The following is a 57,671-nucleotide window of genomic DNA, read 5'->3' on the forward strand; positions in this document are numbered from 1 at the left end:
AGGGGTCAGTAGCATCCCAATAATAAAAGCCCCCACAATGACATAAGGACGGATTTTTTTTAGGGTAGCAACGTCAAGAAGTGTTAAACGAACCAGCGTTAGACAAATTAATGGCACTTGGAAACAAAGCCCAAAGAGCAAAAGCATCCGCGTAATAAAGTCCAAAGCATAGGCCATATCAGGCATATAACGCACCCCTTTAGGCAAGGCGTGAATAAAAAATTGAAACATAAATGGCAGCACTAAGTAATAACAAAAGGTAACTCCGGCAAGAAACAGCAGTAGACTTAGAATCAAGGCGCTACGCAAAGCCCGCTGTTCTTTTTGATATAATCCTGGACTAATAAAACGCCAAAGATGAAACAAGGCAAAAGGTGCGGTTAATAGCAGGGCTGCATCGGCTGCAAGCTTTAAGGGAGTAAATACCGGAGAGGCAATTTGCGTTACAATTAATTCGTTATCTGCTAAAAGTGTATGCAGTAGAGGGCTTACTAGTACTTGAAATAACTCATTGGCCATGAAAAAAAATGCAGCAAATAGAACAGCAAACCAGAGCAAAATTAAAATGCTACGGCGTCGAAGCTCCAATAAATGTGGCAAAATATTTGCTGACATAATTATTCGTAACCTTGGTGCGGTGCAGCGTAATTAAGCTTTTCCTAGCAGAGGTTAAATTCACTAAGCCTTGACTACGCTGCACTGCCCAAGGCTATATAGATTAGTTATGCTTCTTCTAATTCTCTGGCTTTTACTCCAGCACGCTCTGGTCGGGTTTCGCGAATACGATTGAATTGGTCTACAAATACCACGGTTGGATTTACTTGCGCACAATCTTCTTCCAAAACTTGGGAGAAGGTGGCGATAATGATTAAATCACCTGGGGTTACCAAGTGTGCCGCAGCGCCATTCACACAAATATTTGTAGAACCGGATTCACCGGTAATCGCATACGTTTCAAAGCGCGTGCCTGCGGTAACATTCCAGACATTTACTGCTTCATAAGGAAGTATGTTTGCTGCCTTAAGTAATTCTGGGGAAATAGTGATACTGCCTTCATAATCCAAATCCGCTTCGGTCACTGTCGCGCGATGAATTTTTGATTTTAACATTTTTCTATAGGCCATGACTCATCCTAACCTTATTCATTGTGCCCGAATTTTACTCCATATTAAGATTTATGCTAGAGCTAGCACAATTAAATTGTGGTATGCCGGGGATTCTGGGAAGTTTACGCCGAAGCGCCTTCTGAATAGGGCTCCATATTAAGCGTTGCGGCTCCCGTGCTGTGCGCGATGATGTGCTATTGGCCATGCAATTTTGCTCCTACCCCATAAGCAGGATATAATCCATTTTTATTTCTTTTGAGTGCCTACAGTGAAGCACATACCACGTAAACGTTTTGGCCAAAATTTTCTGCAAAGCATGCATGTTATTGAGGACATCTTGGGATCTATTAATCCTCAGCCAGAAGATAATCTATTGGAAATTGGCCCTGGTTTGGGTGCATTAACTATCCCGCTGTTGCGACGCATAAAGCAATTAACGGTTGTTGAAATCGATACGGATTTACAAAAGCACTGGTTGGATTACTCCGGAGCAGGTAGCCACTTACATTTAATTGCTGCCGATGCTTTAACCGTTGATTATACCCAATTTGGCCCAAGATTACGGGTTATCGGTAATTTACCGTATAATATTTCCACGCCATTATTATTCCATTTGTTAGGCTTTGCTTCATCAATTGAAGACATGCATTTTATGTTACAAAAAGAAGTTGTGGAACGAATGGCCGCCATTCCGGGCACCAAAAATTATGGACGCTTATCCGTGATGTTGCAGTATCATTGTGAGGTAGAGTATTTATTCGATGTGCCCCCTGAGGCGTTTGAGCCTCAGCCGAAAGTTGACTCAGCTGTTGTTCGTTTAGTGCCACATCAAATATCGCCATTTGAGCCTGTTGCAGTAGAGCAATTGGAGCGTTTGGTAGCAAGTGCCTTTGCTATGCGTCGTAAGACGCTGAATAATAATTTAAAAGGAATCATATCTGCGGATCAGCTAAATGATTTGGGCGTAGATGGAAGTAAGAGGCCAGAACAAATTTCTGTCTCTGAATATGTCCAACTAGCGAAATTTATTTCCAATTAGTGTAAAATTAATAACTGGGATGAAAGATTTGTAATTATTCACCACAATATTGGAGATTAATACTTCGCATAGCTGAATAGTTACTTAACTTAAAGTATGGAGTTATTAATCATTATGGAGATGGCTTTGTTTCATCGAGAGCGTAAAAATTCTTTGTCTATGCAAAGAAAATCTATAAAAGATTTAACCCGCATTGTAGCTGCCGGCCAGTTTTTGGCTGAGGAACGACGACAAGTATTACTCAAGAAAATACGTGTGTTTACTCATCTTGAAATGTCTCGTTATGAAAGTTTATGTACCCGACTCATTGAGAATTTAGTTCATTATTGCCAAAGTTTACCTGAAACCACAAACAGTTATTATTCACAACCAGGTGGACTGGTTGATCATGCGTTGAATCGAACTGAGGCGGCCCTAAGCCTATTTCAGGAGTTTATGGTTCAGGAGCCGTCAGGCGCGGTATCTGAAGAGCAGATGCTTTGGCAATATGCCTTGTATTCTGCCGCGATTTTACAAGGAATAGGTAAGCTTTTTATCGATTATCGGGTCAATCTATTTGACAGCAATGGTCAATTGTTACGCGAATGGAATCCACTTTTAGATAGCATGGGGTCTGTTGGGCAATTTTATTCTTATGAGTTTCAGAAAGAATCTGAGGTTGAATTGCGTCGTCGCATAAATTTGTTACTCGCGAGAGCCTTAATGCCTACAAGTGGTTTTTCCTGGATTGCATCGAATGGTGAAGTATTAGCGGTGTGGCTCGCTTTACTCAATGAAGATGAGCGCTCAGCAGGTACCTTAGGGGCTATTTTGATCCGTGCGGATGCGATTGCCATTCAGCGCTATTTTACGGAATTTATGCTGCGCAGTGGCATGCAAAACCCTTCTGGCCCTTATGGCCGTGCAGGCACCTTTAGTGGAGGTGTACCAGAAACGCTATTAGCAAAAGAGCAGGCTGCAGGACTGGAGTTTTTGGAGTGGTTTATTAAGTCCCTGGATGAAGGTCGCATCATGATTAATAAGGCGCCTTTATTTATGGTCCCTGGTGGCATGTTGATGTGTCAGGAAATGTTCCACCTCTTTGTGCGTGAACATCCTGAATATAAGAATTGGCAAGCGATACAAAACGGATTTCTTTCTTTAGGTTTACACAGTCGTAATGCCGATGGTAGTGTACTTAGTCGCTTTGAACAAATGCAAAATCAGCAGATGGAAAGTGGCATTGTATTTTCTAAGTATGCCATTGCATTACCGGGCTCGGTGAAGGTACAGCATTTATCCGGTAAAGTAGAAACCATGTCTGCGATGGAGTTAGTCAATAAGGCGCAATACCATACCCAGCTGACCCAGCAGCAAAATGCTGCGGTAGCCCCCAATTTGCAAAAACTTAATGCAGCCGGCCAATGGCAAGTGGTTGAAAATACAGGTAATGCCTTACGACCAGGAGCAAAGCACGGTGTCTGATTATGCCATTGGTGACATCCAAGGATGCTATGCCCCCTTACAACGACTTTTGGAACTCATTGATTTTGATGAAAAAGTAGATCGCTTATGGTTTGTTGGGGATTTGGTAAACCGAGGTCCTCAATCATTGGCTGTATTACGTTTTGTACATTCCTTACCTTTAGCACCCAGAATCACTTTAGGTAATCATGACTTGCATTTATTGGGTTCTTTATTTGGCGAGGAGCCATGGAAGGGGCATGATGATACCATTCAGGAAGTTCTGCAGGCGCCAGATAGAGACGAGTTAGGACATTGGTTACGAAAACAGTCAATTTTATATTATTCAGCAGAATTTAATCTGGTGATGGTCCATGCCGGCATTGCTCCGATGTGGGATTTGCCTAAGGCAATGCAGCTAGCGCGTGAGCTTGAAGAGGTACTTTCGGGAGATAATTATCAAGATTTTCTGTCCCATATGTATGGCAATAAACCGAATATTTGGTCTGATGACTTAATTGGTACTGACCGTTTGCGGATGATTACCAATTATTTTACCCGCATGCGTTTTTGTGATGCAGAAGGTGGGCTTAATTTGAGTTATAAAGGGACACTTGCGGCGGCCCCCGCAGACGTTTATCCTTGGTATGCAGTACCCAATCGTAAAGAGCTTGATGTGGACATTGTTTTTGGACATTGGGCCGCACTCATGGGGAAAAGCCCTAATTCTAAAATCTATGCCATAGACACAGGATGTCTTTGGGGAGGACAATTAACCGCCTTACGTTTGCAGGATAAGCAACGATTTGCAGTTTGGAACAAGAATGAATGAGTGAGTTAATGAGCAGATTCTCGTTATTTTTGTTGAGTGCCGTGCTTAGCTTACCGGTCTGTGCCTTAACAACTACAGAGAATCAACCGCAGCTACACCAGGCAGAAGAACGCTTAGAACAGGCCATTGCTAGACCCGAATTTATGCTTAAAAACTGGATTGAGCTCCCTACCTCTCCAGTGGCGCGTAAGAAAGCAATTCGCAAGTTAAGTCTACGCGAAGCTATTTTTTTGGCTTTGCGCTATAACCCCAATATCCGCAATGCGGAGTTAGATCGGGTGGTGCAACGCTATCAATTACGTTTAGCCAATAATGAATTTGAAATGCAATATGCTTTGGGTGCTTCAGGAGTTATCCAAAAAAGCCGCTTTAATGGTGTTGGCTCAGATACGACCCGTAGTTTTCTTGCCAGTCCTGAATTTGGTTTGCGTACTAAATTAGGTACTAAAGCCAGCCTTAATATTGATAATAATGTTTCTGGGGATAACAATTTTAGTCCGGTATTAAATTTTTCTCTCACCCAACCCTTACTACGTGGTTTTGGTAAAAATGTGAATGAGGCGGCATTACTAAATGCAATTGATACTGAATGGCTAAACAAAATAAGTTTGCGTCAATCTGTTTCTGATCAAATTACGCAAGTGATTATGGCGTATCGCTCGTTGATTTTGAGTGGTAATACCTTAGAAAATCAACGTTTGCAATTAAAAGAAGCGCAAAAGTCGCATGAAATCAATGAGAAGAAGATCGAAGCAGGACAGCTAGAGCCAACAGCCAACATTCAACAGTCTTATCAAATTGAGTCGTTGAGTTTGATGGTTGAGCAAGGTGAAAATGAGTTTCAAACTGCAACCCAGGAATTATTACAGGCAATTGGCCTTGATCCAGAAACGCATTTGTCCGTACCCAGCGATGTGGTTGTTGAGCAAATCGTGGTTCCGGATTTAAATAAATCTATTGAGCAAGCCTTGGCTCATAATTCCTTATACTTGGCCCAAAAATTGGCCTTACGGGCAGATGAGCGGGCCTATAAAATTGCGAAAAATCAACAGCTTTGGCAAGTGGATTTAGGAGCAAACGTACAAAGTGGTACGGTAAATGACGTGACTGGACAGAGCAAAGGGCTGCGCGGGATTTACAACGGTCATAATATTACCGAAGCAGCACGCTTGACGGTAACAGTTCCCTTGAATGATGTGAGTCGACGGAGCCAGTTGATTAATGCAAAAATACGCCTGGAAAAAGACCGGCTTAATTTGCTTGCCGCTAGAAGAGCCTTGATCACCAACATTACGAATACCATTAATAACATTAGAAGTTTGGCCAAACGCTATCAGCTAGCGCAAAAGCAAGTGAAGTTAGCAGAACAATCTTATGCTTTGGAAAAGAAAAAGCAGCAAGCAGGGATTGCTACAGCCTTGGATGTAAACAATACACAGAACCAATTAATTCAAGCACAATCGAACTTAATTACCGCAAAAATTGCTTATCTTAATCAAATTTCAACATTACAACGCACTCTGGGAACCACATTGGAACACTGGAAAATTAAACTTAGGTATGGTGGATGAATAATTATTTAAACCGATGGCAAATCGTCGCCTTAATACTAATTAGCATTGCGCTATCTGCTTGCGGTCGTCATGAACAGCAAAAAGTGGATCAGGCTCATCGTTTTGAGGTCAAAACGCAAACTCTACATAAAAATTTGCATTTTACCGGCACTATTCAGCCTTTACATGAAAGTACTATTACCAGCCCCATGGAGGCCGTAGTGGATACCATGAATTTTCACTATGGACAAATGGTCAAAGAAGGAGAGGTTATTTTAACCTTGAATTCTACCGCTCTACAAAAACAGTTTAATGAGACCTTAACCGAATATTTGAAGGCGAAAGATAGTTATACTATCGCCAAAGCGAAATTTTCTGGTACTCAAGATTTATGGGATTCGGGCTTATTGGCTAAAAATAATTACCTGAGTGAAAAGTCCAACATGGATACAGTGCGGGTCACGCTCATGGAGTCGACACGTAAGCTTACCGAAATGCTGGAAAAGGTTGATGAGCGTAATGCAAAAAAAATGTCGACCTTAAAGTTGGCTGATTTTGATAAGGTACGTGCTATTTTAGCCGCGCAGCACAATTTAATTCGCTTAAAAGCACCAAGTGGGGGCGTCTTGCTTTATCCTCCGAAAGCAGGTGAAGATAAAACTGCTCGTATTACCGTGGGAGCATCCGTTAAATCCGGTCAAGTAATTGCCCTAATTGGTGATTTAACCGGAATTAGTATTGAAATTGAAGTGCCCGAAATTGATATTTCCCAAATTCATACGGGAATGAAAGCCAGTATTAGTGGCATTGCTTTCGGTAAACATCCACTCCAGGGAGAGCTGGTCGCGGTAAATGCGCAAGCCTCAAATACTAGCAATGGTTTGCCCTTCTTTACTGCAGTAGTTGAAGTAAAGTCGTTGACCCCAGAACAGCAACGTTGGATTAAAGTAGGTATGAGTGCAGCTATTGAGCTTAGTGTCGATAGCGGTAGTCAATTAATTATTCCGATTGCGGCCATTAAACGAGAAAAAGGCCAAAATACGGTGATGGTCCAAAATTCCTCAGGGGCATTAGAAAAGCGAATAATTACCACGGGAGCCGCGCAAGTTGATACGGTTGTCGTAGAAACAGGTTTAAAAGTAGGGGATGTGGTGGTTTATGAGTAGCCCATCTTCATCGGCTAAACCGTTAATGAGTCTAAGCAATATTGTAAAGACTTATCATCTTGAAGGGATTAGCTCAACTGTATTAAAAGAGGTCTCCCTTACTGTTTCTGAAGGCGATCTATTAGCTATTGTCGGGGCTTCCGGTTCCGGAAAATCGACCTTAATGAATATTATCGGTTTATTAGATAAAGCGGATGCAGGAACTTACTTGCTTAATGAGCGCAATGTATCGGTGCTCAGTGATGATGAACTGGCGAACGTACGTAATCAGCATATAGGTTTTGTCTTTCAGCAATTTAATTTGTTACCACGTTTTAATGCCATGCAAAATGTAGCGCTGCCATTAATCTATCGCGGCACTGCTAACGCAGAAATTAATGATAAGGTCTTAGCTGCTTTAGAGCATGTTGGCATGGCACGTTATGCGCATCATCGTCCTACGCAATTATCCGGGGGGCAGCAACAACGGGTAGCCATTGCGCGTGCTTTGGTAACTGAGCCGCAGGTAATTTTAGCCGATGAGCCTACAGGAGCCTTGGATTCGCGTACAGGCAGCGAGGTGATGAATTTATTTTTAAGTTTGCATGCCCAGGGTCGTACGATCATTATGATTACTCATGATGAGCACATTGCTTCCTTATGCCGCAGGCAAATTACTCTGGCTGACGGGGTTGTGGTGGCGGAGCATTCGCAATGAACTTAAAGCGTCTTTTCCAACAGGCGGTAGTTAATTTAACAGCGGCAAAATTACGTTCCTTTTTAGCGGTTTTAGGTATTTTAGTGGGAACCGCTGCAGTAGTTGCCTTAATTAGTTGCGGCCAATTAGCTACGGAAAAAGCCTTGGAGCAATTTAAAGCCTTGGGGACGGATTTATTGGCGGTTGCCGTTTATCAAAAAGAACCAAGCAAATCCCCGAGCCATGCTGATAGCTTATCCATCGATCAATGGCAGCAAATTTCCGAGCTCATTCCTTATATTAAAGATATTGCCCCCTACAGTACGGCATTTCAGCCCCTTAGCTTTCAAGGGAAAACCATGCAAGGGGCGTTAATTGGTGCCGATGAGCATTTAGCCAAAATTATAAAAATTAAACTGGCCCAGGGGCATTTTGTATCTTTTGTGGAGTCCTTTGAGCATTACTGTGTGATTGGTGATGGTTTGGCCCAGCAAATTAAACAGATTAGTTTTGATGATCCAATTGGTAAGCAGATACGCATAGGTCATTCTCTTTATACCATTATTGGAGTTGCTGAGCGTTGGAAGGAAAATGGTTTTTTTAATGAGGACGTGAATCAAGCCGTGATTATCCCTCTGGCAGGTATGAATTTAGTGAGTAAAGAGGCTAAGATAAATAATGCGGTATTGGAGTTACGAGCGGATAGTCCTATTGATCAAATCATCCTTGATATAAAGCAACTCATTAATTCTTTTTCCCCGAAGCTAAGTGTTTTTCCACGCAGTGCCAAACAAATTATTGCCAGCATGGAGAGCCAAGGTCATATTTTTACCTTATTGCTCGGAGTTATTGGCGGAATTTCTCTTTTAGTTGGTGGTATTGGGGTAATGAATGTCATGCTGGTTTCAGTAAGTGAGCGAAAAAAGGAAATTGGTATTCGCAAAGCGGTGGGAGCCCGAAATAGCGACATTCAAGCTTTATTCTTAACCGAGTCAGTCATGCTTTCTTTAGTGGGGGGGATTCTTGGAGTGATACTAGGGTTAATTTTCACCCGGATCGTCGCCTATTTTAGTGCCTGGAATTTCACCATCTACATTTTACCCCCCCTGGCTGGCTTCATGGTCTCTGCCGCTACCGGCATTTTCTTTGGTTTTTATCCCGCCCGGCGCGCTTCAAAGCTAGAGCCAGTAGTTTCTTTACGGAGCGAATAATAAGCTTAGCCTGGTTGCTCGCAACCCGTTTTCCTTAAACATCAAGCGAATTAGTTAGCCGGAGGTGTATTTTCTTTTCCGACGTTGAATTTCCAAACTAACTATTCTATGATAAAAAAACTCTTTTTATCATAAAAATGGACTTTAGATATGTTAAAGAAACCTTTAGGATTGGCGGTATTAACCTGCAGTATTTTTTCCGTTTCCTATGCAGATACGCCAGCTCCAGATGCACTGGCTCCTACCCCAGATAATAACGTTCCCTCAAGCTATGCGCCAGTTGCTATCCATGAGTCCTTTCAAAGTATTTTGCAACGCATGAGTGCTGCAAAACAAGAAATTAATGATAAGCAACAAGAACTGTTAAAACAACGCTATGATTTAAGTAATAAGCCTTCCCCCACGGCAAAAATGTCTAATGGAAAAGCTGTTCAGGAGGGTGTTCGTGTTAAATTGCCAGAAGGCATGACTTGGGAAAAATTAGGAGAAATGAGCCCAGAGGATATTAAAAAACAAGGCTTATTCCCCGCAGGCTTCTTGCCCCTACCACACCCGCATCATGCGGAGGGGGGAATGGTTTTCCCTAAATTTGCTATTGATGAAATTAATAAACAGGAAAATCGGGATTTAACCCGCTTTGATTTGGATTTCGATATTCCCGATCATTTTTTACCCCCATTCCCGGCGCCGATTTTCTTAACCACGCACCCAGAGTTGGGTGATGTATCGAAGGGTAAATTAGTAACGATTGAAAACTATTATGAGTTATTTAATGGGATTTTGAACCCGAAGCAAATAGAAGGTTTGCGTCTCTTAGTTACTCCATTCCCCCAACAACAATTTAACCAAACTGAAGACCGCCGCTCCATAAAGCCAAGTCGAGGGGTTACGTGTTTTGACTGCCATGCCAATGGCCATACCAATAAGGCAACGCATTTAACCGGAGAAGCTCGACCGCAAGAAGTACGTCATCGCGTGGATACTCCTACCTTGCGTGGGGTAAATATACAACGTTTATTTGGTTCTCAACGTGCCTTAAAAACAGTAGAAGATTTTACTGAGTTTGAACAAAGAGCGGCATATTTTGATGGGGATCCAGTTATTGCGACTAAGAAAGGGGTTAACATTTTAGAGCGCGGTAGTCAGGTTCATTTTATGGCAGAATTTCAGTCAATCCTCGATTTTCCTCCCGCGCCTAAATTAAACTGGGAAGGAAAACTTGATCCCGCTAAAGCAACACCTGCGGAGATGCGTGGACAAGAGCTATTCTTTGGTAAAGCGAAATGCTCTACCTGCCATGCGGCACCTTATTATACCGACAATACCATGCATAACTTACAGACGGAGAAATTCTATCAGCCCCAAATGATTAATGGAATGAAAGTCGTAGGTGATGGACCGATTAAAACCTTCCCTTTAAGAGGCATAAAAGACTCTCCTCCTTATCTGCATGATGGCCGCTTGCTAACTTTGGCTGATACGGTAGAGTTCTTTAACCTAGTGTTGCAGTTAAAGCTGACTCAAGAGGAAAAAGCCGATTTAACTGCCTTCATGGAAGCACTATAAGGGCTTGAATTTTGCAATGGCATGTAGGTTGGGCCCATGAACCAATATGGAGTCTGAGGATAGCTCAATAACTTTGGTGATCCATGAGCGCAACCTACATTCACACCTACATGGTTGTACATACATCACGTCATCTTATAGAATACATTTTTAGTTTAGAGAAAATCACAGGGGAAGGGCTATGAGAAAGTGGTGGCTAGTCGCAATAGTAAGTATTTTGATGCATCAAATTGCCTTTGCACAACAGCAAAGTTGGAGTAAATGGGTTGCAGAGGTACGTACTGAAGCCTTAGCTCAAGGTATTCCTCCAGAAGTTTTTGACAGTGCTTTTGCCGGTATCCGTGAACCCAGTCATGCCATTAAAGGGCTTTTAAAGTCACAGCCTGAACATCGTTTGACTTTCATGAAATATCGAAACACTCGTGTGGATAACTACCGAATTGCAATAGGGCGCAAAGAATTTAAAAAGAACCAAGCTTTACTTGAAGACATAGCAAAAAAATACGGAGTAAACCCCTGTTTTATTGTTTCCTTCTGGGGAATGGAAACCAGTTATGGCACCTACATGGGTAATTTCCCAGTGATTAAAGCCTTAGCGACCTTGGCATATGATTCAAACCGTAAAGATTTCTTCCGTAAAGAGTTATTCATTGCTCTACGTATTCTTAATGAAGGTCACGTTAGTTTAGCTGACTTTAAAGGTGAGTGGGCTGGCGCTTCCGGGCAACCACAATTTTTGCCTTCCAGCTGGGTTAGATATGCAGTGGATTATGATGGTGATGGCCATCGTGATATCTGGAAAAGTAAACCTGATGTCTTTGCTTCCATTGCGAATTACATGAAACAAAATGGCTGGCAAACAGGCGAGCCTTGGGCGATTCAAGTTAAGTTACCTAAGAATTTTGATCGTGCGTTGGAAGGTAAAACTACGATTAAACCAGTAAGTGAATGGGCTTCTTTAGGTATACTTACAGAAGATGGCAAACCATTACCGCATCAAAACCTAAACGCAAGTATTGTTGAGCCTTATGGTGGCCCAGCCTTTATGGCCTTTCCTAACTATAAGATGATTTTGCACTATAATAACTCTATCTATTATGCAGGAGCCGTAGGTTACTTAGCAGATAAAATCTGCCAAGCACAACCACGATAAAATACTATGAGTGACTATCTTGATAAAATAGCCAGTTTAACTCCCTTAGCGCAGCGGGTAATCTGTGAGAAAGCCACAGAATATCCGCACACGGGAGCTTATAATCACGTAGTTACTCAAGGTACCTATTTATGTCGGCGCTGTGGTTTGGCGCTCTTTCGTGGCTCAAGTCAATTTAGCTCTGGCTGCGGTTGGCCTAGTTTTGATGCCAATATTGTGCAGGCGGTGAGACAAGTCCCTGATAGCGATGGCAGGCGCATAGAGATTCTTTGTGATCGCTGTGATGCTCATTTGGGGCATGTGTTTACTGGTGAGTACTTTACCCAAAACAATTTACGTCATTGTGTGAATTCAGCCTCTATTGATTTTGTTGCCGATAGCACGGTTTTAGATACCGAAGAGGCCATTGTTGCTGGTGGTTGCTTTTGGGGTGTCGAACATTTTTTAAAGCTGATTCCAGGGGTACTGAAGGTTGAGTCAGGTTATACTGGTGGTGTGACCTTAGACCCAAGTTATGAGCAAATCTGTCAAGGCAATACCGGCCATTATGAAGCCGTACGTGTGGTTTATGATAAAGCGAAAACAGACTATCACCAGGTGTTAAAACGGTTTTTTGAAATTCATGATCCAACCCAGAAATCGGGACAAGGCCCTGATATTGGGCAGCAGTATCAGAGTGCAGTGTTTTATTATAATCAAGAACAATTAGAGGATGCCGAGCTCCTGATCCAAATGCTACAAAAGCGTGGCTATCAAGTGGCAACACGTCTATTACCCGCAAAAACATTTTGGCAGGCAGAAGATTATCATCAAGATTATTATACCAAACATCATAAGAGTCCTTATTGTCATCAACCCGTAGATCGCTTCTCATAAACCAATTTATTAGCCTCTCCATCAATGTAAAAAATTGGATATAATTAACCTTATGTAGGTAATCTAAGCATAGTTATGCTAGAGCCCAAAGAAACCTCTAATAAAACTACGATGAAAACGAAGAAACAGGATGATGAGGTTTTCTTATCGATGAGCGCTCAATTAGATGCTGAAGAAAATGCGAAGAAAAAACTGGCCTGCAACCCGGGCTTTCCTTTCCGCGCTAAATCCCGCAGTATACCTCCGAAGCTATCTTGACTTTCATTCTGCCCCCTGATAATTTTTTTCCCTTTGCTTTGGGGGCGGATTAATTATGTCGCATTATCGTAAACATGCTGCTTTTGCATTGATGGTCCAACTGGTGTCATTCCTAGGAAAAGAGAGATTGCAAATCAAGGACTATACACCGAATCCCCAGGTTAATTGGGAAAAAATACTTGGAGTATTAACGGAATGTGAAAGCAAAACAAAAAATATTTATCAACATCAGAATATATTTAGCCTTCAAGTATATAATTATTTTTATCGGTACTTATTGACCATTTTAATTGCCGAGAAATATCTTGAGCTCAAAGATGCAAAAGCATTCAATAAGCATTCAGCTGAGCGTAGACTTTTATTGGATAAACATTTCTCTTCCCTCCTTGAATGGTTTACTCCTTACCAGAAGAATGTAGCAGAATTAAAAGAGTTCGTGCTTCCTCAGCCACTAGTAGAGTCGCAAATAGTGAAGAGTTATGAGGCAGATACTGCTACTAAATTATACAAAAATTATGTGCAAACGATTAACAAGACAAGTTTCTATAAATTGCATGCTGATATACCTGCTTATAACCAATGGGTAGATGTTCTTTCTGCTCTTGAACGAGCCGAGATCGTTATGCTGCATAATTTATATGATAAGAGTTTAAATGCAGATGGTTGTTATCGCTATTTAGCGGCTCTTGCGGGAGCGGAGAAATATCTTGGCAGCACAAAGAAAGATAAACTACAAAGGAGGGCTCAGGTACATGAGCACTTAACCTGTGTAATTGAAACGGTGAAATTAATACAAGCAAAAGAACCTTCATTAATTTCGCTAACAATACCTTCATCAAGGACGGTTCGTGAGACAGTAAGCTCTTCTGTCCCAAAAGAAAGACAGGAGCTTTATCGTGATGAGAAATTAACTTCGGTTCTAAAAAAGATAGAGGATTATGCGAATTTCCTAAAAAGAGATCCTCGCAATCACTCTTTTTTTGGCACAAGCCTTCGTGTCTCTAATAAAGGGCAAATGCTGTTAGATTTTGTAACGGATATTCAAAATGCAACGGACTTAAGCGCAATTAAAAAGATTATTCATGATTTCGATCTGCAGCAAAATAAATACCTCCATTATAAAGCTATTTTCTCATTAGGGCAGAATGCAACCACCCTCTATTTTAATTCATTTATGAGCAATATCGGTTGCGCTACACGTCTGCGAACAACAACCATTACATTAATCGATGAACTTCGAGCACTGATTAATGATTTGAAGGATATTTCCCTAAGCAGCCCCCATCGGGCTAGCTCTAATATAATGTAGCCCGTGGTTGTAATTAAGCGGTAGGTACTTAAGGTTTTCTTGCTAAATAAGATGCTCAGATTAACGTGGTTAAGCCGGGGTAACTCGGTTTTTTCTACACTATAGGCAATGCTCTTAGCCTAGTGATGCTTAATTATGCGCAATCAAGTTTTCCTTTGCTGTCTTATGTTAAGCTCGTAAATAAAGATGTTCAAATCCTGAAAACGATAAACTATGATGTTTTCTCAATGCCGACTTTTCAGCATCCAAACTCAAATTAGGATAGCGTTCCAGTAAGGTTTTAAAAATATGATGCATTTCAATACGCGCTAATTTCGCACCTAAACAAAAATGACTGCCATAACCATAACTAAAATGTTGCGCTTTTCTCTCCGCAAGGTTAATGCCATCAGGTTGATTAAAATAATGAGGATCACGATTAATCGCATGGGTTGAAATGAAAATAACTTTACCTTGCTCAATTAATTGATCACCGAGCATGGTATTGTTTTTGGTCACCCGGAAAATAAAGGTTACCGCAGGATCAAGGCGATTACATTCTTCAATATAAGCATCAAGAGCGTGCATATTTTGTCGGACTTCACTCCATAAGCCTGGGATGCTTAATAGGATAAAAAGGTTATTACACAGTTGATCAGTGGTGGTGACTTGTCCTGCAACCAACATCATAATGGCTTGAGAAATAATCTCTTCATCATTTAAACCAAAATGTGCTTGGTGTTCTAATAGGATACTCAAAAAATCATTACCCGGTTTGTGGCGTCTGTCGCTAATTAATTGAGCAAAATAATCATACAAGCATTGAGCACTGTGATTTACTTTAATCCCATCAGCATCAAGATAACTGGTCGAGCCACCAAAAAATTGAGTCATGTTATTCGACCAATGATAAAAATCCATACGCTCCGCATCAGGGATAGCAAAAAGCTCCGCTAATGTGACCGATGGGATTTGTTGTGCCAGCTGGCTGACAAAATCAAAAGCTTGTTGCCCTTTAAATTCCGTCAGACAGTGGTCAATGGTGTCTTGAATCAACGGCTGCAATTGTTCGAGAAAATTAGAGCTAAACCCATGATAACAAATCCGTCTTCTATCGGTATGTTCTGGTGCATCACTCATCACCATCATTTTACTGACCACCTTAAAAAAGTCAGTAATCAAGGACAAATTCATTTCAGGCATACGTGAAATAAAGAATGGGCTGCGGTCACAGCTAAAATCTTCACTCATCAACACCTGTTTTGCTAACTGATAGGAGCTAATAACCCAGAAATTTCCAGGGGCCCACCAAAAAAGGTCTCCCATTTCCCGTACATGAGTACTGAATTGTTCTGGAGTTGAGTTCTGCTTTAATTGCATTAAGGTATAGGCGGTCATAATATTTGGATCCTTCGTAAATGTCGTGGGCTATGGCACTGAAAGGCATTGCGCCCATGAAGCAAAGAAAAATTATCGGCAATCAAAAAATCACCGGCTTGCCATTGATGTTGATACATAAATTGTGGCTGCCGTAGGTGCTGGCTTAAAGAACTTAGAATTTGTTGCGATTCCGTGTCGCTTTTGCCATTGACTCGCACCGTTACTGGGTTTAAATAGTCTTCACCTACGGGTTCGGCAAAGCGTAAAATAATACGTTGCGTGTCTGGATGGTAATTAATTAAGTCACGTGTAATAGAACCGCCATAATGGGCAAGTTTTTCGGTATGAAAGTTTAAGGCATAATGGCGCCATTCTGTTTGTTGAGCAGCACTAGCCGCTTGCCAAGCTGCTTCCGTATTAATAAATACGGTTTCACCCCCGCTACCTATTTCGGGAGCGTGCAGACAGTTAAAAAACAAGAAACGAGGTTCTTGATGAAAGGCACCATCCCAATGCAAAGGCACATCCCCTTCGGTAAAGAGATAGTTTCTGGGGGCTGAGTCTACTTTCATTTCCATGACCGGGCCAAAATCCCAAGAAAGCAAGCGAGCTTGACTTTGACAGTAATTTACTAAGACATCGCGCTCTAAATGATGGAAGCCACGTAACAGTATAATCTTATGCTCTGTTACTTGGTTGAGAATAGCTTCGAGAGAAAGCATGGTTAAACACCGTGGTTCTTTGGTTTGAATAATGTAGGGCTGCATTAGCTTGCCTCCAAAACGTAGTGATCTTCATCTAAGGTAGCTCCTAAACGCTCAGCTTCTTCGCGCTTGATTAATTGCCAGCCTTGAGCATCTTTTAGCAAAACATTATGCCAAGGCGTGCTCCAGCGGTTACTAGAAGGGATAAATTGAATGCCCATTTTGTTAGAACCGCAGGGTTGTGGGTGAATAGACAGGCGTATGGATTGGGAAAAATACTGAGTCAGTAATGCGGACCAGGCATTCGAACGACGCATTACTTCATAGGCAGTTTCCTTAGCTTGTTGCCGCACTTTATTTTTGCTTCGCTCAGGTTTTAGTACTAATTGATCTTCAATAATAAAGCGATGGATACCATTGAACTGATAGCGCCACTGCGGTTCTTCGAGAATCTGTTGTTTTAGGTTTGCTAAAGATTGACCAAATTCCAGCATGAGTAATTCACGCATGCTTTGATAATTATGGCCGATATATACCTCATCTAAGTTAAAGGTGGTTATATGATTCAGCCTATATTCGCTTATAATGTTTTGAATACCCTGCTGATATAAATCCACATCGGCATCATTGACCAATACCAAATCATTAAATACCCGACCATCAGAACAAATAATTAATTTCACGCCTGGTTGATGAATTTTTTGCATGTTTTGGCATAACTGATTGAGTTGAGTTAAACCTATAATTTCGCCGCGATCGGGCTTGGCTGATAAAGTTTTTTGCCTGTTTGCTGACTTTGCCGGAAAGGCAGGAAGAATTAAGGTTAATATGCGCTCATCGCGAATTGCTTGCTGAATTTTGGCTTTTGGATGCCGGCTGCATAGGGGGCATTCAACGCCTTGGCATGTTTTTTCAGCATCTTCACTAATACGTCGTTGGTTCATGATTAGACTGAGCAGCTGTTGCGTCGTTTCTTCAATAACAGACATAATTTTCTCCTTGTGTTAGTTAATTTCAGATTAGAGAAAATCTTAATAATTTGATAATATTAAGTTTTTATAAACTTAATAAATAAATCTGATGGATATTGATTTTGATGCTTTGCGCGTTTTTGTCTTAGTTGTGGAGCGTGGTGGATTTAATGCCGCGGCTCAAGCCTTATTTAAAAGCCAACCGGCAATTACCGCGGCGGTGAAAAAGTTGGAAGAGCAGCTTGGGATGCTACTTTTCGATCGCAATCAATATCGCCCAGCGCTCACTGAGGAGGGAATAAAATTACATCAACGTGCACAATCACTTATTGGACATTGGCATAATGTCAGTCAATTCGCAGAACAATTGCAGGCACAACAAGAAAGCGATATTACCATTGCCATCGATGTATTTTTCCCGCTGGCTAGCCTTAAAAACCTCTTACAAGGCTGGATTAATCGGTTCCCAGGTACGCAATTTCACTTTCTTTCAGAGTCCTTGGGTGGGGCCTGCGAACGCTTATTGAGGAATCAGGCTGATTTAATTATCAGTGAAAATTTAATTATGAAGAAGGCAGTAGAGGTCATCCCATTACGCACCGAACCGTTGGTCGCCGTAGCAGCACCAGAATTTATTGAGCGTTATCGTAAACAATTAGATGATTTGGATACGCTTTCTGAATGCATGCAAGTAATTCTGCGCGATTCATCTCAATCTGATTTTTCTTTTGGCGTCCTTGAGCATGGCCACCACTGGACTGTTCGGGATGTGATGGCCAAGAAAGATATTATTGTTGCAGGCCTTGGCTGGGGGCGATTACCGCTTCATTTAATCACTCAAGAGCTTGCTGATGGACGTTTGCATTATTTACAAGGAACCCATTTTGACCAACGCCTGGTTGTCATGGGCGCCATACGCTTACAAAAGCCAGCTCATGGGCCGATTGCTGAATGTTTATGGGCAGATTTAAACCTAAGAAAATTGTAGTCTATAATGCGTAGGCGGGGCTTAAAAACCCCCAACAATCAGGGCTTGTGCTACTCCCGATGCTGGACTTGTCAGCCCAGCCCACATTCACCCCAAGAGGACATACTATTTTAGCGACAGAGAAGTCTCTTCATCCATCTCGCAATAATAGCGCTCTTTTGCCGCGGCAGCAATTTCTCGACATTTAGAAACACTGGATTCATAACCGCTAGAAAAACGGCTTTGACAATATGATCGCTTGCTCTCCAATAACTTGACGATGCCACTGTAATGTATATAGCAAATTCAGATGAATCTCAATTTAACCGCGTTCATTAAACGAACTTAAATTATCATGAAGAATAAAACTAGCTTATTAACACAAATAGCTGTAGTATAAACACAGCTAGAAAATGTCTTTTTTACATTCTCCAAATCGTCGTTTTAATCATTTAATCCCTCGTACTGTAGTTTTTAATTTCTGACCAGTTTCGGCTATTTTCGCCTATTAAAGGTATTTAAATTAAAATTTAAGGATATACATATGTCTAAAGCAGTAAATGGGATTGTCAAATGGTTTAACGAAGCGAAGGGTTTTGGTTTTATCGAGCAAGAATCTGGCCCGGATGTATTTGCCCACTTTAAAGAGATTGTAAGTTCTGGTTTTAAAACCCTTACAGAAGGTCAGCGAGTGCAATTCGTTGTAACACAGGGTGCTAAAGGCCCTCAGGCACAGAGTATAACAGCCCTTTAAATTTAAGATATTTGTACTACTACATCTCTTTGGGATGTAGTAGTACCGATTCAATCGAACATATCAGAAAAGCACCATAAAAAATACCGCGAAGCAATGCTATGGAAAGAATTTCCATTATTATCTTTCACAAACCCTCCCAAATCACCCTCATCTATCTCAAGGCGGGCGAAGGCAATCGAAAGCAGCCCGAAGACTCCACAGATCAACGGAGTTTTTCTGGTACACGATTTGATTATCGCATATAAAACTGACAGTAATTCTGAGGAAGCGATACAATTACAAGAACAGTTTAATCAACTCTCTGGCCATAACATACTGGAAAATATTATTGATTTCGATAAAACTGATTTGGATGCGAAGGAAGTAAGAACACCATCCTCTAAATATCATATGTCCAATAAGTTATTAATTGGGAATCAATTTTATAAAAAATACATTCATATAAATGTGCATAGGATCATTAAAATCGACTTTATAAATAAGAAGGTAATAGATAGGAATAAGAGAATCCAGCAGAACAAAACTTTGAACCCTAGGGTTTAGGTGGGGGGCAAACGTGTCAGTTCAGGCTTCCCACAATTAAAGTGATATAGCACAACGCTGACAACAGAACGCTCTCCATAAAAAGCTTATCGGTTCAAACATTTTGTACTGCTGGCTGTAATTAAGTATAGCACTTGAATTGAATGGTAATAGATTTTAGTAATTATTTTATCTGTTAATGATTTAAACCTAAATCTTCTTTGCGACAAAAAGTATAGATAAACCACCGTGTTAATGAACGCATTAATTTTTGTATTAAAATTGATCTTTAGTGGGTTTTATCGGTTTAAAAAAGTGTTTCAATTAAATATTGTATAATTTATAGCAACGAAACGTTTTATTGAGCTGAGTTGCATTATCATAGGTAAGTCTTTAAGGTCATAATCCGCATACCTACATTAACAGTACTTCTAGTCTATAATTTAGTTAATAAGGATATTTTGGAATGATAATATGAGACACTTTTTCTTATCCCTAATAATATTTTTATGTTTTAATGGTTCCGTTTATGCTTCTGCGTTTTGCGATGGATTTAGTGAGGGTTACAAGACAGTGAAAGGAGATATGGTAATCGTTCCAATATGTCCTATAGAACCTATTACACCTATTGGTAGTACTTCTTTTCGAGAAGGTATAAAAGCAGGGATAGCTGCTGCGCAAGAAAATTAAAAAATATCAAAGGAGTACATCCAATTGATAGGTTAATCGGTCTCCAAAAAACAACGCGTGGCCATGATACGTCGAATTGATGGGCTCAATTTTTATATACAACTGAATGGTTAATTCAACTTAGGTCAACTTTTATTTTAAAAAAAAACGGTCTATCAAAGCGAGAAGCATTCAATCGAGATTTATTCATCATAAATACATGTTTTGTGTTTTCTCATTTATTATTCATATTAACTCAATATAAAAATAGTGATGTATTAGGTTGGTGGCCATTAATTCTTTATTATATATTTATAATAGGTTTTGTATTCGCTCTTTTATTTGCACTTGGGGCAATGATATTGGACGAACATACAAAATACACATTGGTATTTTCTAAAATTTTAATCATCATATTATTTGTTCTTAGTATAATGTCTATTTATTACCCGGGTGCGTTTTTTTCTAGATCGAGTTTCTTCTATGTTATTTTATTTATATTATTAATTGGTAACTTTGCTTGGTGCTTCACAAATAAGTTAATAAAGAAATGAGGGAGGATCACCCTATCCTGGTGGGCATTTGAATAGATATGGGGTCTTTCCATTGAATACAAACGGAATTAAAATAGGGGTGTGACAAGCATTGGAACGAAAAGGTACTCAAAGCAAAATATCCCTAGGCTAGCTCTTCAGCGACATTTAGCGGTCTTAGTTGTCCATCTGCCACGACTTTTGGCAACATAAATGAAAAATGCCAAAAAAAATTAATATGCTTCCGTCCCAATGGTGATAAACGTGCTTCATTTTCCTCTTTTATTACTTCACCTTGCGCACGCAAGTAATCTAACGCAGACTGTATGTAAACTGTATTCCACAACACTATCGCATTGGTAGCTAATCCAAGTACGTTGAGTTGATCCTCTTGTTCTTCTCGATATTTTTCATAAATTTCACCTCGGCGACCATGATATACGGTTCGCGCTAAACTGTGGCGACTTTCGCCTTTACTGCCCTTCACCAAATTTAGTCCAAAACATAATTTTATCTCATAAACTCATTGCGATTCTTTATAATGCTTATCAGCCTCTTCAGCCTTGCGTTGATTTTCCTGTAATTGATACTCGCTGAGTTGTTGCTGCCAAAATGCCTGTGCCTGTGTTTTCCATTGCTGTAACTGGCGCATTAACAGGCCTAAATGAGTTGCTAACATGGGTAATTTTTGGGGGCCAAATACGATTAGAGCAACAATAAAAATTACCAGAAGTTCCATACTCATAATGATTTATTATCTTCTTTCGAACGGTCTTTTATAGAATCATCATTCAATGCTTTGCGAAAGTTCTTAATGGCTTCACCCAGATCAGAACCGATGGTTTTTAACTTGGAGGTGCCAAATAGGGCAATGATAATGATTAATATTAATAATAAAGAAAGGGGGCTAATACCACTGAGTCCCATGTCAATTCCTCATGTTACGGTTAAATAGAGCAAATAATCCGCTAATTACAAAACCACCTAGGGTGATTACAGTAAGTTGCTTGTGATGAAGTAGATGCAGGTAATCGAGTAGACCAACTAACAAAAAAGCCATGCTGGCCCCTACGGCAATATTACTTCCAGTAAGGGATGATGGTTCTTTCTCTTGCTTCGTGCTAGCCATTTCCTTCTCTGCAATCAGTTGTTCTTTTTTCAGTTCAAGCACATCAAAAATTAAGCGCGGCATATGCGGTAATTGTTCCGCAAAAAATGGCAAGTTTTGTTTTAATTGTTGGAGAAAGGCTTTTGGTCCAATCTGATCTTTTACCCATTGTTCTAGGAATGGTTTGGCCGTAGTCCATAGATCCAGTTCCGGATAGAGTTGGCGGCCTAAACCTTCGATCGCCAGCAAGGTTTTCTGCAGTAAAACCAATTGGGGTTGTACTTCCATTTGAAAGCGTCGAGCAACTTGGAACAGGCGCAATACTACTTGAGCAAAGGAAATATCTTTTAATGAACGTTCAAATATGGGTTCACAGACAGTACGAATGGCGCTTTCAAATTCGTCTACGCGAGTATCACGAGCTACCCATCCTGATTCAACGTGTAATTGTGCAACGCGTCGATAATCACGATTAAAGAAGGCGAGTAAGTTTTCCGCAAGATAGCGTTTGTCGTTGTCATTTAGGGTACCCATGATCCCAAAATCGATGCAAATATATTTGGGGTCTTTAGGATGCTCATAAGAAACGAAAATATTACCCGGGTGCATGTCCGCATGAAAAAAACAATCGCGGAAAACTTGGGTAAAAAAGATTTCTACGCCGCGTTCTGCGAGCTTTTTCACATCCACGCCTTGGGCTGTCAGTGTATTTAAATCGGAAACTGGAATACCACGAATGCGTTCCATAACCAGAACATTATTGCGGGTATAATCCCAATAGATTTCTGGGATATACAAAATGTGCGAGCCTTCAAAGTTGCGACGTAATTGTGCGGCATTAGCTGCTTCCCGAGATAAATCGAGTTCATCAAGCAGGGTATATTCAAATTCTTTAACGATTTCGCGTGGCTTTAAGCGTCGGCTTTCCGGCCAATAGCGATCGGCCCATTTGGCAATGGTGTGCATAATACTTAAATCATTCTCAATCAATCGCCGCATATTTGGTCGGAGTACTTTAACAATGACTTCTTTACCTGACTTTAGGGTTGCTGCGTGCACTTGGGCCATAGATGCTGAGGCCAGTGCCACCGGGTCAAATTGCGCAAAGACATCATAGGGTGATTGACCATAGGCTTGTTCAATAATTTGCATGGCTTTTTCACTGGAAAAGGGGGGAACGCTGTCTTGCAGCTTGGTTAGCTCCTGCGCGATTTCCGGGGGCAAAATGTCTGGACGGGTAGATAAGGCTTGGCCAAATTTAATAAAGATAGGCCCCAGTTCTTCCAATGATTTACGCAATGCCTGGCCATGCGTTAGGTGCTCTTTACGAAACCAATTCCATGGATTTAAATAAACGATAAAGCGAAAAGGAGCAAAAAGTCTTAGTGAGACCACGACATTATCGAGTCCATTTTTGGCTAAGATGTAATTGATGTGTAGTATACGAAAGAGTTGTTTAATCGATTTCATGGCGGCTTATTAAATGATTTACATGGGCTTGTAAGCGTTCAACGCTTAACGACAATTCATCGACTTCCTTATAGAAGTCTTCTAGTTCATTTTTAGATGGCAGAATGCGTAGTTCCTCTTGGAGGTATTCAGACATATTCTGACGCATTGATTCATCAATTCGTTTGGTAAAGGATAAGCCTTTGCGCATAAAAGAACCAAGCTGGTGGGCAACCACATCACCGGTAAAATGGGCTAAATGACCTTCCCAATCGATATCCATTTCATCAAATAATTTCTTTACTTGTTGTCCAAGCTCCATATTACCGGACATCCGAATTTTATCGTTAAATAGAGAGCGTGCCTTGGAGGCTGGCAATAGACTAAGGCGGATTAAACCAAGAGGGCTGCTATGAATTATCGTATCTGCTAGGCCTTCATAATGATCTAATAATTCGACTGTGCCCTGGGTAAACTGAATAAAAAAATGGACATTTAATGGAGCAATAATCATTTCTAGAGTTTTGCCATTTAGTGCCTGTAGTTTGGAGGGCATGTGCTCATCTAATGAGATGGCTGCATTTATTGCTTTTTGTAAGGCTTTTAATGAATATTTTTTTAACATAATCAACTCAATACTTATAAGCAATGTGTAGGGCCACGATTCCACCGCTTAGATTATGATAGGTACAATCTTCAAATCCAGCGTCTTCAATCATCTTTTTTAAGGTTTGCTGATTAGGATGCATACGAATCGATTCAGCAAGATATTGGTAGCTGGCTTCATCTTGCGCGAAGAGTTTGCCTATTTTCGGTAAAATGTTAAATGAATACCAGTCATAAACAGGCTTTAAACCTGGAAAGGTTGGTGTAGAAAACTCTAAAATCATCACCTTTCCACCGGGCTTGCAGACGCGATACATAGAGCGCAGGGCTTCGTCTTTATCCGTTACATTGCGCAAGCCGAAACCCATCGTAATGCAATGGAAATTATTGTCTACAAAAGGAAGGCACTGGGCATTGGCTTGGACAAAATCGATATTTTTATATAGTCCTTCATCCAGCAGGCGATCGCGCCCAACATTGAGCATCGCTGAGTTAATATCGGCCAAAACGACCCGGCCAGTATCGCCAACTTTTTTACATAATAAGCGGGTGAGATCGCCGCTACCGCCAGCTAAATCGAGCGCTACTTGCCCAGGACGGACATGACTTAATTCTATGGTGTAGCGTTTCCATAAATGATGAATACCTAAAGACATCAGATCATTCATTACGTCGTAGTTTTTCGCTACCGAATGAAAGACTTCCGCGACTTTCTTTTCTTTGTCATCCCAGCCTACCGAGGTATAGCCGAAATGTGTAGTTTTCTTTTGATCGCTCATAAATAGGATGGGGTTATTAAGAAAGGCTACATGTTAACTGATCTTTAGCAAGATACCCAGTGTTGGTAAGAATAAATTCGTTGTGTTTAATTGCCTGCCGCTCTTATCCAGTGCTCACATAGAGCCATAGACTATGAAAAAAGAAGTGTTATGGCTGAGCTGTTTTATTTTAAAAAATCAGGGTATTCTTTAGCCATTAAATGGAACGATTGAAAGGACTAAGTAGCATAAATGGTTAAAAAGCAGTTATGGATGTGTCTTTTACTCGGTTTATTGACGTACCAAAGTGCTCATGCTGGCGCTTGGGTTCGCAGTAAGGGTGAATTTCTTAACATTGCCACTGGGCAATACTATCAGAGTACGAACTTTTGGACTACTGGAGGCCATTTGCGCTCTAGCCCGATTTATAAAAAAGGCTATGGCAGTGATTATTTTGAGTACGGCTTTACTGATAAATTCACCTTTGGTGGATATTTTTCAGGCCTAAAAAGTCATACGCAAGCCAATGGAACTCAGGGGGGCGGGAACGATAATTTACTTTTAGGGCGTTACTTACTTTGGAAAAATGACTATGCCGTTATTTCTACCCAATTTTATATTGATGCTCTAGGCCATGGGGCCAATCTTAATATTCCACCCCAAAATAGTCGCTTGAATACAGGAGAGGCGCTATTAATAGGTACCGGTGGCTCCTCAAAAAGTAAAAAAATGAATTGGTTTTTTGATACTTCTGTGGGCGTGATCCAACGCTATGGTCCTGGAGATCAGGCTCAAGTAATTTTTGAGGGAGGGTTAAAATTCTTCCAAGACCGTTTTTGGATATTCATTCAAAACTGGAATACCATTGGGTTGGCAACTCCCCAAAATGGGTCTTATAATTTATTTACGATCGCGCCAAGTATTGTGTATTGGCCCACTAAAAAGATTGGTTTGCAGTTGGGGTTAACACAGGACTTTTACGGACAAAACGTAGGCGAGGGTATTGGGCCATTTGCGGCACTATGGCTTTATCTCTAAGGACAGAATGTGAAACTTGGCGAATACCTCATCAGCCAGCAGCTGATTACTGAAGAAGAATTGCAGCGGGCACTGGAAGAGCAGAAGCTCAAGGGTGGAAAGCTTGGAGATATTTTGCTGTCAACGACCTCAATGAGGGCACAAGATTATTACCGCTCTCTTTCCGCTCATTTCAAACTCATTTTTGTTCAACTTTTAAAATACCCTATTGATGACAATTTGCTGACTGAGACAGAGAAAGATTTTTATTTAGATCATGAAGCCATCCCCGTAAGTTATGCCAATAAGTGTTATACCGTGGCAACTTCAGATTTAACCGAAGAAAACTTTGCTTCAATTAAAGAGCATTGGGGGAAGAACACTGTTATTTTAGGCACTTCCAAATACGATGTGTTGGAAGTATTGCAACGACATTACAAACACGCCTACCTGACAACTTCTATTGATCAACTTGCCTCAGCCAATTATCACCTTAGTTCGAAACGTACCATCTCCACTTGGCAACGTCTTTTCTTTTTCTTCGGACTTATTGCTATCGTTAGTTGGGCTGTTCAAGAGCCCAAACAGTTTCTCTTGGCGTTGAATTGCTTTTTTATGGTGTCTATTGTCGGGATTCTTCTTTATAAATTTATCCTCTCGTTAATTGCCGCGAGCATTCATTCGCATGTGAAATTACCCGAAGTAGTCAGTAGTGCAGTGGAGGAGTTACCGATTTATACTATCTTGGTTCCCTTATATAAGGAGAACGAGGTCACTTTGCGAAACTTATGCATCAATCTTGAGAAGTTGGATTATCCTAAACATAAATTGGATATTAAAATTTTATTGGAACAAGATGATGACATTACCATTAAGGTGTTAAAAAACTTTCAGTTACCAAGGTACATTAATTTTGTTTATGTGCCAGCATCAGAGCCACGAACCAAAGCAAAGGCGTGTAATTATGGGCTGCAATTTGCTCGTGGTAAATATTTGACTTTATATGATGCAGAAGATAGGCCGGACCCGCTACAACTCAAAATCGTATTAAATGAATTCGCCAAGGGAAATGATAAGCTGGCTTGTGTTCAGTGCCGCTTAAATTTTTATAATGCCAATGATAATTGGCTCACGACCGTCTTTGCAATAGAGTACATTTATTGGTTTGATCTGTTACTTCCAGGCTTAGAGTATTTGGGAACACCTATACCATTAGGGGGCACCAGTAATCATTTTAGAACAGATTTTCTACGGGTGGTGAATGCTTGGGATCCCTTTAATGTAGCCGAAGATGCAGATCTGGGCGTGCGATTAACACGATTGGGGTATCATAGCACGGTAGCGCCATCAACTACTTATGAAGAAGCAACTTGCCATGGCTATAGTTGGATCAAACAAAGAACGCGATGGATTAAAGGATACATGCAAACTTATCTAGTACATATGCATACACCAGTGCAATTATTACGCTCCTTGGGCGCGCGAGGGTTTATTGGTTTTCATTTGTTTATTGGTGGCACTATCTTAACTAACCTTGCTAATATATTGTTGTGGATAATCTTTATCATGAGCTTTTTTAGCGATCTTTCTTTTTTATTTCCTGGGAACACCCTCTTTTTTGCGCGCATTAATTTCTTTGTAGGTGCGGTATTGATGATTCTGCTTAATATCTTTGCGGTGATAAAAAAAGATCCCAAAAATGTACGCTTTATTTTATGCGCGCTTACTTCACCGCTGTATTGGCTTATGATGTCCGTTGCGTCTTATCGGGCTTTATACCAACTGCTGTTTAATCCTAGCCATTGGGAAAAAACCACTCATGGTGTGAGCAAGACGTTGAATTAGAACAAATGGGTGTTAAAAACGCTGGCCGTACCAACACCCATAAATTAGGGAGCTGCATTATGGAATTAATACCCGTTATTTTATCAGGTGGTGAAGGCTCTAGATTATGGCCTGTTTCTCGCTTGCATCATCCCAAACCCTTTATCAAACTTAATGACGGACATTCTTTGCTGCAAAAAAATTTTTTAAAAGCTCAAGAGTTAAGTGATATCAACGAAATTGTAACCGTAACCAATAAAGAGTTGTTGTTTAAGACTTTAGATAATTATTCGGAGCTGAACGCGCAAAACGTTGCCTTGTCTTTTATTTTGGAACCTTATGCCCGTAATACCGCTTCTGCGGTAATTTCTGCCGCATTGTACATTGCGCAAAAATATGGTGAGCAGGCAGTGATGCTGGTATTACCTGCGGATCATTTGGTAAGTAACCCTCAAGCCTTTAAAAATGCAGTCAATGATGCACTGAGCTTAGCTTTAGATAATAAATTAGTCACCTTTGGTATCAAACCCCATAAACCTGCAACGGAATATGGTTACATTGAAGTTGATGGTTTTCGAGTCGCGCGTTTTGTTGAAAAACCTAATCAGGAACGAGCAGAAAGTTATGTAAACGCCGGGACTTTCTTTTGGAATTCAGGTATGTTTTGTTTCAAAGCGGTCACACTACTCGAGGAAGCTCAAATGCATTGTCCGGAAATTTATAAGACAATAAAGCATTGTTTCGAAGCTGCTCCGCAAGCTAACTCTGAAGATTATTTTAAAATAACCTTACACGATGAAACCTTTAAGCATGTTCCTGAGAACAGCATTGACTATGCCATTTTAGAAAAATCACAGAATCTAGCTGCGGTACTTTGCGACATTAATTGGTGCGATCTGGGTTCTTGGGATGCAATGGCCAATCTGCTTCCCCTGGATGAACATGGCAACCAAATTGAAGCGGATGTTTTACTAAGAAGTGTATCTAACTGCTATATCAGAGGACACGATCGTCTGATCGCAGCCATGGGACTTGATAACTTAATGATTATCGATACCCCCGATGCGTTATTAGTTGCAGCGAAAGAACGCGCTCAAGAAGTAAAGCTTCTATATCAGGAATTAAAAAAAGAAAAGAATGAAACCTGTACCGATCATCGAATCACCTACCGTCCATGGGGTTCCTATACCGTATTGGATAAAGGAGAAGGTTTTAAAATTAAACATATCGAGGTTAATCCTAAATCCTGTTTGAGTTTACAGATGCATTATCAACGTAGTGAACATTGGGTTGTTGTGAAAGGCAAAGGCATCATCCATTTGGGGGATAAAGAGGTGAATGTCAATGCCAACCAATCATGTTACGTACCTATTGGTTACAAGCATCAATTGTCTAATCCTTATGATGAACCACTCGTATTGATTGAAGTTCAATGCGGCAATTATTTAGGAGAAGATGACATCGTACGTTTCGAGGATAAATATGGACGCTGCTAACATACCATCAACCAGATGGCTCTTTGATATACCTAAGCATGTTACACGGATTAAATCGAAGAGATTTTTTGGATGTGATGTTTTTGGAGGCGGGGTCGTTAGAGTAGGACCTCGTTACTATGCGTTGGCGGTATATCTTATTTCTTTACAATTCAATTAAAAATGCCGTCGTTGCGAACGAATTGAAGCAACCCAGGGTTCGGAACTTCGATCTCCTGAGTTGCTTTGTTTCTATATTTCTTTCAATGAAAAAATTTACATACGCGTGGACGATAATCCTGAAGAGCTCGTATGAGACGGCGTCATGATACGGATATTCGCGCCACATTCTTTTCCTTATAAAGCAGATAAGGTCGCTAAATAGTCTTGTTCATCCGGCGGTAAATTATTCTTCTGCGAACGCCATAAACATTCAGCTAATTGTTCCATCATTAAATGTTCTACTTCTAAAGGATCCGCATATTTTTTCAATAAGAGCTGATAAATAGCACTAATTCCCACAGGGCGGTCGGTCGCAATTTGTTCGCGAATTCCTAGATGTAAGCCCATATGCAAAAAGGGATTGGTTTCCCCCAGCTCAGGATAATAAGATTGTTGCTGAAACTTATTCTGATTTTCAATGGTCTTATGATATTCAGGATGTGCCAATATAACCTGAACAATTTCATTCTCTAAAGGAGTCAAAGGCTTTTTCTGTTGATATTTTTCCCAACTGTTAAAAAACATTTGTCGGGTTTCTTGAATGGTATCGCCGTAAAACATGATGCTTTAAATCGTTATGAAAAGAACGAGTGTAACGGAATAAAATCAGAACAACAATGATTGTTTATGGAGGACTTGGGCCAGATAATGCTGAGGGAGCCTTTGAATGATGAGGTTCTTTGACACCCTAGACAATAAATAATTTTTCTTGGTAAATAAGTTGACACTAATCGGTGCTTATGAGATATTCACTCTGCGAGGTTGGACTTGCTATGTGTCATTCCACTGGGTCAATTGGCGACACACTGATTGGCCCTTTCTACTTTACTGTCGTTCTAATAATTCCAAAATCAGATTCATCCCATCAGCACCTAATTTAAAGCCAATCGTCATCATCAATAAACCACTGATTAATTCAATTCCTTTCCATACCGTATCGCGTGCTAAAACGTCGGAAAAATATCGAGCGGTAAAGGTCAATGAGCTAAACCAGATGAAACTGGATGTTATTACTCCCATTAAGAAATAAAGTTCTTGGTCAGGATATTCACTGCTACCACCGCCAATTATTACTAAAGAGTCGATAATTGCATGGGGATTTAACAAACTAAAGCCTAATGCCAGGAGGATGATTTGGGTTTTATTTTGCGGCTGCAGTGTATGCTCCGTTGTCATTTCTGCTTCAATAAATGCATTTTTTAGTGCTTTTAGTGCGTAAAATAGTAAGAAAGCACAACCAAAGAACATCATCCAAACTTGCAGCATCGGGCGTAGCGCAAGCAATTCATGCAATCCAGTAATACTGGCGCAGATGAGAATTAAGTCGCAGATAAAACAAATGACCGCTGAAAGCAGAGCATGGTTTTTACGGACCCCTTGTTTGATTAGAAAAACATTCTGTGGTCCCAATGCAATGATTAGCGATAAGCCCAAAAGTAGACCATTAAGATAAACAAACATAGCAACAAATTAAATAAACAGGAAGATCGCGATTATAACATTGCAACTTATCCGTTGTAGAGTATAAAATGCGTCGGTTATTCTATCTCCTTATGAGAAGCGTGCAAAATAAGAACAAATAGGAGGGAGCGTGGGCTCTTTGTTACTAAGAAAGCTAACTGTTGTTGCAACTGCGGCAGTGTTAGGCATGATGGGGCAATTATTACAAGCTGAAACTGCGACTGCATCGCAGAAGTTATCGGTTATCGATGGTTATTACCCTGCTTATCCACCTACTGCTCCAGCTGAAGGTGCGCAACAAGAATTAATTAAGAAAGGGGAATACCTTTCTAAAATGGGCGATTGTATTTCCTGCCATACTGATGTGCACGCAGGAACTCCTGCTTACGCCGGTGGCTTGCCTATAGAGACTCCCTTTGGAACCTTCTATAGTCCTAACATCACCCCAGACAAAGAAACTGGTATTGGCAAGTGGACCGAACAGGATTTTATTCACGCGTTGAAAGATGGGCATAATCCTCAGGGTGAAAATTTCTTCCCGGTTTTCCCATACTACTATTTTTCTTTAGTTACTGAGGAGGATGCTCGTGCATTATATGCATACTTTATGAGCTTGCCCGCAGTGAATCAAAAGAATAAGTCCTTGCCATTTCCTTTTAATGTACCTGGCGCCCGTCTTAGTTTGTGGGGATGGAACTTATTGTTCTTTTATCCCGAAACTCGCGAGTTTGTCTATGATAAAACTCAGTCTCCAGAATGGAACCGAGGTCGATACATTGTTGATGGTTTAGGTCACTGCAGCATGTGTCATACTCCATTGAATCCATTCGGCGCTCCTAAGAATAAATATTATTTAACCGGTGCGTTCATTGATGGTTTTTGGGCTCCGAATATTACTAAATTCGGTTTGGAGTCAGCGAGCCATGAAGAAGTGGTTGATGTATTTAAAAAGAATCAGTTGATTAATAACGCCGGCCCAGTTGCAGGCCCTATGGCTGAAGTAAATCATAACAGTATGATGTATCTGACTGATGCTGATTTAATGTCGGTTGCGACCTACCTTAAAACCGTAGACACGAAAGACCCATTAGGGGTACCACCCTCTAACGCTGCTCCAACTTTGGATCGTGGTAAGAAAGTCTATTTCACTGCTTGTGTGATTTGTCATCAGAATGGAGAAATGAGTGCGCCACTTCTTGGTGATGCCGTAAACTGGTATTCACGTTTGAAGCTGAGTGGTTTAACTGGCTTGTATCGTCGTGCAATTCATGGGTATAACTCCATGCCAGTTAAAGGGGCTTGTGTTACTTGTTCGGATAATGATGTTATTTCTGCAGTGGATTATATTCTTAATGAATCATTGACACGTGCTGAATTGGTCGATCTTAAATCTGGGGGCGCTGCGAAATATCCTGCCAATGGAAAGGATATTTACAATGAAAACTGTGCTACTTGCCATAAAGAAGGTAAGGGTGGAGCTCCTAAAATTGGTGATAAAGAAGCGTGGAAGCCGTTGATCGCTAAAAATATGGATGTATTGATTGGAAATACCATGAATGGGAAAAATCATCCTAAAAATGGTGGTTGTAAACAATGTTCAGGTGGTGAAGTAATTGAAGCCATCAAGTACATGATCAGTAAATCTAAAACTGAAGGTAATTATTCGTTGTGGTAGAAATGAAACCTTGAAAGGGGCTTACTGCCGTCGTAGCCTGATATCCAGGCTACTTCCTAAGTAGGCGCCATTAACTTAACAGCAGTTAGTACATTACCGAAGTAGGTATTAAATCGCCAGGCTTGCTTGGCTTCTTGATAAGATGAGGAATTGGGATGTTAAACAGGTTACCTATCTGTAGATTAATAGCAATGCTTGGGGCATTGATAGTTGGTCAGCCAGTTTTTGCCGCCGATGCTGCAAACAATTGGCAGTTGAATATGAGTCAGGGTGTGACCCCTATTAGTCGGGATGTTTACAACCTACATATGGTATGTATGGCGGTTTGTACCATTATTGGGGTTGTTGTTTTTGGCGTAATGATCTATTCGTTAATTCATCACCGAAAATCCAAGGGTTATAAGGCTGCCTCATTCCATGATAACCCCCGGCTGGAGCTTATTTGGTCGATTATTCCTTTTTTAATCCTCGTAGGATTAGCGGTACCTGCTACACGAGTTTTAATTCGGATGGATGACACCAAACAATCAGAACTCACCGTGAAAATTGTTGGTTACCAATGGCGCTGGCAATATGAGTATTTAGATCAAGGCATTAGTTACTTCAGTACCTTATCGACTCCTTTATCTCAAATCCAGAACAAACAGGCTAAGAGCGAGTGGTACCTTTTAGAAGTAGATAAACCATTAGTTGTGCCTGTACATAAAAAAATTCGTTTCTTGGTGACCTCAAATGATGTTATCCATTCTTGGTGGGTTCCTGATTTAGGAATTAAACGTGATGCAATCCCCGGATTTATGTATGAAGCATGGGCAACCATTGAAAAGCCAGGTGTATATCGCGGGCAATGTGCCGAGCTTTGCGGGATTAATCATGGCTTTATGCCAATTGTTGTTGAAGCCGTAAGCCAAGCCGATTTTGATAAGTGGGTTGCTGCCCAAACCTTAAAACAAGATAAGTATGCAAGCGAAGAAGCACAACCAGCGGCTCAAAAAGTAATGCAACGTAGTGAACTCATGACTTTAGGAAAACATAAGTATGATCAACTATGCGCTGCCTGCCACCGTGTTGATGGAAAAGGCTTACCACCAATGTATCCAGCACTTAAAGGCAGTTCGGTTGCTGTAGGTAATCCTATTTCACGCCACATTGATATTATTTTAAATGGTATACCTGGTTCGGCAATGCAAGCCTATAAAGATCAATTAAGTGATGATGAAGTTGCTGCGATCGCGACTTACGAGCGTAATGCTTGGGCTAATAATACGAACGATCTTATCCAACCTGCAGATGTGGCTGCAGAGCGGCAGAATGCGAATAAACAACCAACCATGGTGAATAAAGTTAACGCTGGAGGTTTAAAATGAGTTATACGATAGCGCATGACGATGATCATCACGATGATCATGGCCCTGAGCAAGGTAAAGGTGTTTCGGGATTTATAAAGCGTTGGCTTTTTACTACCAACCATAAAGATATTGGTACTCTTTATCTGTGGTTAGCGTTATTCAGCTTTTTCGTTGCTGGTGCTATGGCTTTGGTAATTCGTGCTGAGCTCTTTCAACCTGGCCACCGTTTTGTTGATCCAAACTTCTTTAACCAAATGACTACTTTACATGGTTTAGTCATGTTATTTGGTGTGGTAATGCCTGCATTCACCGGGATGGCAAACTGGCAAATTCCTATGATGATTGGCGCTCCTGATATGGCTTTGCCACGGTTGAACAACTGGAGCTTCTGGATTTTACCTTTTGCCTTCGCGTTGTTGTTTTCAACTATGTTTCATAGCGGCGGGGGACCGAACTTCGGTTGGACCATGTATGCACCTTTGTCCACTAAATATGCTCCACCCAGTACGGACTTTATGATTTTCTCCATCCATATGATGGGTCTATCATCGATTATGGGTTCGATTAATATCATTGCGACTATATTAAATCTTCGGGCTCCTGGCATGACTATGATGAAGATGCCAATGTTCGTATGGACTTGGTTGATCACTGCATTCTTATTGATCGCTATTATGCCTGTTTTAGCGGGTGCGGTAACAATGATGCTGGCGGATCGTCACTTCGGTACTAGCTTCTTTAGTGCTGCAGGGGGCGGAGATCCTATATTATTCCAGCACGTTTTCTGGTTCTTTGGACATCCTGAAGTATATGTATTGATATTACCTGCTTTTGGCGTTATTTCTGAAATTATTCCTACCTTCAGTCGTAAGCCACTATTTGGTTATCACTTCATGGTTTATGCAACAGTAAGTATTGCAATATTGTCGTTTATTGTTTGGGCACACCATATGTTTACCTCAGGGATTCCTTTGGGAGCCGAACTGTTTTTCATGTATACCACTATGTTAATTGCAGTACCAACCGGTATTAAAGTATTTAACTGGGTAAGTACCATGTTTAAAGGTGCGATGACTTTTGAAACCCCGATGTTGTTTGCCTTAGCATTTGTGTTCTTGTTCACCATTGGTGGGTTTACCGGTTTGATGTTGGCATTAGTGCCGGCGGATTACCAATATCAGGACAGCTATTTCGTTGTAGCGCATTTCCATTACGTACTTGTACCAGGGGCTATCTTTTCTCTGGTTGCGGCAACCTATTATTGGTTACCCAAGTGGACCGGTCATATGTACAACGAGTGTATTGGTAAATGGCATTTTTGGTTGTCGGTAATTTCAGTTAATTTGGCATTCTTCCCGATGCACTTCTTAGGTTTAGCGGGTATGCCACGCAGGATCCCTGATTACGCATTACAGTTCACCAACTTTAATATGATGGCAACTGTGGGCGCTTTTATTTTTGGATTCTCGCAATTACTGTTTTTATATAACATCATTGCAACAGTAAGAAAGAAAGGAACTAAGAAGGATCTGGCTACTTCTCAAGTTTGGGAAGGAGCACAAGGCTTAGAGTGGACCTTACCTTCGCCTCCACCATACCATACATTTACTACTCCACCTGAGTTGAATGTATAGTTTTTTAGAGTATATGTTGTATGAGTAATGAGCGTAATCATCGTAAGTTACTGATGATTTTAACCGGTATTGTATTAGGCATGTTTGCTTTTGGTTTTGCACTTGTGCCTATATACAATAGCCTGTGCCAGACCTTAGGGATCAATGGTAAAATCAAATCAGAAGCAGTAGCATATGATGCGGCAACTGCTAAAATTTCTAAAGATCGTGAAGTTTTAGTCGAGTTTGTCGCAACTAATAATAGTGCCGTTCCATGGGCTTTTTATCCCAAGACGCGGAAAATAAAAGTGCATCCCGGGGAAATTGCAAGGCTGGACTTTTATGCAGAAAACAAAACGGATCATCCAATGACCGTGCAGGCAATACCGAGTGTTACTCCAGGAATTGCTGCGAAATATTTGAAAAAAACCGAGTGTTTTTGCTTTGCTCGACAGACGTTAAATGGACATGAGGCGATGAATATGCCCTTGTTATTTCACCTGGATATAGATTTACCCGAAAAGATAAATACGGTTACGTTGTCATATACTTTATTTGACGTGACTGATAGAAAGTAGGTATCCATGGAATTAAGATAAAAAAACGGTCGTCATTGCACACTAAGTAAAGCAACCCAGTACTGCGTTTTAACGAAGGTGCGTTCTGGGGTGCTTCACCAAGGCTCGCAATGACGAACTAAGTAGTGTTGTGCTATTGAAATGCACACTAGTTATAACGAATTATTGATACAGGAGACGTAGATAGAATGGGAGCACACGGTACTTATTATGTCCCCAAGCCCAGTCACTGGCCTTTGGTTGGATCATGCGGATTAACCACCTTTTTGGTGGGGGCAGCATCCTGGCTTCATCATGACTGGTATGGTCCATACATCTTTACCTTAGGACTGGCGATTATTATCAGCATGCTGTTTGGTTGGTTCGGCCAAGTTATTTATGAAAATGGTAAAGGAGTCTATGACCTGCAGGTTGATAAATCCTATCGTTGGGGGATGTGCTGGTTTATTTTCTCGGAAGTATGTTTTTTCGGGGCATTTTTCGGTGCACTATTTTATGCGCGTATGTGGATTGTTCCATTACTTGGTGGAGAAATACATCCCATAACCAATTATACCTTATGGCCTGATTTTTCAGCGGCATGGCCCTTACTGCAAAACCCAGATAATCAAGTATTTGCTGGTGCTCATGAAGCCATGGGAGCATGGGGTTTAGCTGCAATTAACACGCTGATTCTTTTAACTTCAGGTGTGACTATTACTTGGGCTCATTGGGCTTTAAAATTAAACAAGCGTAAGCAATTATTATGGGGCATGTCCTTAACGATTGCCTTAGGTATTCTGTTCTTAATCTGCCAAGCTTATGAGTATCATGAAGCGTATACGGAGATGGGTCTAACTTTAGCCTCAGGTATTTATGGAACCACATTCTTTATGCTAACTGGCTTCCACGGTTTGCATGTGACTTTGGGTACCATCATGCTGATCGTAATCGCCGTCCGTTGCAAGCGCGGCCATTTTACACCAGAGCGCCATTTCGCCTTTGAAGGCGTGGCTTGGTACTGGCACTTTGTTGACGTGGTATGGTTATTCTTATTTATCTTCGTTTATTGGTTATAAATGCTTGATACCGGTTGCTCATAAACCTAATTGGGTTTTATGAGCAACTCATGCTAAGTTATGCTCCAGTAGCTAATGGAGTATATTAATGGGGCATGGTCGTAAAGATAAAAAAAGTGGTATTTCTTTTTTTTCACGTAAAAAAAGAGAAAACGGAAGCTAGTAGCAGCATTCTGCAAACGCAGCCAAATGAGCCAATCGCTTCTTCCTCTTCTTCTCTAACTAGTTCTGATATGGATAGTTTATCGCAACTGCATAAGCAAGCTATTTCTTGGACACGTAAAATTACCTCAAATACTCAGGCAATAAAATGATGAGGCTGCTCCAGTACATGCATACAACAAATAGAACAGGTGCTACTGCAAATTAATCATTTTGACACCTGTAACGCCGCTGCTAGTGTAGAACTTTCTACGTTGAAAGCGAATCTTAGCAAAACCATTAAATCTGACTATGTTGAAGTGCTTTGAGCCTTTCTAAGCAGCCAGGTATATTACGATGAACAAGGCAAGAAGCCCGCACATGCTTTGTATTCAGTATTATAACCGGATGCAAAAACGCAAAGCAGACGCAAGATATTAAAGAAATTCGGGGAATGCAGGTTACAGGCTTCCATAAAGCACAAGCAACAGTTGCGTTAAACGCCATTAAAGCTCGCCATCAGCAAATAATACAAAGTGAACGCGGAATAACGAATATCCAAATTTTAATGAATACCCTGGCTATTTTTGTAGATACCCAGGCCGCCCTAGGGAAGAAACGCTGCCAATGTGCAAAGTGCTAAGGCAAGTGTCCATGACGGCGAAGAAGAAATTAAAAAAGCGGCGCAGGCAAAGATGTAATCCTGCACTCTATATTTTAGCGATGGTAGAATTAGATATTATCAAGCAGAACGCCCCTCAAGAACCCCTGGACCAACGAGGGGTGCGACTTATGCGACCGAATATAATCCCAAAACAGGGCAGTGCGTACTTGGAGTGAAAGTTATGATCATCAAGGGAATGTTAATCGTGTGCATCCCAAAACGATTGATAGGCAGGGTCTAAATGCGCAGCATTATCCATCCACCGGAACGGAGCTTAAAAATCAAAGGGGACCAAAATAATGTATACAAGAGCAGATATAGATTATTATCGTAATCAAGATTGCCCTGGTACGACGTCTGCCTCCATCCGCAGCACCCAAATCTGTCCGCACAACACTAATCCAACAAAAACCAAACCCATGCCTACATACTCGGGCGAAGTGTATCCAAAACCGGCTGCTATTGGTAAACCACCTAAATAGGCACCTAAAGTGTTGCCCATATTCGCACTAGCCTGCACCATTGATGAGGCTAGCATTTCCGCACCTCGAGCCGCCTGAATCATCAGCATTTGCATCGCCGGCACTACGGCAAATGCAATAGTACCGGTAACAAAGGTCATAATTAGCGCGGCTAGCTTATGTTCAGCAAGCAATGCAACGGTTAGCAAGCATAGCATCATGAGCGAGAGCATTATTCCTACGACCATTAAGGGTGATAATCGGTCGGCAAGGCGTCCCCCCAAGATATTACCAACAGCCATACCCATGCCTGCGAGCATCATGATGAAGGTGACCATATCATCGGAAAATAAAGTAACATCGGTCATTAGTGGCGCAATATAACTAATCCAGGCGAATAAGCCTCCAGTGCCAATAGCGGAAATACCAATAATGAGCCATATTTCCAAGTCCTTAAAGATCGCTAAGCTTTGGCGAAAATCAAAGGGTTTTTCTAAAACTAAATTTGGCAGCCATTTGATAATAGAAAAGAAGGTTATTAAGCCAAATGAAGCCACAATAAAGTAGGCGACACGCCAACTGCAATGATGGCCAATAAAGGTACCGAGGGGCACGCCAAAAATATTGGCTAAGGTAAGGACGGTAAACATAATCGCAACCGCGCTTGCCCCTTTCCCTGGCTTTGCTAATTGGGTGGCAACGACGGCACCGACACCAAAAAATGCACCATGTGGTAAACCAGCCATAAAGCGCGCGATTAAAAGCAGGGAAAAATTTGGCGCGATCGAAAATAAGACATTAAACACAACAAATAGGAGCATCAGTGTTACTAAAATTTTTTTGGGGGGATAGTTTTTGGCCAGTGCAATCATGAGGGGCGCCCCAACCACCACGCCCAAGGCATAAATTGCAATAAGATAGCCTGCTGTAGGGATAGATATAGATAGTGAGTTTGCGACATCAGGCAAAACCCCCATCATCAAATACTCAGTCATACCAATACACAAGCCGCCCAGAGTAAGCGGCAACAAGTTTTTAAGCCAGCCTAAATTGGAGTGGTTTGCTATGGCTTCATTCATTGATTATTTTTCCTACGCGTTATAAATACTATAAAGCGTAACTTTATCCTGTTTTAGTGGATTAATGAATGCAAGATGGTTGGGATTTACGTTACAAGCGCGTATTAATTACTAAACCAGGCTGGAATTGAATCTCCTCAATGTTCATTTGATAAATGAAATGGAGTTTAGAATGGGTAATTCCTTGAATGCTTGCATGTCCACGGAAATATTTGCCATGAAATGAAACATGAGTCTCTTTCTCAAAATAATGGCTGCATTTTAACTCTAATTCACAATCAGATAGGCTGAGCATTTGCCCCATATAATCTTCCTGATCCAATTTTATCATTATAAAAACGGGCTCTACAGGCTGAATCAACACATCAATCTCCATGATTTTGTGCGGAACAAAATGATCACAAGTCATATTTATAGTCTAGTTCAAATAAGGGTGAGTTTGGATTTTTTTCTTGCAAATTTTTTGAAGAATATGCGCGGTTTAAAGAGGCGCTTGAATTTTCTGTCAGTATGTCGCTGGGGAAGGGGAGCTTCCTACTCGAAAAGGAAAAAGGATGAGAAGCAATAACCACTTATAAGAAAAGAGGTTATACGTCATCCTAAGGATGACGTGTTTTCTGCCCTCGCAGCTAACCTAATAACTGTTCCATAATTTTTTGTAAATCGTGCACGCCATCATATTGAATAACCAACGAGCCCTTCCCTGCTTTTCCTGGTTTTAGCTTGATCGAGGTTTGCAATTGCCGCGCCAAATTATTGACTTGTTCCTGATATTGAAAGGCGATTGGCTCATTACTTGGTACGCTTTCTGTTGCTGCTTTGCCTGCTTTAACCCGTTCCACTAATTTCTCGGTTTCACGGACAGATAGGTTTTTTGCTACAATCAACTGGGCAACTTGATTTTGTTGCTCTTCCTCAAGCATGAGTAGGGCACGTGCATGGCCCATATCGATATCACCATGCTCCAGTAATTTTTTTACCGCCGTTGATAAAGCCAGGAGGCGTAAATAATTGCTGACTGCAGTACGTGATTTGCAGAGCAGATCCGCAACTTGTTGATGCGTAAGCGAAAACTCATTGGTAAGGCGGTGCATTGCACGTGCTTGATCCATCGCATTTAAATCTTCACGTTGTAAATTTTCGACCAAGGCAATAGCCATCGCGGTTTCATCATCTACTTGCCTTAAAACGACAGGAACTTCCGTCAATCCTGCAAGCTGACTTGCGCGCCAGCGACGTTCACCAGCAATGATTTCATAGCGGCCATCGCTGAGTTCACGTACGACCAACGGTTGTAAAAGGCCTTGCTTTTTGATGGATTCAGCCAATTCAGTTAGGGCCGCTTCTTCCATTTCGCCACGAGGTTGATATTTTCCAGGTTGCAAGCAATCTACTGCCAGCTTAAGGCCATCAGCCTGTGGTTTTTCATTTAAAAGATTACCGCTGGATTGGCTTAGTAAGGCTGATAGGTTACGCCCTAAACCACTACGTTTCACTGTCATAAATTACCCCAATTACCCTGTTACGGTCTGTTTATTAATCAACTCAGAAGCAAGTACCATATAGGCGGCTGCTCCGGGTGATGTTTTATCGTAGTGTAATGCAGGCATGCCGTGGCTGGGTGCTTCTGCCAACCGCACATTGCGTGGCACTACAGTTCGGTAGACCTTGGTGGGAAAATGTTCTATTAATTGTTTGGATACGTCGGAACACAGGCGATTACGCGCATCATACATGGTTCTTAGCACTCCCTCGAGATGCAATCGAGGATTCACCGAGGCTTTAACCTGTTCAATAGTCGATAAAAGTGCTGCTAAACCCTCTAATGCATAATATTCGCATTGCATGGGAATGAGTACTGAATCCGCAGCAACGAAGGCATTAATGGTTAGGGTATTCAAGGCAGGAGGGCAGTCAATGAGTATATAATCATAACTGCTTTGTAATGGCTGTAAGGCTTTATACAGAAAAGTCTCGCGATGATTACGCTCCATGAGGCTGACTTCGGCGACGGTTAAATCGTCATTGCCAGGGATCAGATCATAGCCACAGGCAGTTGTCAGGCAAGCTTGTTCTGCTAGACAGTCATGGAGCAAGACATCATTGGTGGTGTGAACCAATTGGTTTTTATCAACACCACTGCCCATGGTAGCATTTCCTTGCGGGTCTAAATCGATCAATAAAACCTGTTGACGATTTGCAGCCAGGGAGGCAGATAAATTAATGGCAGTAGTAGTTTTGCCTACACCACCTTTTTGATTGGCAATGGCTATCACTTTCGCCATGATATTAGTTCCTTGATTTTGTGTTTTCGATAAGCACGCAGCAGCGTTCACCCTCAACACCTTCAACAGTATAGTGTTCTACTTTGCAGTTTTGCTCTATTTCTTGCAGTTCGGCATCTGGATAACGCCCTTTCATCGCCAACCATATTCCATCTTTGGCTACGAGATGCTCCGTCCAATGAATCATTTGCGCAAGGCTGCTAAATGCCCGACTTATAACTGTATCAAAACCTTGAGTCGGGTGGTAGTTTTCGACTCGAATTTGTACAATTTCCAGGTTTTTTAAATCAAGTTGCCGTTTTACTTCGTTAAGGAAGCGGGTTTTTTTCCCATTAGAGTCCAGTAAAACAAAGCTTTTTCCTGGTTGCGCAATGGCCAGCGGAATTCCAGGCAAGCCGGGACCGGTACCCACATCGATAATGTGCTCACCGTGTACCCAAGGTAAAATAGCCAAACTATCTAAGAGATGTTTATTGACCATGGATTCCAGATCCCGTACTGCGGTCAAATTATACGCTAAATTCCACTTTTTTAGTAAGAATAAATAATCCAATAATGGGCCGCTAATTGTCTCCAGGCCAAATTGTTTCAGCCCTTGCTCAAGCAAGTGTTTAATTGTTAATTCTTCGCTCATGCCTCAATCCGTTGTTTCTTTAAATGAACGAGCAGCAGAGATAAGGCTGCAGGAGTTACTCCAGAAATACGGCCAGCCTGTGCTAGTGAAGTTGGTTTTATCTTCGATAATTTTTGAATAACTTCCGTCGACAATCCTACTACTTCAGTGTAATCAAGTGATTCAGGCAAAACGGTATTTTCATGCTTGCGCATTTTTTCAATATCTTGCTGCTGCCTTTCAATGTAGCCTGCATACTTATTTTGAATTTCTATTTGCTCACTGACTTCGGGAGGTAATTCTGGCAGGGCTAGATCTTCAAGCATTAATAAATGCTGATAAGTAATTTCTGGGCGCTTAATAAATTCAGACGCACGATTATCATGTTGCATCGGATTTTGTAGCAGATCTTTAAACCGGTCGTTATGAGCCACGCGCACCCATGAATTATGTAGCAGTGCTTGAGTTGATTCGATGGCTTCGCGTTTGGCAGAAAAATGTTGCCAACGAGTATCACCTACCATACCTAATTCTCGCCCCTTAGCCGTTAAACGCAAATCAGCATTATCTTCTCGCAGGAGTAAGCGATATTCTGCGCGCGAAGTAAACATGCGATAGGGTTCTTGAGTTCCACAGGTAATTAAATCATCAATTAACACCCCTATGTATGCTTCATCGCGGCGTGGACACCATAATTCTTTTTCTTGTATGAGTAGGGCGGCATTCATGCCGGCGATGATTCCTTGCGCTGCCGCTTCTTCATAGCCCGTAGTGCCATTAATTTGTCCGGCAAAGAACAAATTGGCAATGGGCTTGGTTTGCAAAAATGAGGTTAAGCCTCGTGGGTCAAAATAGTCGTATTCAATCGCATAACCAGGGCGAGTAATATGAGCATTCTCGAAGCCCTTGATGGTGCGTACAAATTGCACTTGCACATCAAAGGGAAGGCTGGTGGAAATGCCATTAGGATAAATTTCTTCGGTAGTTAAGCCTTCAGGCTCAACGAAAATTTGATGCGATAATTTATCGGCAAAACGTACCACTTTATCTTCAATTGAGGGGCAATAACGTGGGCCAACACCTTCAATCACTCCGGCATACATCGGCGATTGGTGTAAATTGTTACGAATAATTTCGTGAGTTGCTTCAGTTGTATGCGTAATATGGCAAGAAATCTGCTGGGGATGATCGCTAAGGCTGCCCATATAAGAAAATACTGGAAGTGGGGTATCACCTGGTTGCTCTGTCATCTGACTGTAATCTAGAGAGCGTCGGTCGATGCGCGGCGGGGTTCCCGTTTTTAAACGGCCTACAGGCAAATTTAGATCGCGTAAACTGTGTGCCAGGGCGATTGCTGGAGGATCTCCGGCACGACCACCTGCATATTGGCTCATCCCGACGTGGATTTTTCCACCTAGGAATGTACCAACCGTAAGTACGACGGCACGTGCACGCAAGGTATAGCCCATTTGAGTTACTACCCCAGTTACTCGGCCACCTTCAATAACCAAATCATCAACGGCTTGTTGAAATAGAGTCAGATTAGGTTGTAATTGCAATTGCTCGCGAATGGCCTGGCGATATAAAACTCGGTCTGCCTGTGCACGAGTTGCACGTACGGCAGGGCCTTTAGACGCATTTAAAATACGAAATTGGATACCGGCTCGGTCTGCTGCTTTAGCCATCGCGCCATCGAGTGCATCAATTTCTTTCACCAAGTGTCCTTTACCAATACCACCAATTGCGGGGTTGCAAGACATTTGTCCCAATAAATCCATATTATGGGTTAGTAATAAGGTTTGTGCCCCCATCCGTGCTGCAGCCAGAGCTGCTTCTGTGCCTGCATGGCCACCGCCTACGACAATAACATCATATAATTTTTCAAGATTCATAATCTGGTCATTAATTGTGTAACAAAATGAGCAATTATACACTTTTTTTACAATAAAACGTAGCCTGTATTTCGTATTAGTTGCGAATGAGGGAGTTAAATTCCTTTTAATTATTTAGGTCTAGGTGTCTATCTGCGCGATTGTGCCAGGGTAATTAATGTGAAAATCAAATGATTAATATCAAGCTACACTTAATATAAATAATACTATTCAGGGATCGGTCTTATGGCAATTACTACCGGGTTGTCAGGCAATGAAATATTTTGTCTTGATCTTAAAAATTATGCACCTGGCTCAATCGTTGTGGGTAACAGCGTCCATTCATTAGGCTTTGTTGGGAGTATTGGTTCGGGCTTTAAGGCCATGTTAGGTGGTGAGTTGCAACAAATTACCTCTTTGATCGAAGAGGGGCGAGAAACTGCTTTTCAACGTATGGTGCAGGAGGCTGAGGCTAATCAAGCAACCGGGATCACAGGAGTCACCAGTCAACTTATTTTTCACGGTGCTAATGTCGAGTTTTTATCTATAGGTTCGGTGATTCATGCGCGCAATGATGCAGATAAAGCAAAATTTACTACTTCTGCAGATGGGCAAGAATTATATGCACAGCTTGATGCTGGGTATCGGCCTATTTGTTTTGCATTTGGTAATGTGGCTTATTCCATGGGGGTGGGCCGTGGACTTTTAGGCGGGTTAAAAACTTTAGGTCGGGGGGAAATTAAGGAGTATTCTGATATTTTTAATAAAACCAGACACTTGGCTTTAAATCGTATCATTGCTCATGCCAGAAAACGCCAGGCCAATGCCGTATTGGGGATCAAGACCACAGTTTTGCCCTTTGGTGGGGTTAGTGAAATGCTGATGCTTGGTACCGCGTCTCATAATCCGGAGTTACAGCATGACGCTAATAATGATGTAGTAACCAGTGATATGACCAACATCGAAATGTGGAATATGGCGCGTATGGGCTATGCACCCATGAAACTTTTACTGGGAACTTCCGTTTATTCTCTGGGCGTGGTGGGTGGTATTACCTCTGCATTGAAATCAATTTTTAGAGGGGAAATTAATGAATTAACGCGGATGATTTATGCCGCACGTGAGAATGCTTTAGCTCTTATTAATGAGGAGGCTAGAGCTATTGGGGCAGATGATGTGGTGGGTGTTAAGACCTATGTTTACCAGTTAGGTAATGGTTTAATTGAGTTTTTAGCTATTGGTACGGCGGTTAAGAAAACTACTCGCATTAAAACCGATTCGGAGCAATTGCCACCACAGGCTATTGTTGTTGATAAAGATACTTTTTATGACAGCAAAACCTTTGGGGATATTAGTGTGAATGTTAATGCTGGGGAAAAACCAATTAACCGAGGCAGCACCTTTTTGATTCCTGCGATTATTCTAATTTTCTTTCTCGCACAAATTATCGTGGCGTTTCTGCGGTAGTCGCAATTTGAGGTTGGGCGTTTTAATGGCATTTAAAATAAATTGTTCTACTTTACGAATTACCGTGGTCAAGCCCCGGTAATTCAGTTTTTTATAAGCATGTAACATTTTATAAACCCAGCTTTAAGTCGGATTCATCGGGGGCAAACTTGAGGCTTTATTTTGGGGCGAGGCATAAGTCTGCTTTAAATTACGGACGCTGCGCCATAGTTCATCTCCGTGCCATGGAGTCTTTTCACTCTCTTGATATAAGGCTTGCGATAAAATCCGCACTTGTTTTTTAAACAGCATATCGGTTGAGAGGCGCATTAAATCTGCCAAATTTAATATTGATGCATCAGGCCAATGTAAACTAGCCCATTTCAATAATGCATCACGACAGCGCTGTGGGTTATTTTGTTGGCACGCGTCATGAAGTGCTTGCAAGGCGCGCTTATAGGCTCCTCTTCCCGGGGCGCGGCTGCGTTTTTGCCAAGCCCACAAGCCTAAAGTAAGCAGCCAAGCTAGCGCGAATAAAGCGGCAATCATCCAGGCCCAATTATTAGCTACTGGGGTAAAAGATGGGGTTTCTTTGGTTTCCGGATTGGTTTGTGGCACCAGTGCCGTACCTTGTATGGGGTTGGATGCATTGGCAGCCGCTGTCTTCGACGGTGTGACTTCAATAGTGCGTGGCCCTAAAACTGCAATCTCTTCTTTACCTGTTGTGGTATTAAACCAAGGAAGTTTTAACTCAGGGATGGTTACTTTACCGCTTTTATTAAATAAATAAGTGACCTTAATTTCTGAGCGGCTAACGATTTCACCTTGATTCACTTGATTTCTTTCTTTGCCTTTTTCTGGGTAGACATTAAACGCATCTGAATCTGCAAAATGAAGGGCCGGTAGCAATTGTGCCGGAATACCAATTCCTTCTAGAGTAATGGTACGTACTAATGTGTTGCCTTGATCTATCGTTTGTTTAAGGTTTTCATAGGCATCCCTCAATTTGATTTGTTTCGCAGGAGTCCAGGTTTGTCCATTAAATTGCGAGGGAATAGGCTGCACATTCAGTGTTATGTCTTTGGAGGTTGCTTTAATGCGCTGTGGATCAAAACCATAAACAAGAGCAGTAAAAGCGGGTGAGGTAATGGTCAATGGGCCGCTTTTTTGTGGAAAAATAGCATAACTTTGCTCCTCAACTAGGTAAGTCACATTATTCTTTTGGGTTTGATAGCGTTTGTCATTGCCCAAAGGAATAAGCAAAGCATTGTCGACCTTAGGCCCCTGATAGCTCGCATCCAAGAGCTGTTTGGAATTATATAAGCGAACTTTGTAGGTAATTTGTTGATTGAGATAAGGCTTCTTTTCATTAACTTCCGTAGTTAAAAAGATATCTTGTAGTTGCTGATTATCGCTGGTGCTTTGTATGGATGGGTCTTGTGCCGAGATATTAATTGTTAAGGGAGTGCTCTGATCCGCTCCCATTTTTATAGGTGGAATGGTTACTGGGCCGATTTTTCGCGCCTTTAGGGTGATAATCCAGGTACTGGAGGCCTGGGTTTGCCCATTGATAACCGAGTAATTAACACTACGCTCGGTGCCCAAAATCATAAAATCTTTGCGAAGTGGCGTTAAATCAGGAATACCATTGGCAGATTGCAGGCTAGGCTGGGTTAATAATATGCGAAATGGCTCACCTTGGCTGATCTCCGAGGGATCCACTTGGATTTGTACTTCGGCATGGGCCAAGGCATTAAGTAAATAAAAAAAGCTAATTATTATTAATTTTTTCATTGATACCATCCACGTTCTCTTCTTAAGTGGTCACGTAAAAACTTTTCTCGTAGTAAGCCGCCAGGATCATCAGGAATTAAGCGCAACCACTGCTCTTGTGCCTGTTGCTTTTCTTGATCTGCCTTACTGTCTTTATTCGCCTGCTTTTGCTGGTCCTGCTTTTGCTGGTCCTGCTTTTGCTGGTCCTGCTTTTGCTGGTCCTGCTTTTGCTGGTCCTGCTTTTGCTGGTCTTGCTTTTGCTGGTCTTGCTTTTGCTGGTCTTGCTTTTGCTGGTCCTGCTTTTGCTGGTCCTGCTTTTGCTGGTCTTGCTTTTGCTGGTCTTGCTTTTGCTGGTCTTGCTTTTGCTGGTCTTGCTTTTGCTGGTCTTGCTTTTGCTGGTCCTGCTTTTGCTGGTCCTGCTTTTGCTGGTCCTGCTTTTGCTGGTCCTGCTTTTGCTGGTCTTGCTTTTGTTCTTTTTGCTGTAAAAGCTTTTCAAGCAACTTACGATTCTCAATGGCATCTTGATTTTTAGGATTTTTGGCTAAGGCTTTATCGTAAGCGGCTATCGCCTCTTTATATTTACCCAAGTGGGCTAAAGCATTGCCTTTATTATAATAGCCTTGTTCATCTTGTTGCTTTTGGTAGAGTTCACTGGCTTTTTGATAATCTCCAGCCCGATAAGCTGCTGCGGCTGCCCAGTCGTCACGGTTAAAGAGAGCACCAGCTTCTTTATATTGCTGTTTGCTCATTAATTCTTGCCCTTGCTGATCAGGGGTAGACCACAGGTCTTGCCATTGCCAGGCTTGGACAGGTAACGACAGGAATGAAGTAAATAAGAGGATTAAATAACGCATCATACAACGATCCTTTGCAGCCAGCCACGTTGAAATACCGGAAGCAGTAATAATAAAGCAGGGATTAAAAACCAACGCCCTTCATCACGCCATAAGGGAATATCGTCATCTTTACTTAAGGCAAATTGCTTTTGCCTGCTCGCATCGATCCATTGATCCAAATTACTAGCATCCGATGTGTACCTTAATAATTGCCCATCTCCTGCGTCAGCAAAACGTTGAAATAATGGGTTTAAATTGGTATCGGCCTTAATAGGCATAATGGATGTGAAGATTCCTAATGTGGCTAATTTTTTTACTTCCTCGATGGCATCTGCAGAGGGCGAGTCCGCTGTTAATACAAGAATTTGCCCATGATTATAGCCGGCTTGTTTAATTAATAAAGCGGCCTCGGCTACGGCGCTTTCTAAATTATGACCTGTCACTGGCATGATGTTTGGAGTTAATGAGGATAATAATGAGCTAATGGTTTGGCCATCATCTGTAAGAGGAGAGACAACAAATGGTTCACTAGTAAACGCAACCAAGCCAAATTGACCAATGTCTTTACGAGCAAATAAATCCCGTAACTTAAATTTGGCGCGGCTTAGGCGATTGGGACTTAGATCGGATACCATCATATTATCCGACATATCCAATACCAACACGCGGGGTTGTATAGGCTTATAAGTTGCCACGGGTAATTTATGCCACACGGGGCCAGCAATACTGACAATCATAAAGAACATGCTGAATAATAAACAAGAAATTGCGCCAATTCGTTGTTTTTGCTCTTTTTTTTGTAGCAAATGGTTGAGCAAATGAGGATCACAAATTTCTGCCCATGCATGTAGCTTAGGACGACGTCGCCAGCTGGCAAAGGCGAGTCCTAACAAGGGAATAATCATGAGCAACCACCATGGTCTTAAGAAATGAATATCAGTGATCATGATTTGAGGGCCTCCGGATTTGCCGCAATTGCAGGTGCTTTGACTCGCAGATCGGCTTTACTTGCCAGCCAATAAAGACACAGCAAGAGAGCTAAGCCAACAAACCAGGGATAGTAGTCTTTTTGTGGACGGATGGTTGCTTGCTCTTGATTTACTTTTTCTAATTTATTTATGGTTTCATAAATTGTGTATAAGGTTTCCATATCGGTGGCACGAAAATAGCGTCCATCGGTCATCTTGGCAATGGCTTTTAAGGTATCCTCATCCAGATCCGCGGAGGCATTTTGCATTAGGAATGCATTGGTTACTGCTCGTGGATCTGCCGCGGCCCCTAAACCAATGGTATATATTTTTATTCCTTCATCTTTTGCCAGTTCGGCTGCTTTAAGTGGTTCAATGACTCCTGAATTATTCGCACCATCGGTTAAAAGAATAAGAATTCTCCCTTGTTGTGGCACACGTTTCAAGCGTTTGACAGCTAAACCGATGGCATCTCCAATGGACGTCGTTTTTCCTGCTAAACCAACGGTTGCATCGATGAGGCGAAGTAAAACGGTTTGTCGATCGTAGGTTAAGGGGGTTTGTAGATAGGCGTTACTGCCAAATAAGATTAGCCCTATCTTATCTCCTGCCCGTGCTTGGATAAATTGTTCTCCCGCGTTTTTAACTACACTAAGGCGACTGGCTGGGCGTCCATTCAACATCATATCCGGTATTTCCATGCTGCCCGATAAATCTAAGGCCATCATAATGTTATACCCTTCACGTTCTATTGGTTTAGGTTCCCCAATCCAACGCGGGCCTGCTAAAGAAAAAACGAGTAATAACCAGATTAATGCTGGGAGTAATAAAGAGGATTGCGCACTAAGCGAACGTTGTTCTTGGTTGGCAATTCCTGCCATTGCCTTAAAAAATGGGACGTTTAAGGCCGTAGGTAGATGAAGTTTGGCTTTGGGCATGATAAGCCAGAATAATAAAGGTAAGGGAAAGAGCAATAAAACCCAGGGATTGGCTAATGTGAACATGGTACTCCCCTTTGTTTAATCCAAAGCTTGGCATGGGTGAACAATGGGCTTAGATCAATGCTGCTATCGGCTGATTTAAAGGGTGCATCTAATAGGAGCGGGCGTACTGCATTGAAGTCTATGCCTTTACTAGTTTGATTTAAAAACTGCAACCAGGCATCGCCGTGCAAGCTGGCAACTTCGGTGCGTGGATAATAGACCAAGGCGACCCTGCGTAATAACTCAGAAATTTGCGCGCTGCTTGCTGGCGTATTATGTTCTTTTTCATAGTCTTCTTGATAATTTGACAACAACATCAATGCTTGCTTTTTGGCTAAGGCATAACGGTGTCGGCGATAGGCATAAGTAGCTAATACTAAAATTAACACAATGATCAGAGTAATTAGGGCATACCAGCCTGGGGCAAGCGGCCACCAGCCGATTGCATCAGGCAAATGAATGTCTTTAAGCTGGACTAAAGGATCGGTCTGATTAGCCACGAGACCTCCTGGGAAAAGTACGGCGTACTAGTTGAGTTAAATCAACATCCGCAGTGGTTTGAACATATTGAATGTGCACGCGTTTAAATTGTTCTTGCAGCTGATATATTCTTTGTTGGCAATACTGTTCGTACGCCAAATTTACGGAGCGTGTCCGCGTATCAAGGAGTAATTCTTGCTTCCCATCGGTGATGGCATATTGTTGCGGTTTAGGAGGCGCTAACTCCACTTGGTCACAAATGTGGTAGGCAATAATATCATTATGATTGCGTAAGCGATTCAAATGCTTTTCACATTCCGCATCCATTGTATAAAAGTCGCTGATCAACACCAAAATACTACCTGGTCGAACAACGCGACGTAAACGTAATAGTGCATCACTTAAAAGAGTGGGGGCGGCCTCGCGTTGTGCGTCTGTTTGTTCAGTATACTGGCTGAGGGCAGCTAGCATCGGAAGAACTCCGGAATCGCGTCCACGAGGAATAAATTCATTGTGTTCCGTGGCTGAGAAGAACACTCCGCCCACCCGATCACCTTGTTTAATCACCGTCCAGGCCAACATAGCTGCTAAGCGGGCGGCAACTACTGATTTGAAGGCAACTCGCGTACCGAAAATCATCGAGGGATTAAAATCTGCAAGAATCACTACTGGCCGTTCGCGTTCCTCTTGATAAATTTTAACATGGGGTCTGCCGGTACGTGCGGTAACTCGCCATTCCATGTGACGAATTTCATCTCCGGCTTGATAATTGCGCACCTCGGCAAAGTCCATGCCGCGCCCACGTAATTTGGACAGATGATTTCCAGAACGAATAGCTCGCCCTTCGGGTTGGTAGCGAATTGATTGCGCATAACGACGCAAGTCGATCAATTCATTTAATTCTGCAATAACTCCATCAGCCATAAAAACCTCATGTTACGGAACAGCGACTAACCGTAATAGAGAATCAATAAAGTCGTCACTACTGATTCCTTCCGCTTCTGCTTCAAAACTTAATAAAATGCGATGTCGCAACACATCATGTGCAATTACATGAATATCATCGGGCGTAACGTAATCACGACCCGCAAGCCAGGCATGCGCTTTAGAACAGCGGTCCAGAGCAATAGTCGCGCGTGGGCTTGCGCCAAAACGTAACCAACGACCTAATTCTTCATTGTATAGTCCGGGGTTACGGGTTGCGACCACCAACTGTACTAGATAATTCTCTAATGCTTCACTGGTATGTACCTTGAGTACTTGCTTGCGGGCCTCAAATAGAGTGGTTTGTGGTAATTTTGCGAATGCTGTTTTTGGCGTTGCCATCGCGGCACCTAACGCCTCTCGACGTGATAGGGCTAAAATATCTTGTTCTATTTTAGCATCTGGATAGCCAATTTTTACATACATCAGGAAGCGGTCTAATTGGGCTTCAGGCAAGGGGTAGGTTCCTTCTTGCTCAATAGGGTTTTGTGTTGCCATCACCAGAAACAACTCCGGCAAAGGATAGGTTTTACCACCAATAGTTACTTGGCGTTCGGCCATCGCTTCAAGTAAGGCCGATTGCACTTTAGCAGGGGCACGGTTGATTTCATCGGCCAGCAGGAGGTGATGAAATATCGGACCGGGTTGAAATACGAAGGAGCCATTTTGAGGATGATAGACATCAGTTCCGGTCAAATCGCCAGGCAATAAATCAGGAGTAAACTGGATGCGGTGAAAATCACCTTCAACCCCATCAGACAGTTCTTTAACTGCACGGGTTTTTGCTAAGCCCGGTGCTCCTTCTACCAATAAATGACCATCAGCAAGCAAGGCAATCAACAAACGAGAAATTAAGCCTTCTTGCCCCAAAATTTGTGTATTAAGATGTTGGCGTAGCTGGGCTATTTGTTGTTGTACTGAATCGACAACTGTATGGTCTTTTATTTGCTCCATGGCGATACCTACTAGGTTTTAAAAAAACTTATCCTAACGTGAAATTCACGTGATGCCAAGGGGGAATGTCATTAAGTTCAGGATGACGTCTTAACTTAACGGCGGTGGTACTAAGCGTTGGAGACTAATTGTTTTTAAATGTCGGCTGAAGCGATTCTTCTAATTGTTTTATCAGTTTTTTTCAGCCCAAAAGCCTAAGTTTTGTGCATGCTCTGTGGTAATTCGGGTTAAGTCATTAAATAATTGTGCTTGATTGGGTAGACACGGTAGAAGAGTTGTTTTGTCTAAGGCAAATAAGGATGTATTTTGAGAGGGCATAAATTGATACTGTATTTTTTTTGCCGCTCTGTACATGATGCGTTGATATTTGCTAGTTCTTGTTTTAGGTGTTCATTTTGATCAATACTTGGTTTTTGTGCAGGGCTTCAGAGCCTGTCATCGCCTTATAGCAATGACAGGAAAAGTGCTATTGATAATCAGGATGCAATTCCAATGGCATCATCAGTTGTAATCGTTGGTACAAAGAAATAATTTTTTCGCAAAAAACATGCAGTTGTTGCTGATTTTCCCAGAGGTCATATTCTGAGCCTTTGTGAAAGGCTTGTTGCCGGGATAGCGTTTTTAGTAGATCAATTTCTTGGAGGGAAAAGCCTAGATGGTTATTTAATTCCACCAACTCCATTAGTTTTTTATATTCTTTAATGGGACGTTGTTCGTGCAAGCAATATGCTTTTAAGGTTAATTGAAAAGCATGATACATCAAGGAAGTAATTGGAGTGAGCGCGAATAAGGCTTTATGTGAACCGATGGCTTCATAGTCTAGCTGTTGTAATAGATTATCCGCTGCATAAGCATGTTGGGTTGCAATATTAAGTAATTCCAAAGGGGATAAATAATGTTTGTCCATAGTTAATGCATGTTCCTGGTTAGTTCGATTTTTTGCAGAATAATGTTAAAATTGGTGTCATTATAGCTTTGAATTAATTTGATGCACGCTTTTATTAATAGTCCTTTGAAAATAGGTTCCCTTACTCTACCTCATCGTTTAATTCAGGGGCCATTGGCCGGGTTCAGTTGCGCGCCGTTCAGAACTTTATTTAATCGATATGCCGCTCCAGCATATTGTGTTACAGAGATGAGCTCAGCGTTGGATGTGGTGCATCGTCATCCACTAAATTCCCGTTATATATATCGCTCACCTCAAGAACAACGCTTGGCATATCAACTATCTGGAACCGAACCTATGGTTTTGGCTCAGGCTGCGGAGCGATTACAGGCTTATGGTGCGGACCTAATTGACATTAACTGCGGCTGCCCCAAGCCTAAGATTCGTAAGAAGGGGGCTGGCAGTGCTTTATTGGAAACGCCGGAGCTTTTAGAGGGCATAGTAAAGGCTGTGCGTGCAGCAATTACGATTCCACTCACGGTTAAAATTCGTATTCAAGATACCCAAGACGATGTGGTTTTAGCACAAAAAATTGAAGCAGCAGGGGCAGATGCGTTAATCGTGCATGGTCGGCGCTGGATTGATGATTATGATGTGGCCGTTAATTTTCGACAAATTGCGCGAATCAAGCAGGCGCTGAATATTCCGGTAATTGCTAATGGTGATATAGGCTCCATAGCTAGTTTGCAGCAGGCAGTGGAATTTAGTACTTGTGATGCATTTATGATTGCCCGTGCGGGTAGTGGGTGTCCTTGGTTGTATCAGGAATTATTGGAACAGCGCACAATTAATGTAAGTGGAGCGGAAAAAGCTAATTTATTTATGACGCATTTACAGGATTTGGCGGTTTTGGAAGATGAGTATAAAGCTATTTTACAGAGTAAGTCTTTAGTGCGGTATTATTTTGGGAAAAATCTGGATGCTTCTTGGTTGACACAGTTTTATCAGTTGCATTCTTTAAAGGATGTTGAGGCGTTTATCGGGAATGTAGCTTTATAAATTGTAGGTTGGCCCATGGCCCAACCTACAATGTTTGCGAGGATGAAAAAAGGAAAAAATACCGCAATGGCCCCACAAACCACATTGAATTAGTTCAAACTTCGACCCCCATCAACCTGTATAATTTGCCCCGTAATAAACGGATTTTCCGCCAAAGATAATACGGCTTGTGCAATAAATTCGGGATTCCCATGTCGTTTTAAAGGAGTTTCCGCAATAATTTTTTGCTGTATTTCTTGGTTCAAACTATTTTCATTTTCCGGCCAAGCAATCGAGCCCGGGGCAATCGCATTGACTCGAATTTCCGGGGCAAGTTCACGCGCCAAGCTTTTGGTTTGCATCTCCAGTGCCGCCTTTGTTTGGCAATAAACCGAATATCCTGAAAGTGGTTTTTCTGCATGAATGTCAGTGATATTGATAATAAGCCCGGAGTTCTTCGCGAGCAGTGGACGGGCTGCGAGGCTTAGTAAAAAGGGAGCTTTCACATTGGTATTAAAAAGGAGATCCCAATTATTGTGGTCTTCGACCTGCTGACAATCGCTGCGTATAAAAGCTGAGGCATTATTTACCAGCAAATCCAATTGCCCTGCCCACTCATTAATTGCTGAGATAATATCTTGTGCGGCATGAGCCTCATTTAATTCTTTTTGTAAAACAAGGGCACTCTCTGGGCGTTGTTCATTTAATTGGTCCGCAAGCTCTTGCGCTTCAGCGAAGGTATAACGGCAATGAATTGCAACGTTGTATCCTGAGCTATGGAGTTTTTTCACAATGGCGGCCCCAATACGTCGGGCTCCTCCAGTGACTAAAGCCACTTTTGCCGCTTGTTTGTTTATTAGATTCAATGTATGTTCCCCACTCTAGATAAAATGCCAAGGATCAATGGCACTATTTAACGACATTATTTATAAGTTATGAGTATACAACAAACATTACAAGCACGGCTTAGTGACGGGCAGGCGCTTCCTTTTGTGGAGTTCATGCAACTGGCTTTATATGCGCCTGGAGAAGGGTATTACAGTTCTGGTTTGCAAAAATTAGGTAAGCACGGTGACTTTATTACGGCACCTGAGTTAACCCCGCTTTTTGGACAAACCCTAGCGAATCAATGCCAGCAAATTATATCGGTTTTAGACGCTCCCCATATTCTAGAGTTTGGGGCCGGAAGTGGTGCGTTGAGTGTGGCTTTACTGGCCCATCTGGAAACGCTTAATTGTTTACCTGAATATTATTATATTTTGGAAGTGAGTGCCAATTTACGCCATCGACAGGCAGAATTAGTTCAACAAAAAATTCCTCATTTGGCTCATAAGGTAATTTGGTTAGAACAATGGCCGGAAACCCCATTTAATGGTGTTGTTTTGGCGAATGAAGTTTTGGATGCCATGCCTGTGCATCGTTTTATGCTAAACGAAGAAGGCATTTTCGAAAGTTATGTTATCCTAGACGAGCAGCAGCAATTAAAAGAAATCTTTAAACCCTGCGACAATTCACCACTACAGGATTACATTTTGCAACGATTGAATATAGAAACGTTGCCTTATCTCTCTGAGGTGAATCTGTTTATTGATGATTGGATCTTAAATATTTATCGCAGTTTGAAGCAAGGGACGGTGTTATTAATCGACTATGGTTTTCCTCGTCATGAGTATTATCATGCAGATCGCCGTCAAGGAACCTTGATGTGTCATTACCAACACCAAAGTCATCCGGAGCCGTTGTTGCATCCAGGTGCGCAGGATATTACCGCTCACGTAGACTTTACGCATGTGGCGGAAGCGGCACAACAAGCGGGTTTTCATGTTGCAGGTTATACTAACCAAGCTTCTTTTTTGCTGGCAAACGGTTTGCTAGGCTTAATTAATACGCTGGATGATGAAGTAGAACAAGTCAAAGCAAAACAAGCAATAAAACAGCTGACCTTACCTAGTGAGATGGGCGAGTTATTTAAAGTAATCGCTTTAAATAAAGATATGGACATCGATTTAATTGGGTTTCAACTATTAGATAAACGAGTGAGTTTATGATGATACAAAAATACCTGACTACGGTCGAGTTACAGAAAGAATCAATGAAGTTTTCGGCAGGGCATACCACTATTTTTTCTGCTACTGAGCGAGAGCCTTTACATGGTCATATGTACGGCGTTTACCTGGCCTTAACAACTTGGGTTGAAGAAAATGGTATGACCTTTGATTATCGTTATTACAAAAAGCGCATTCATCACTTATGCAGTCATTTGAATCAAACTTTTTTAATGCCGCAATATTCTCCCTTTTTAGAATATGCTGAAGATGAAGAGTATTACTATTTTACTTTTAATCATAAAAAGATTCCTTTTTTAAAAGAAGATGTGACCCTGATGCCCGTAACCAATATTACGGTAGAAGAATTATCACGCTGGTTTGTGAATGAGTTAATTAAAGAAACGGAAGAATTAGACCGTCATCGCATTGATAAAGTGGTGGTGAAGGTATTTTCGGCTCCTGGACAATCTGCAAGCCATGAATGGCAAAGACCGGCATGAAAACGGTTTATCAGGTTTGTATTCCTCATACCAGCCGTGATTTTTTTGATTATGAAGCCGAGGCAGGACTTAGTCCATGTATTGGCGGGCGGGTATGGGTGCCTTTTCGCAAGCAGACACGCTTGGGTATTGTGGTAGGCAAACTTGAACAAACAGAAGTAACGACGCAACTCAAAAGCATTAGTGAAGTAATCGATAGTGAGCCGTTAATCCACGATGATTTATTGGCTTTATGTACCTGGATAGGAACTTATTACCAATCCGCCTTATCGGAAGTGTTGCCTTTAGCCTTACCTAAAAAATATCGTCTAGGGCAGGCCTGCCAATTACCTCAAGGTGATTTTTACCAGTTGGCATTGCCCACTGATGAGGTAAAAAAAATAGTGCCAGCACGAGCGCGTAAGCAATTAGAGTTAGTCGAATTTTTGGCAACCCAAACGCAGCCAGTAAGTAAGCAATTGTTGGTGCAACAGGGTTTTACTTCCACCCAGCTACTTAACTTATTAGCTGCAGGAGTGGTGACTTTATCGCAACAGGTTATTTTGCCTGCCCCGGCAAGTACGACACCATCTCATCCTTTACCATTGAATCCTGAGCAGGCCATTGCCGTTGCCGCCATAAGTGAACAGTTACACCAGTATCAATGTTTTTTATTACAGGGAGTGACTGGCAGTGGTAAGACGGAAGTGTATTTACAGGTAATTGCCCAGGTTCTTGCGCTTGGGAAACAAGTTTTAGTATTAGTACCTGAAATTGGCTTAACCCCGCAGTTACTTGCTCGCTTTACCGCACGTTTTA

The 57,671-nt window shown here is 41.6% G+C and carries 58 protein-coding genes (2 of these 58 running past the window's edge); 29 read left to right on the forward strand and 29 right to left on the reverse strand.

The window, feature by feature from the left end; all coding sequences use genetic code 11:
• Both tatC and panD read right to left on the reverse strand, forming a co-directional pair.
• A protein-coding gene (gene tatC / locus E1P08_RS05985) for a twin-arginine translocase subunit TatC (protein ID WP_165485102.1) crosses the window boundary here: on the reverse strand, positions 1 to 615 show its 5' portion. Its footprint begins 87 nt before the window's first position; only the first 615 of its 702 coding nucleotides appear in the window; the start codon lies at positions 613 to 615; its stop codon lies beyond the left edge, outside the window.
• A 107-nt stretch (positions 616 to 722) separates the two neighbouring features.
• The gene (gene panD, locus E1P08_RS05990; protein WP_133136119.1) at positions 723 to 1,124 is read right to left on the reverse strand and encodes an aspartate 1-decarboxylase; all 402 of its coding nucleotides are present in this window, start codon (positions 1,122 to 1,124) and stop codon (positions 723 to 725) included.
• A gap of 250 nt (positions 1,125 to 1,374) precedes the next feature.
• Between panD and rsmA the strand changes: the two genes are divergently transcribed.
• The 12 genes from rsmA to E1P08_RS06050 all read left to right on the forward strand — a co-directional run bounded on the left by rsmA (position 1,375) and on the right by E1P08_RS06050 (position 14,188).
• Positions 1,375 to 2,145: a 16S rRNA (adenine(1518)-N(6)/adenine(1519)-N(6))-dimethyltransferase RsmA gene (gene rsmA, locus E1P08_RS05995; protein WP_133136120.1), complete on the forward strand. Its 771-nt coding sequence runs from the start codon at positions 1,375 to 1,377 to the stop codon at positions 2,143 to 2,145.
• Between the two features lie 114 nt (positions 2,146 to 2,259).
• Complete coding sequence (locus tag E1P08_RS06000) at positions 2,260 to 3,609, forward strand: conjugal transfer nickase/helicase domain-containing protein (RefSeq protein WP_133136121.1); 1,350 nt, start codon at positions 2,260 to 2,262, stop codon at positions 3,607 to 3,609.
• Positions 3,602 to 4,420 (forward strand): symmetrical bis(5'-nucleosyl)-tetraphosphatase, encoded by an 819-nt coding sequence (locus E1P08_RS06005; protein ID WP_133136122.1) that lies wholly within the window; start codon positions 3,602 to 3,604, stop codon positions 4,418 to 4,420. The genes E1P08_RS06000 and E1P08_RS06005 overlap by 8 nt, the downstream gene beginning before the upstream one ends.
• An 8-nt stretch (positions 4,421 to 4,428) precedes the next feature.
• Positions 4,429 to 5,991 carry a TolC family protein gene (locus E1P08_RS06010; protein WP_242602394.1) on the forward strand — a complete coding sequence of 521 codons (1,563 nt, stop codon included), beginning with the start codon at positions 4,429 to 4,431 and terminating at the stop codon, positions 5,989 to 5,991.
• Positions 5,988 to 7,139, forward strand: coding sequence for an efflux RND transporter periplasmic adaptor subunit (locus E1P08_RS06015; RefSeq protein ID WP_133136124.1), 1,152 nt, complete (start codon positions 5,988 to 5,990; stop codon positions 7,137 to 7,139). The genes E1P08_RS06010 and E1P08_RS06015 overlap by 4 nt, the downstream gene beginning before the upstream one ends.
• Positions 7,132 to 7,836, forward strand: a complete 705-nt coding sequence (locus E1P08_RS06020) for an ABC transporter ATP-binding protein (RefSeq protein WP_242602395.1) — start codon at positions 7,132 to 7,134, stop codon at positions 7,834 to 7,836. Before E1P08_RS06015 ends, E1P08_RS06020 begins: the two co-directional genes overlap by 8 nt.
• Positions 7,833 to 9,026 (forward strand): ABC transporter permease, encoded by a 1,194-nt coding sequence (locus E1P08_RS06025; protein ID WP_133136125.1) that lies wholly within the window; start codon positions 7,833 to 7,835, stop codon positions 9,024 to 9,026. Before E1P08_RS06020 ends, E1P08_RS06025 begins: the two co-directional genes overlap by 4 nt.
• A 150-nt stretch (positions 9,027 to 9,176) precedes the next feature.
• A complete protein-coding gene (locus tag E1P08_RS06030) occupies positions 9,177 to 10,592 on the forward strand; it encodes a cytochrome B6 (protein ID WP_133136126.1) in 1,416 nt (471 codons plus the stop codon).
• 220 nt (positions 10,593 to 10,812) lie between these two features.
• Entirely contained in the window at positions 10,813 to 11,745 is a 933-nt protein-coding gene (locus tag E1P08_RS06035) for a lytic murein transglycosylase (protein ID WP_423202202.1), read from the forward strand.
• A gap of 6 nt (positions 11,746 to 11,751) precedes the next feature.
• Complete coding sequence (locus E1P08_RS06040) at positions 11,752 to 12,621, forward strand: bifunctional methionine sulfoxide reductase B/A protein (RefSeq protein ID WP_133136128.1); 870 nt, start codon at positions 11,752 to 11,754, stop codon at positions 12,619 to 12,621.
• Between the two features lie 75 nt (positions 12,622 to 12,696).
• A complete protein-coding gene (locus E1P08_RS06045) occupies positions 12,697 to 12,879 on the forward strand; it encodes a hypothetical protein (RefSeq protein WP_133136129.1) in 183 nt (60 codons plus the stop codon).
• A gap of 55 nt (positions 12,880 to 12,934) precedes the next feature.
• Positions 12,935 to 14,188 carry a hypothetical protein gene (locus E1P08_RS06050; protein ID WP_133136130.1) on the forward strand — a complete coding sequence of 418 codons (1,254 nt, stop codon included), beginning with the start codon at positions 12,935 to 12,937 and terminating at the stop codon, positions 14,186 to 14,188.
• A 168-nt stretch (positions 14,189 to 14,356) separates the two neighbouring features.
• Here the strand turns inward: E1P08_RS06050 and E1P08_RS06055 are convergent, their stop codons facing one another.
• From E1P08_RS06055 to E1P08_RS06065, 3 genes are read right to left on the reverse strand one after another with little or no spacing between them, the layout of a single operon-like run.
• Positions 14,357 to 15,565: a cytochrome P450 gene (locus E1P08_RS06055; protein WP_133136131.1), complete on the reverse strand. Its 1,209-nt coding sequence runs from the start codon at positions 15,563 to 15,565 to the stop codon at positions 14,357 to 14,359.
• Positions 15,562 to 16,269, reverse strand: a complete 708-nt coding sequence (locus E1P08_RS06060; protein ID WP_242602396.1) for a TauD/TfdA dioxygenase family protein — start codon at positions 16,267 to 16,269, stop codon at positions 15,562 to 15,564. Before E1P08_RS06060 ends, E1P08_RS06055 begins: the two co-directional genes overlap by 4 nt.
• A gap of 44 nt (positions 16,270 to 16,313) precedes the next feature.
• Positions 16,314 to 17,240: an isocyanide synthase family protein gene (locus tag E1P08_RS06065; protein ID WP_133136133.1), complete on the reverse strand. Its 927-nt coding sequence runs from the start codon at positions 17,238 to 17,240 to the stop codon at positions 16,314 to 16,316.
• A gap of 91 nt (positions 17,241 to 17,331) precedes the next feature.
• On the opposite strand from E1P08_RS06065, the gene E1P08_RS06070 reads away from it, so the two are divergent.
• Positions 17,332 to 18,210 (forward strand): LysR family transcriptional regulator, encoded by an 879-nt coding sequence (locus tag E1P08_RS06070; protein ID WP_133136134.1) that lies wholly within the window; start codon positions 17,332 to 17,334, stop codon positions 18,208 to 18,210.
• Positions 18,211 to 18,733: 523 nt separating this feature from the next.
• The gene (locus tag E1P08_RS06075; RefSeq protein WP_133136135.1) at positions 18,734 to 18,943 is read left to right on the forward strand and encodes a cold-shock protein; all 210 of its coding nucleotides are present in this window, start codon (positions 18,734 to 18,736) and stop codon (positions 18,941 to 18,943) included.
• A gap of 1,872 nt (positions 18,944 to 20,815) precedes the next feature.
• On the opposite strand, the gene E1P08_RS06085 is transcribed toward E1P08_RS06075, so the two are convergent.
• Genes E1P08_RS06085 through ubiE form a run of 6 tightly spaced genes read right to left on the reverse strand, consistent with a single transcriptional unit; the run spans position 20,816 to position 24,612 of the window.
• Positions 20,816 to 21,157, reverse strand: coding sequence for a Tn3 family transposase (locus E1P08_RS06085; RefSeq protein ID WP_165485103.1), 342 nt, complete (start codon positions 21,155 to 21,157; stop codon positions 20,816 to 20,818).
• A 36-nt stretch (positions 21,158 to 21,193) separates the two neighbouring features.
• Entirely contained in the window at positions 21,194 to 21,415 is a 222-nt protein-coding gene (locus E1P08_RS06090) for a Sec-independent protein translocase subunit TatA/TatB (RefSeq protein WP_133136138.1), read from the reverse strand.
• Positions 21,412 to 21,597 (reverse strand): twin-arginine translocase TatA/TatE family subunit, encoded by a 186-nt coding sequence (gene tatA / locus E1P08_RS06095; RefSeq protein WP_133136139.1) that lies wholly within the window; start codon positions 21,595 to 21,597, stop codon positions 21,412 to 21,414. Before tatA ends, E1P08_RS06090 begins: the two co-directional genes overlap by 4 nt.
• 1 nt (position 21,598) lies before the next feature.
• Positions 21,599 to 23,248: a ubiquinone biosynthesis regulatory protein kinase UbiB gene (gene ubiB, locus E1P08_RS06100; RefSeq protein ID WP_133136140.1), complete on the reverse strand. Its 1,650-nt coding sequence runs from the start codon at positions 23,246 to 23,248 to the stop codon at positions 21,599 to 21,601.
• Entirely contained in the window at positions 23,235 to 23,852 is a 618-nt protein-coding gene (locus E1P08_RS06105; RefSeq protein ID WP_133136141.1) for a ubiquinone biosynthesis accessory factor UbiJ, read from the reverse strand. The genes ubiB and E1P08_RS06105 overlap by 14 nt, the downstream gene beginning before the upstream one ends.
• Before the next feature lie 7 nt (positions 23,853 to 23,859).
• Positions 23,860 to 24,612 carry a bifunctional demethylmenaquinone methyltransferase/2-methoxy-6-polyprenyl-1,4-benzoquinol methylase UbiE gene (ubiE, locus tag E1P08_RS06110; protein WP_133136142.1) on the reverse strand — a complete coding sequence of 251 codons (753 nt, stop codon included), beginning with the start codon at positions 24,610 to 24,612 and terminating at the stop codon, positions 23,860 to 23,862.
• Between the two features lie 231 nt (positions 24,613 to 24,843).
• On the opposite strand from ubiE, the gene E1P08_RS06115 reads away from it, so the two are divergent.
• From E1P08_RS06115 to E1P08_RS06125, 3 genes are read left to right on the forward strand one after another with little or no spacing between them, the layout of a single operon-like run.
• On the forward strand, positions 24,844 to 25,629 hold the full coding sequence (locus E1P08_RS06115) for a hypothetical protein (RefSeq protein WP_133136143.1): 786 nt from the start codon (positions 24,844 to 24,846) through the stop codon (positions 25,627 to 25,629).
• Positions 25,630 to 25,638: 9 nt separating this feature from the next.
• Positions 25,639 to 27,453 carry a glycosyltransferase family 2 protein gene (locus E1P08_RS06120; protein WP_133136144.1) on the forward strand — a complete coding sequence of 605 codons (1,815 nt, stop codon included), beginning with the start codon at positions 25,639 to 25,641 and terminating at the stop codon, positions 27,451 to 27,453.
• A gap of 59 nt (positions 27,454 to 27,512) precedes the next feature.
• Complete coding sequence (locus E1P08_RS06125; RefSeq protein WP_133136145.1) at positions 27,513 to 28,928, forward strand: mannose-1-phosphate guanylyltransferase/mannose-6-phosphate isomerase; 1,416 nt, start codon at positions 27,513 to 27,515, stop codon at positions 28,926 to 28,928.
• 336 nt (positions 28,929 to 29,264) lie between these two features.
• Here the strand turns inward: E1P08_RS06125 and E1P08_RS06130 are convergent, their stop codons facing one another.
• Both E1P08_RS06130 and E1P08_RS06135 read right to left on the reverse strand, forming a co-directional pair.
• Entirely contained in the window at positions 29,265 to 29,690 is a 426-nt protein-coding gene (locus tag E1P08_RS06130) for a DUF1841 family protein (protein ID WP_133136146.1), read from the reverse strand.
• 264 nt (positions 29,691 to 29,954) lie between these two features.
• The gene (locus tag E1P08_RS06135; RefSeq protein WP_133136147.1) at positions 29,955 to 30,590 is read right to left on the reverse strand and encodes a LysE/ArgO family amino acid transporter; all 636 of its coding nucleotides are present in this window, start codon (positions 30,588 to 30,590) and stop codon (positions 29,955 to 29,957) included.
• Between the two features lie 130 nt (positions 30,591 to 30,720).
• On the opposite strand from E1P08_RS06135, the gene E1P08_RS06140 reads away from it, so the two are divergent.
• From E1P08_RS06140 to E1P08_RS06165, 7 genes are all read left to right on the forward strand, one after another.
• The gene (locus E1P08_RS06140) at positions 30,721 to 32,265 is read left to right on the forward strand and encodes a c-type cytochrome (RefSeq protein WP_133136148.1); all 1,545 of its coding nucleotides are present in this window, start codon (positions 30,721 to 30,723) and stop codon (positions 32,263 to 32,265) included.
• A gap of 155 nt (positions 32,266 to 32,420) precedes the next feature.
• A complete protein-coding gene (gene coxB, locus E1P08_RS06145) occupies positions 32,421 to 33,632 on the forward strand; it encodes a cytochrome c oxidase subunit II (RefSeq protein ID WP_133136149.1) in 1,212 nt (403 codons plus the stop codon).
• The gene (gene ctaD / locus E1P08_RS06150; protein WP_133136150.1) at positions 33,629 to 35,248 is read left to right on the forward strand and encodes a cytochrome c oxidase subunit I; all 1,620 of its coding nucleotides are present in this window, start codon (positions 33,629 to 33,631) and stop codon (positions 35,246 to 35,248) included. Before coxB ends, ctaD begins: the two co-directional genes overlap by 4 nt.
• A gap of 20 nt (positions 35,249 to 35,268) precedes the next feature.
• The gene (locus tag E1P08_RS06155) at positions 35,269 to 35,805 is read left to right on the forward strand and encodes a cytochrome c oxidase assembly protein (protein WP_133136151.1); all 537 of its coding nucleotides are present in this window, start codon (positions 35,269 to 35,271) and stop codon (positions 35,803 to 35,805) included.
• Between the two features lie 188 nt (positions 35,806 to 35,993).
• On the forward strand, positions 35,994 to 36,863 hold the full coding sequence (locus E1P08_RS06160; RefSeq protein WP_133136152.1) for a cytochrome c oxidase subunit 3: 870 nt from the start codon (positions 35,994 to 35,996) through the stop codon (positions 36,861 to 36,863).
• Positions 36,864 to 36,958: 95 nt separating this feature from the next.
• Entirely contained in the window at positions 36,959 to 37,177 is a 219-nt protein-coding gene (locus E1P08_RS17135) for a hypothetical protein (RefSeq protein WP_165485104.1), read from the forward strand.
• 281 nt (positions 37,178 to 37,458) lie between these two features.
• On the forward strand, positions 37,459 to 37,647 hold the full coding sequence (locus tag E1P08_RS06165) for an SNARE domain-containing protein (protein WP_133136153.1): 189 nt from the start codon (positions 37,459 to 37,461) through the stop codon (positions 37,645 to 37,647).
• Positions 37,648 to 38,002: 355 nt separating this feature from the next.
• Here E1P08_RS06165 and E1P08_RS06170 read toward each other — a convergent pair whose 3' ends face one another.
• The 6 genes from E1P08_RS06170 to mnmG all read right to left on the reverse strand — a co-directional run bounded on the left by E1P08_RS06170 (position 38,003) and on the right by mnmG (position 43,998).
• Positions 38,003 to 39,208 carry an MFS transporter gene (locus E1P08_RS06170; protein ID WP_133136154.1) on the reverse strand — a complete coding sequence of 402 codons (1,206 nt, stop codon included), beginning with the start codon at positions 39,206 to 39,208 and terminating at the stop codon, positions 38,003 to 38,005.
• A 91-nt stretch (positions 39,209 to 39,299) separates the two neighbouring features.
• Entirely contained in the window at positions 39,300 to 39,572 is a 273-nt protein-coding gene (locus tag E1P08_RS06175; protein ID WP_133136155.1) for a hypothetical protein, read from the reverse strand.
• Between the two features lie 265 nt (positions 39,573 to 39,837).
• Complete coding sequence (locus E1P08_RS06180; protein WP_133136156.1) at positions 39,838 to 40,710, reverse strand: ParB/RepB/Spo0J family partition protein; 873 nt, start codon at positions 40,708 to 40,710, stop codon at positions 39,838 to 39,840.
• Between the two features lie 12 nt (positions 40,711 to 40,722).
• A complete protein-coding gene (locus tag E1P08_RS06185) occupies positions 40,723 to 41,493 on the reverse strand; it encodes a ParA family protein (protein ID WP_133136157.1) in 771 nt (256 codons plus the stop codon).
• A gap of 4 nt (positions 41,494 to 41,497) precedes the next feature.
• Positions 41,498 to 42,127 carry a 16S rRNA (guanine(527)-N(7))-methyltransferase RsmG gene (gene rsmG / locus E1P08_RS06190; RefSeq protein ID WP_133136158.1) on the reverse strand — a complete coding sequence of 210 codons (630 nt, stop codon included), beginning with the start codon at positions 42,125 to 42,127 and terminating at the stop codon, positions 41,498 to 41,500.
• On the reverse strand, positions 42,124 to 43,998 hold the full coding sequence (mnmG, locus tag E1P08_RS06195; RefSeq protein ID WP_133136159.1) for a tRNA uridine-5-carboxymethylaminomethyl(34) synthesis enzyme MnmG: 1,875 nt from the start codon (positions 43,996 to 43,998) through the stop codon (positions 42,124 to 42,126). Before mnmG ends, rsmG begins: the two co-directional genes overlap by 4 nt.
• Before the next feature lie 225 nt (positions 43,999 to 44,223).
• Between mnmG and E1P08_RS06200 the strand changes: the two genes are divergently transcribed.
• The gene (locus E1P08_RS06200; protein ID WP_133136160.1) at positions 44,224 to 45,444 is read left to right on the forward strand and encodes a heavy metal-binding domain-containing protein; all 1,221 of its coding nucleotides are present in this window, start codon (positions 44,224 to 44,226) and stop codon (positions 45,442 to 45,444) included.
• Positions 45,445 to 45,567: 123 nt separating this feature from the next.
• Here the strand turns inward: E1P08_RS06200 and E1P08_RS06205 are convergent, their stop codons facing one another.
• From E1P08_RS06205 to E1P08_RS06240, 9 genes are all read right to left on the reverse strand, one after another.
• Positions 45,568 to 47,217 carry a BatD family protein gene (locus E1P08_RS06205; RefSeq protein WP_165485105.1) on the reverse strand — a complete coding sequence of 550 codons (1,650 nt, stop codon included), beginning with the start codon at positions 47,215 to 47,217 and terminating at the stop codon, positions 45,568 to 45,570.
• A complete protein-coding gene (locus E1P08_RS06210; RefSeq protein WP_133136162.1) occupies positions 47,214 to 48,053 on the reverse strand; it encodes a tetratricopeptide repeat protein in 840 nt (279 codons plus the stop codon). The genes E1P08_RS06205 and E1P08_RS06210 overlap by 4 nt, the downstream gene beginning before the upstream one ends.
• Positions 48,050 to 48,979, reverse strand: coding sequence for a VWA domain-containing protein (locus tag E1P08_RS06215; RefSeq protein WP_133136163.1), 930 nt, complete (start codon positions 48,977 to 48,979; stop codon positions 48,050 to 48,052). Before E1P08_RS06215 ends, E1P08_RS06210 begins: the two co-directional genes overlap by 4 nt.
• Positions 48,976 to 50,004, reverse strand: coding sequence for a VWA domain-containing protein (locus tag E1P08_RS06220; protein ID WP_133136164.1), 1,029 nt, complete (start codon positions 50,002 to 50,004; stop codon positions 48,976 to 48,978). Before E1P08_RS06220 ends, E1P08_RS06215 begins: the two co-directional genes overlap by 4 nt.
• Positions 49,992 to 50,483, reverse strand: coding sequence for a DUF4381 domain-containing protein (locus E1P08_RS06225; RefSeq protein ID WP_133136165.1), 492 nt, complete (start codon positions 50,481 to 50,483; stop codon positions 49,992 to 49,994). The genes E1P08_RS06220 and E1P08_RS06225 overlap by 13 nt, the downstream gene beginning before the upstream one ends.
• A complete protein-coding gene (locus E1P08_RS06230) occupies positions 50,476 to 51,387 on the reverse strand; it encodes a DUF58 domain-containing protein (RefSeq protein WP_133136166.1) in 912 nt (303 codons plus the stop codon). The genes E1P08_RS06225 and E1P08_RS06230 overlap by 8 nt, the downstream gene beginning before the upstream one ends.
• A gap of 12 nt (positions 51,388 to 51,399) precedes the next feature.
• Positions 51,400 to 52,401 carry an AAA family ATPase gene (locus tag E1P08_RS06235; protein ID WP_133136167.1) on the reverse strand — a complete coding sequence of 334 codons (1,002 nt, stop codon included), beginning with the start codon at positions 52,399 to 52,401 and terminating at the stop codon, positions 51,400 to 51,402.
• 171 nt (positions 52,402 to 52,572) lie between these two features.
• On the reverse strand, positions 52,573 to 52,719 hold the full coding sequence (locus E1P08_RS17140) for a hypothetical protein (protein WP_165485106.1): 147 nt from the start codon (positions 52,717 to 52,719) through the stop codon (positions 52,573 to 52,575).
• A 148-nt stretch (positions 52,720 to 52,867) separates the two neighbouring features.
• Complete coding sequence (locus E1P08_RS06240; protein ID WP_133136168.1) at positions 52,868 to 53,308, reverse strand: hypothetical protein; 441 nt, start codon at positions 53,306 to 53,308, stop codon at positions 52,868 to 52,870.
• A gap of 81 nt (positions 53,309 to 53,389) precedes the next feature.
• On the opposite strand from E1P08_RS06240, the gene E1P08_RS06245 reads away from it, so the two are divergent.
• Positions 53,390 to 54,346 carry a tRNA dihydrouridine synthase gene (locus E1P08_RS06245; RefSeq protein WP_133136169.1) on the forward strand — a complete coding sequence of 319 codons (957 nt, stop codon included), beginning with the start codon at positions 53,390 to 53,392 and terminating at the stop codon, positions 54,344 to 54,346.
• A gap of 89 nt (positions 54,347 to 54,435) precedes the next feature.
• On the opposite strand, the gene E1P08_RS06250 is transcribed toward E1P08_RS06245, so the two are convergent.
• The gene (locus tag E1P08_RS06250) at positions 54,436 to 55,191 is read right to left on the reverse strand and encodes a pteridine reductase (RefSeq protein WP_133136170.1); all 756 of its coding nucleotides are present in this window, start codon (positions 55,189 to 55,191) and stop codon (positions 54,436 to 54,438) included.
• Between the two features lie 69 nt (positions 55,192 to 55,260).
• Between E1P08_RS06250 and E1P08_RS06255 the strand changes: the two genes are divergently transcribed.
• The 3 genes in view from E1P08_RS06255 to E1P08_RS06265 are tightly spaced (each overlapping or abutting the next) and all read left to right on the forward strand, a layout consistent with a single transcriptional unit that may run on beyond the window.
• Positions 55,261 to 56,373, forward strand: coding sequence for a class I SAM-dependent methyltransferase (locus E1P08_RS06255; RefSeq protein WP_133136171.1), 1,113 nt, complete (start codon positions 55,261 to 55,263; stop codon positions 56,371 to 56,373).
• A complete protein-coding gene (locus tag E1P08_RS06260) occupies positions 56,370 to 56,873 on the forward strand; it encodes a 6-pyruvoyl trahydropterin synthase family protein (protein ID WP_165485107.1) in 504 nt (167 codons plus the stop codon). The genes E1P08_RS06255 and E1P08_RS06260 overlap by 4 nt, the downstream gene beginning before the upstream one ends.
• Positions 56,870 to 57,671: the 5' portion of a primosomal protein N' gene (locus E1P08_RS06265; protein ID WP_165485108.1), read on the forward strand. Its footprint extends 1,379 nt past the window's final position; the window shows 802 of its 2,181 coding nt (coding positions 1-802); the start codon lies at positions 56,870 to 56,872; its stop codon lies off the right edge, out of view. The genes E1P08_RS06260 and E1P08_RS06265 overlap by 4 nt, the downstream gene beginning before the upstream one ends.

The sequence above is a fragment of the Legionella rowbothamii genome, from assembly GCF_900639985.1.
GTDB classification, from domain to species: Bacteria; Pseudomonadota; Gammaproteobacteria; order Legionellales; family Legionellaceae; genus Legionella; species Legionella rowbothamii.

Excerpts from the sequence above, each read along its gene's own strand:
- E1P08_RS06220 (WP_133136164.1), bottom strand. The coding sequence starts at position 50,004 with ATGTTCACATTAGCCAATCCCTGGGTTTTATTGCTCTTTCCCTTACCT.
- E1P08_RS06130 (WP_133136146.1), bottom strand. The coding sequence starts at position 29,690 with ATGTTTTACGGCGATACCATTCAAGAAACCCGACAAATGTTTTTTAAC.
- E1P08_RS06030 (WP_133136126.1), top strand. The coding sequence starts at position 9,177 with ATGTTAAAGAAACCTTTAGGATTGGCGGTATTAACCTGCAGTATTTTT.
- E1P08_RS06230 (WP_133136166.1), bottom strand. The coding sequence starts at position 51,387 with ATGGCTGATGGAGTTATTGCAGAATTAAATGAATTGATCGACTTGCGT.
- E1P08_RS06015 (WP_133136124.1), top strand. The coding sequence starts at position 5,988 with ATGAATAATTATTTAAACCGATGGCAAATCGTCGCCTTAATACTAATT.
- E1P08_RS06035 (WP_423202202.1), top strand. The coding sequence starts at position 10,813 with ATGCATCAAATTGCCTTTGCACAACAGCAAAGTTGGAGTAAATGGGTT.
- E1P08_RS06115 (WP_133136143.1), top strand. The coding sequence starts at position 24,844 with ATGGTTAAAAAGCAGTTATGGATGTGTCTTTTACTCGGTTTATTGACG.
- E1P08_RS06105 (WP_133136141.1), bottom strand. The coding sequence starts at position 23,852 with ATGTTAAAAAAATATTCATTAAAAGCCTTACAAAAAGCAATAAATGCA.
- rsmG (WP_133136158.1), bottom strand. The coding sequence starts at position 42,127 with ATGAGCGAAGAATTAACAATTAAACACTTGCTTGAGCAAGGGCTGAAA.
- E1P08_RS06180 (WP_133136156.1), bottom strand. The coding sequence starts at position 40,710 with ATGACAGTGAAACGTAGTGGTTTAGGGCGTAACCTATCAGCCTTACTA.
- E1P08_RS06000 (WP_133136121.1), top strand. The coding sequence starts at position 2,260 with ATGGAGATGGCTTTGTTTCATCGAGAGCGTAAAAATTCTTTGTCTATG.
- E1P08_RS06055 (WP_133136131.1), bottom strand. The coding sequence starts at position 15,565 with ATGACCGCCTATACCTTAATGCAATTAAAGCAGAACTCAACTCCAGAA.
- E1P08_RS06235 (WP_133136167.1), bottom strand. The coding sequence starts at position 52,401 with ATGGAGCAAATAAAAGACCATACAGTTGTCGATTCAGTACAACAACAA.
- E1P08_RS06125 (WP_133136145.1), top strand. The coding sequence starts at position 27,513 with ATGGAATTAATACCCGTTATTTTATCAGGTGGTGAAGGCTCTAGATTA.
- E1P08_RS17135 (WP_165485104.1), top strand. The coding sequence starts at position 36,959 with ATGGTCGTAAAGATAAAAAAAGTGGTATTTCTTTTTTTTCACGTAAAA.
- E1P08_RS06200 (WP_133136160.1), top strand. The coding sequence starts at position 44,224 with ATGGCAATTACTACCGGGTTGTCAGGCAATGAAATATTTTGTCTTGAT.
- ctaD (WP_133136150.1), top strand. The coding sequence starts at position 33,629 with ATGAGTTATACGATAGCGCATGACGATGATCATCACGATGATCATGGC.
- coxB (WP_133136149.1), top strand. The coding sequence starts at position 32,421 with ATGTTAAACAGGTTACCTATCTGTAGATTAATAGCAATGCTTGGGGCA.
- ubiE (WP_133136142.1), bottom strand. The coding sequence starts at position 24,612 with ATGAGCGATCAAAAGAAAACTACACATTTCGGCTATACCTCGGTAGGC.
- ubiB (WP_133136140.1), bottom strand. The coding sequence starts at position 23,248 with ATGAAATCGATTAAACAACTCTTTCGTATACTACACATCAATTACATC.
- E1P08_RS06240 (WP_133136168.1), bottom strand. The coding sequence starts at position 53,308 with ATGGACAAACATTATTTATCCCCTTTGGAATTACTTAATATTGCAACC.
- E1P08_RS06075 (WP_133136135.1), top strand. The coding sequence starts at position 18,734 with ATGTCTAAAGCAGTAAATGGGATTGTCAAATGGTTTAACGAAGCGAAG.
- panD (WP_133136119.1), bottom strand. The coding sequence starts at position 1,124 with ATGGCCTATAGAAAAATGTTAAAATCAAAAATTCATCGCGCGACAGTG.
- E1P08_RS06010 (WP_242602394.1), top strand. The coding sequence starts at position 4,429 with ATGAGCAGATTCTCGTTATTTTTGTTGAGTGCCGTGCTTAGCTTACCG.
- E1P08_RS06255 (WP_133136171.1), top strand. The coding sequence starts at position 55,261 with ATGAGTATACAACAAACATTACAAGCACGGCTTAGTGACGGGCAGGCG.
- E1P08_RS06060 (WP_242602396.1), bottom strand. The coding sequence starts at position 16,269 with ATGCTTTCTCTCGAAGCTATTCTCAACCAAGTAACAGAGCATAAGATT.
- E1P08_RS06070 (WP_133136134.1), top strand. The coding sequence starts at position 17,332 with ATGGATATTGATTTTGATGCTTTGCGCGTTTTTGTCTTAGTTGTGGAG.
- E1P08_RS06135 (WP_133136147.1), bottom strand. The coding sequence starts at position 30,590 with ATGTTTGTTTATCTTAATGGTCTACTTTTGGGCTTATCGCTAATCATT.
- E1P08_RS06160 (WP_133136152.1), top strand. The coding sequence starts at position 35,994 with ATGGGAGCACACGGTACTTATTATGTCCCCAAGCCCAGTCACTGGCCT.
- E1P08_RS06210 (WP_133136162.1), bottom strand. The coding sequence starts at position 48,053 with ATGATGCGTTATTTAATCCTCTTATTTACTTCATTCCTGTCGTTACCT.
- E1P08_RS06065 (WP_133136133.1), bottom strand. The coding sequence starts at position 17,240 with ATGTCTGTTATTGAAGAAACGACGCAACAGCTGCTCAGTCTAATCATG.
- E1P08_RS06025 (WP_133136125.1), top strand. The coding sequence starts at position 7,833 with ATGAACTTAAAGCGTCTTTTCCAACAGGCGGTAGTTAATTTAACAGCG.
- E1P08_RS06020 (WP_242602395.1), top strand. The coding sequence starts at position 7,132 with ATGAGTAGCCCATCTTCATCGGCTAAACCGTTAATGAGTCTAAGCAAT.
- E1P08_RS06260 (WP_165485107.1), top strand. The coding sequence starts at position 56,370 with ATGATGATACAAAAATACCTGACTACGGTCGAGTTACAGAAAGAATCA.
- E1P08_RS06245 (WP_133136169.1), top strand. The coding sequence starts at position 53,390 with ATGCACGCTTTTATTAATAGTCCTTTGAAAATAGGTTCCCTTACTCTA.
- E1P08_RS06205 (WP_165485105.1), bottom strand. The coding sequence starts at position 47,217 with ATGAAAAAATTAATAATAATTAGCTTTTTTTATTTACTTAATGCCTTG.
- mnmG (WP_133136159.1), bottom strand. The coding sequence starts at position 43,998 with ATGAATCTTGAAAAATTATATGATGTTATTGTCGTAGGCGGTGGCCAT.
- E1P08_RS06215 (WP_133136163.1), bottom strand. The coding sequence starts at position 48,979 with ATGATCACTGATATTCATTTCTTAAGACCATGGTGGTTGCTCATGATT.
- E1P08_RS17140 (WP_165485106.1), bottom strand. The coding sequence starts at position 52,719 with ATGCCCTCTCAAAATACATCCTTATTTGCCTTAGACAAAACAACTCTT.
- E1P08_RS06170 (WP_133136154.1), bottom strand. The coding sequence starts at position 39,208 with ATGAATGAAGCCATAGCAAACCACTCCAATTTAGGCTGGCTTAAAAAC.
- E1P08_RS06045 (WP_133136129.1), top strand. The coding sequence starts at position 12,697 with ATGCTAGAGCCCAAAGAAACCTCTAATAAAACTACGATGAAAACGAAG.
- E1P08_RS06090 (WP_133136138.1), bottom strand. The coding sequence starts at position 21,415 with ATGAGTATGGAACTTCTGGTAATTTTTATTGTTGCTCTAATCGTATTT.
- tatA (WP_133136139.1), bottom strand. The coding sequence starts at position 21,597 with ATGGGACTCAGTGGTATTAGCCCCCTTTCTTTATTATTAATATTAATC.
- E1P08_RS06185 (WP_133136157.1), bottom strand. The coding sequence starts at position 41,493 with ATGGCGAAAGTGATAGCCATTGCCAATCAAAAAGGTGGTGTAGGCAAA.
- E1P08_RS06050 (WP_133136130.1), top strand. The coding sequence starts at position 12,935 with ATGTCGCATTATCGTAAACATGCTGCTTTTGCATTGATGGTCCAACTG.
- E1P08_RS06155 (WP_133136151.1), top strand. The coding sequence starts at position 35,269 with ATGAGTAATGAGCGTAATCATCGTAAGTTACTGATGATTTTAACCGGT.
- E1P08_RS06040 (WP_133136128.1), top strand. The coding sequence starts at position 11,752 with ATGAGTGACTATCTTGATAAAATAGCCAGTTTAACTCCCTTAGCGCAG.
- E1P08_RS06165 (WP_133136153.1), top strand. The coding sequence starts at position 37,459 with ATGCAGGTTACAGGCTTCCATAAAGCACAAGCAACAGTTGCGTTAAAC.